We start from the raw sequence: 57,671 nt of genomic DNA, 5'->3' as shown, positions 1-57,671 counted from the left end.
CCGGGTTGTCGCTGGACTGGTCGCTGTTCCCGCGCGAAAACTTCAAGCTCGCGTATGAGTACGTCAAGAATCACCCGGAACATCTGGTTGATCAGGAGGAAATGGTCAGCGACTACTGCAAGGGTGAACTTACCCGTTTGGACGTGTTGAGGGGGAACGCTTCTTCTGGGGCGGTGTTCAACGGTTTCCTTCAGCAATGGTTGGGGGCCGAGCCAAGGTTCAAGGCGGTTGAAGCCATGAGCGAGGAATTCAATGCACTGGAGCGGCAATTGAATGACTGGATCAACCGTGCGCTACTGGATATGAATCAGTTTGTGGGGCGCTCGCGGACGGCCGGGTTTATCAAGTCCTGCTGGCGAAACGGAGTGTTCAAGCGGTACGGCTTGAATGTCGATGCCAGGGTGCTTGAGTTGACGAATCTGGACGTCAGTGAGCTTCCGGAGTTGCCCGCGGGTGCTTTCCCCCATGTGCGGACATTGAATCTGAGGGCGGCGCGCGTGCCCGTTGAACAATTTCGAGGCTTTGTCAGAGGATTCTCCGAACTTGAAAATCTCGACCTCAGTGGCAATGGTTTGACCGATGTACCGGTTGCAGCAGAGGACCTTGCGAAGTTGATCCGTCTGGATCTCTCCGGCAACCGGATAGTCGTCGGCCCGGCAGTTCAGCAAGCGTTCGAGGGTATGGGCGCTCTGGAATCCCTGGACTTGAGCGGCAACCCGCTGGACTCACTGGATGTAAGTGCAATGACTTCGCTCAAGGCCCTGAATCTGCGAGCGACGCAGCTGCATGAGTGGCCCGTTGGGGCACAGGATCTGCCGCAGCTGATCTGGATGGATTTGCGTGACAGCAAGGTTTCCTCGCTGCCGGCAACACTGCCGGATGAGGTGCTGCTGAAAATCGATTTGACCGGCACGCCGTTGAACCCGCAAGCCGTGACGGCTCTGAAAGGCGCCTGGCAGCGGATCGAATCCGCCGAAGGGCTGGAGGCCGGTTCATTGGAGAGATTCTCCCGGGAACAAGTGCCGCCGACCTTCCCGCCGAAGGAGAGCAGCTATTCGATCAGTCGTCATTTGTTGCCTCTGCCGCCTGTCCCAATGGGCGAGGGCAGCGTGCATTTCGCCAGGCGCCTGCAACGGTTGAAACCGACTCTGGCCGATGATGATGCCTTGCGAGTGATCGAACAGATGCGCGAGAACGGGGCAACCGACGTGCAGATCGGCGAGCGGTTTGACGGATGGGACCAGACGTTCGAAGCACTGACGCGCCGGGTGAATGGATGGCTGTTTACGCGGGAGTCACACGGTGATGGCTGGATAGTGTCGTCCGAAAGCCGCCAGGCGGCTGCCTTGCGAATCATGGAATGCTGGCGCGAAGGGCTGACCGACACTGGTGCAGTGACAGGTTCGAAGCTGAATTTCAATGGTCTGCAACTGGGTGATCTGCCTGAGCTGCCGGCAGAATTTTCTCATGTGGATACCTTGAACCTGACCGGAGTAAGGCTTACCGCACAAGGCTCCAATGGCTTCTTCAGAGCCTTTGCAAAAGTGAAAACACTGGAGCTTAACGGCAATAAACTGCAGTACTTGCCTGAGCCGATCCAGTCCATGAGTCAGCTTGAACGGCTGGAACTTTCTACTAACCGGTTGAGCGACACCGAGCACCTTTATACCTCGTTGAGCCGCCTGGAGCGTTTGCAATGGCTGGATCTGGGTTACAACGATCTGGAGACTTTCGATGTCAGTCATTTTGAGCGACTCGAGACACTCGATCTGCGTCGCAACGATCTGACCGCCTTCCCGGAGGGTGTGCTGCAAGCCCGCCATCTCAGAATCTTGAACCTGAGTGGTAACGACATCACAACGATTGCGCCAGAGGCCCTGGATAACAGTCACGAAGCTTTGATGGCCGGTACCGACCTGAGTGACAACCACAACCTGTCGCATGAGAGTCTTGAACTCCTGCGCGAATACCGCGAAACCGGCAGGCGCGACTCTGTGCTGGGGATCTCGCGCCCAGAACTTGACGATATGATGGCTGAACCCAGCGATGACAGCGAAAGTGAGAGCGCCGAATCAGATGAAGATCTCTCCGATATGGCGCTTGATTCTGCACAAGAAGCAGCGTGGCTGACCGATGCCTCCCCCGAAGAATCGGGCAGAAAAACGCGAATCTGGAACCAGCTCGCCGCGGAGCCGGACAATGCTGCGTTCTTCCATTTACTGTCGCGCTTGCAGGATACGCAGGAGTTCAGGGTGGCCAAAGCGGACCTGACCCGACGGGTGTGGACGGTGCTGGAGGCCGCCGCCAGCAACAGTGAGCTGCGGGAAGTCCTGTTCGCCAGCTCCAGTACCCATGGCACCTGTGTCGATGGTCGAATCCTGACTTTCAGTGGCCTGGAGAGCAAAGTGTTCACCCACAATGCCTTGCTGGATATTCCGGTCGGGCGTCCGGCGGCCAAAGGTGTAGCGCTGTTGAAATTGTCCAGACAACTGTTCCGGTTGGACAAGGTCGACGATCTGGCGACCAAAGCTGCCACCCATGGCGGTCAGGATCAGGCAGAGGTGCGCCTGGGCTATCGAATCGGTTTGACGGGAGGGTGGGACGATGGTCTTGAGTTGCCCGGTCAGCCCAGGCACATGACGTATGCCTCGGGTGTAACACCCCAACAACTGGCTGATGCGCGTATGCAAGTCAGCCATGCCGAACAGAGTGATGTTTTTTTCGAAGACCTCATCCAGCGCGATTACTGGGTGGACTACCTCAAGGAAAAATACCCGCAAGAGTTCAGGCAACTCGACGAGGCGGACGTTTCCGAGGAGGTGGATGACGCCGACGAAGCGGCATTGATGAATCAGTTATTCGAACTTGCAGCCGCACGCAACAGCAAGATGATCGAGCTGTCTCGCAAGGAAGTCGAGGAAATGGGCCTGTCTGCCAGCGGGGCAGGGCAGTCGGGCACATCGGGGGATCTGCCGCGGGCGTGAAACATCACGGTTGGTAACCCCCGGCGCCGGTCTTCCCGGCGCCGGGGTTGTTTCCTGTCAGGTTCTCAGTTGTCGTAACCCAGGTTCGGCGCCAGCCAGCGTTCGGTCACGCTCAACTCCTGGCCTTTACGCGAGGTGTAGCTTTGCACCTGGTCCTTGTCGATCTTGCCCACGGCAAAGTATTGCGCCTGCGGGTGAGCGAAGTACCAGCCGCTGACTGCCGCCGCCGGGAACATGGCGTAGTGCTCGGTGAGGAATACACCACTGCGGCCTGCGCGCATTTCCTGGGCCTCTGGATCGAGCAGGGCAAACAACTGGGCTTTCTCGGTGTGATCCGGGCAGGCCGGGTAACCCGGTGCCGGACGGATGCCGGTGTACTGCTCCTTGATCAGCGCCTCGTTATCGAGCACTTCATCCTTGGCGTAGCCCCAGTGTTCTTTACGCACTTGCTGGTGCAGCCACTCGGCGCATGCCTCGGCCAGGCGGTCGGCCAGGGCCTTGACCATGATCGAGTTGTAATCGTCGCCAGCGTCCTGGTATGCCTTGGCCACTTCTTCGGCGCCGATGCCGGCGGTGGTGATGAAACCACCCACGTAGTCGGTCACTTCACTGTCTTTGGGCGCGACGAAGTCGGCCAGGGAGAAGTTCGGCTTGCCGTCGGTCTTGATGATCTGCTGGCGCAGGTGATGCAGCTTGGCCATTGGCTTGCCGTCATCGCCATAGAGCTCGATGTCGTCGTCATGCACCTGATTGGCCGGCCAGAAGCCGAACACCGCGCGTGCGCTGATCAGCTTTTCATCGATCAATTTGCGCAGCATTTCCCTTGCATCGTTGTACAGCGAGGTAGCGGCTTCACCGACCACTTCGTCCTGGAGGATGCGCGGGAACTTGCCGGCCAGGTCCCAGGAGATGAAAAACGGCGTCCAGTCGATGTACTCGGCCAGAACGTTGAGGTCGATGTTGTCCAGTACCCGAGTGCCGGTGAAAGTCGGTTTGACCGGCGTGTAGGTCGCCCAGTCGAATTGCGGCTTCTTGGCGATGGCCGCGCCATAGCTCAGGCGTTCGGTGCGGGCGCTGCGGTTGGACGTGCGCTCGCGAACCTCGATGTAATCCTGGCGGGTTTTCTCGACGAAACCGGCCTTGAGCTCCTTGGACAGCAACTGTGTCGCCACGCCCACGGCGCGGGAGGCGTCGGTGACGTAGATCACCGCATCGTTACTGTACTTCGGTTCGATCTTCACCGCCGTGTGTGCCTTGGAGGTGGTGGCGCCACCGATCATCAACGGCAGGTGGAAGTCCTGACGCTGCATTTCGCGGGCGACGTGGACCATCTCATCCAGCGACGGAGTGATCAGGCCGGACAGGCCGATGATGTCGCACTTCTGCTCCTTGGCCACCTGGAGGATTTTCTCCGCCGGGACCATCACGCCGAGGTCGACGATGTCATAGCCGTTGCAGCCCAGCACCACGCCAACGATGTTCTTGCCGATGTCGTGCACGTCGCCTTTTACGGTTGCCATCAGGATCTTGCCCTTGGCTTGCGGCTTGTCGCCCTTTTCCAGTTCGATGAACGGGATCAGGTGCGCCACGGCCTGCTTCATCACGCGGGCGGATTTCACCACCTGCGGCAGGAACATTTTACCGGCGCCGAACAGGTCGCCGACGATGTTCATGCCGGCCATCAACGGGCCTTCGATCACTTCGATCGGGCGGTTGAAGGACAGGCGCGACTCTTCGGTGTCTTCAACGATGTGGGTGGTGATGCCTTTGACCAGCGCATGTTCCAGACGCTTGTTGACGTCCCAGTTGCGCCACTCTTCGGTCTCGGCTTCCTTGACGCTGCCGTCGCCCTTGTACTTGTCGGCGATGGCGAGGAGGGCGTCGGTGCCTTCCGGAGTGCGGTTGAGGATCACGTCTTCGACGGCGTCGCGCAATTCCACCGGGATCTGGTCGTAGATCTCCAGTTGGCCGGCGTTGACGATGCCCATGGTCAGCCCGGCGCGGATCGCGTACAGCAGGAACACCGAGTGGATCGCCTCGCGCACCGGGTTGTTGCCACGGAACGAGAACGACACGTTGGACACGCCACCGGAGGTCAGCGCATACGGCAGCTCGTCACGGATGTAGGCACAGGCGTTGATGAAATCGACGGCGTAGTTGTTGTGCTCTTCGATACCGGTGGCCACGGCGAAGATGTTCGGGTCGAAGATGATGTCTTCCGGCGGGAAGTCCACTTCGTTGACCAGAATGTCGTAGGAGCGTTTGCAGATTTCTTTCTTGCGCGCTTCGGTGTCGGCCTGGCCGGCTTCGTCGAAGGCCATCACCACCACCGCGGCGCCGTAGCGCTTGCACAGTTTGGCGTGGTGAATGAACTGCTCGACGCCTTCTTTCATGCTGATCGAGTTGACGATGCCCTTGCCCTGGATGCACTTGAGGCCGGCTTCGATCACTTCCCACTTCGAGGAGTCGATCATGATCGGTACGCGGGAGATGTCCGGTTCGCCGGCAATCAGATTGAGGAAGGTCACCATGGCCTTCTTCGAATCGAGCATCCCTTCGTCCATGTTGATGTCGATTACCTGGGCGCCGGCTTCGACCTGCTGCAGGGCGACTTCCAGGGCTTCGGTGTAGTTGTCTTCGCGGATCAGGCGGGCGAACTTGGCGGAACCGGTGATGTTGGTGCGTTCGCCAACGTTGACGAACAGCGAGCTGCGATCGATGGTGAAGGGTTCCAGGCCAGAGAGGCGGCAAGCCTTGGGAATGTCCGGAATTTCGCGCGGCGCATAACCGGCCACGGCCTTGGCGATGGCTTCGATGTGGCCCGGCGTGGTGCCGCAGCAGCCGCCGACGATGTTGAGGAAGCCGCTTTGGGCGAATTCTTCGATGACCTTGGCGGTTTCCGATGGTAGCTCGTCGTACTCACCGAATTCGTTCGGCAGGCCGGCGTTCGGGTGCGCGGAGACGTGGGTATTGGCCTTGTTCGACAGCTCTTCGAGGTACGGGCGCAATTCACGGGCGCCGAGGGCGCAGTTCAGGCCGACGGAAATCGGCTTGGCGTGGGCCACGGAGTTCCAGAACGCTTCGGTGGTCTGGCCGGACAGGGTGCGGCCCGAGGCGTCGGTGATGGTGCCGGAAATCATGATCGGCAGTTCGACGCCCAGTTCCTCGAACACGCCTTGGACGGCGAAGATCGCGGCCTTGGCGTTCAGGGTGTCGAAAATGGTTTCGATCAGGATCAGGTCGGCGCCGCCTTCGATCAGGCCCTTGGTGGACTCGGTGTAGTTTTCCACCAGCTCATCGAAGGTCACGTTGCGGTAGCCGGGGTTGTTCACGTCCGGGGACAACGAGCAGGTGCGGCTGGTCGGGCCGAGTACGCCGGCAACGAAACGCGGCTTGCCCGGGTTCTCGTGGGTTTTCGCATCGGCGACCTTGCGCGCCAGGCGAGCGCCTTCTACGTTCAACTCGTAGGCCAGTTCTTCCATGCCGTAATCGGCCATGGAAATCCGGGTGGCGTTGAAGGTGTTGGTTTCCAGAATGTCGGCGCCTGCGTCCAGGTAGGCTTTTTCAATGCCGCCAATCACGTCCGGACGAGTCAGTACCAACAAGTCGTTGTTGCCTTTGACATCGCTCGGCCAGTCAGCGAAGCGTTTGCCACGGTAATCCTGTTCTTCGAGCTTGTAGCTCTGGATCATCGTGCCCATACCGCCATCGAGAATCAGGATGCGCTCTTTGAGGGCGTGCTTGAGAGCTTGAAGGCGAACGCTGCGATCGGACATTTGGACTACTCGGTAAGACCATGACGAAGGGCCGGGATGATAGCAAACCTGTGCGCTTTTAGAGCATGGCTCGGTTTTGCATGAATATCGTTCATGTTGGCAGGGGTGACAGACCGGTAGAATCGCGGCGTTTTTCAGGATTCGGGACCAGGGACATGTCGTATCGCTTCGTCATCGGCACATTGCTGTTGTTTTTAAGCTGGGGCGCCGTGGCGCAAAGTCCGGCGATTTCCTCTGCCATTTCCTACAGCCGCGATATTCAACCGATCTTCACTGAAAAGTGCGTGGCCTGCCACGCCTGCAACGACGCCGCCTGTCAGCTCAACCTGGGCAGCGGCGAGGGCGCGGCGCGTGGCGCGACGAAAGTCCCGGTCTACGACGGGGACCGCCGCCAGGCGGTTGCACCGACCCGGCTGTTCTATGACGCCTCAGGCAAACAGGCCTGGCAGCAAAAAGGCTTCTATTCGGTACTCGATGCCCAGGGCAGCCAGGCTGCATTGATGGCGCGGATGCTGGAGCTGGGCCATAAAACCCCGTTGCAACCCAACGCGAAGCTGCCGGAAGACATCGTCCTGGGCCTGAACCGGGAAAACATGTGTGCCATGCCCGCGGAGTTCGACGGCTACACCGCCAAGCATCCGAAGGAGGGCATGCCGCTGGCAGTGACCGGCCTGACCGACCAGCAGTACCAGACACTGCAACGCTGGTTGGCGGCGGGCGCGCCCATCGACCGGCAGGACCTTGCCCCCAGCGCAACGGAAGCCCGGCAAGTGGTCCAGTGGGAAAACCTGCTCAATTCGCCGGGCGCCCGGGAAAGTCTGGTGGGGCGCTGGCTGTACGAGCACTGGTTCCTCGCCCATCTCTATTTCAAGGATGGCGAGCCCGGGCATTTCTTCCAGTGGGTACGTTCGCGCACCCCGACCGGCCAGCCGATCGACCTGATCAACACCCGTCGCCCGAACGATGATCCGGGCACGCAGTTTTACTACCGCTTGTGGCCGGTGCAGGGCGTGATCGTGCACAAGACCCACATCACCTACCCCCTGAATGCGGCGAAGCTGGCGCGGGTCAAGAGCCTGTTCTACAGCGGCAACTGGCAGGTCGACGCATTGCCGGGCTATGGGCCGCAGAGCCGGGCCAACCCGTTTGCCACCTTCGAAGCGATTCCGGCCCAGGCGCGCTACCAGTTCATGCTCGATAACGCCGAGTACTTTGTGCGCACGTTTATCCGTGGGCCAGTGTGTCGTGGCCAGATCGCCACCGACGTGATCCGCGATAATTTCTGGGCGTTGTTCCAGGCACCCGAGCACGACCTCTATGTCACTGATCCGAACTATCGCGGGCAGGCTACGCCGCTGCTGGCCATGCCGGGGCAGAACGACGATGTCGGCAGCGTCCTCAGCCTGTGGCACGACTACCGCGACAAACGCAATGAATACGAAGCCTTGCGCCGGGACAGCTACGCCGACCAGCCTGCGCCGAGCTGGTCGACCCTGTGGGCCGGCAACGACAATGCGTTGCTGAGTATCTTCCGCCATTTCGACAGTGCTTCGGTGACCAAGGGCCTGATCGGCGAGGTGCCGCAAACGATGTGGCTGTTCGACTATCCGCTGCTGGAGCGCACCTACTATCAACTGGCAGTGAACTTCGATGTGTTCGGCAACGTCTCCCACCAGGCCCAGACGCGCCTGTATTTCGACTTGATCCGCAACGGTGCCGAGCAAAACTTCCTGCGCCTGATGCCCGCCGATTCCCGGGATGGCTACCTCGATGACTGGTATCAGAACAGTGGCAAATTCAAGATGTGGCTGGACTACGAGTCCATCGACGATGACAAGCCGACTGCACTGAAGCTTGATCCGCGGGATCCAAAGCGGGATTTCGCCCAACAATTGCTGGCCCGTTATGGCGATCTCAATGCCAGGCCCGACCCGATCAACCGCTGCGATGGCGCCTACTGCTCGCGGCCGAATATCGATCCGGACCTGCAAAGTGCCGAACAGGCGTTGAGCCGCCTGGCTTCGCGCCCGGCGGCGGGACTCAAAGTCATCGATCAATTGCCGGAAGCGACCCTGCTGCGGATCGAGACCCGTAGCGGCAAACGCGAGGTCTACAGCCTGCTGCGCAATCGTGCCCACAGTAACGTCGCGTTCCTGCTCGGCGAATCGCTGCGCTATCAGCCTGGGCTCGACACCCTGACGATTTTCCCGGGCGTGCTCAGCAGCTACCCGAACTTCATGTTCAACATCCCGGCCGGGCAAGTGCCGGCGTTTGTGGATGCGATGGAGAACGCCAGGGATACCGACAGCTTCGAGAAAATCGTCGAACGCTGGGGGATACGCCGCAGTCATCCGCAATTCTGGTCTTATTTCCACGATATGAGCCGCTACATCCATGAAACCGATCCGGTGGAAGAGGGCGTGCTGGACATGAACCGCTACGAGAACCTCTGAAACACCACTTGAGCCCCTGTGGGAGCGGGCTTGCTCGCGAAAGCGTTGTATCAGTCGCCATCGCGGTTGCCTGACACGACGTCTTCGCGAGCAAGCCCGCTCCCACAAGGGGAATTGTCGGAATCTTTCCCGACAAAAATACTAGGACTTTGTCCGGCGCGTTGATTGGCGTAAACTGCGCCCAAGCCTGCGAGGAGTTTCCATGACCGCTATTACCATCACTGACGCCGCCCACGATTATCTGGCTGATCTGCTCTCCAAGCAGAACACCCCGGGCATCGGCATCCGCGTCTTCATCACCCAGCCTGGCACCCAGTACGCCGAAACCTGCATTGCCTACTGCAAGCCGGGCGAAGAAAAACCCGAAGACACCGCGCTGGGGCTGAAAAGCTTCACCGCGTACATCGACCACTTCAGCGAAGCTTTCCTGGACGATGCCGTTGTCGACTACGCCACCGACCGCATGGGCGGTCAGCTGACCATCAAGGCGCCAAACGCCAAGGTACCGATGGTCAACGCCGACAGCCCGGTGAACGAGCGCATCAACTACTACCTGCAAACCGAGATCAACCCGGGGCTGGCCAGCCACGGCGGTCAGGTCAGCCTGATCGACGTGGTCGAAGACGGCATCGCCGTCCTGCAGTTCGGCGGTGGTTGCCAGGGCTGTGGCCAGGCCGACGTGACGCTGAAGGAAGGTATCGAGCGTACCTTGCTCGAGCGTATTCCCGAGCTCAAAGGCGTTCGCGACGTGACCGACCACACGCAGAAAGAAAACGCCTACTACTAAGGTGTTCGCTGCGGCATAAAAAACGGCGCCCCGTGAGCGCCGTTTTTTTATGGGTTGAACTCACTGACGCCTTCGCGAGCAAGTCGGATCGCCGCACCGCCGCTCCCACATTTGCAATGCATTCCCCTGTGGGAGCGGGCTTGCTCGCGAAGAGGGCTTATGGGCGATAGAGATGCGCATGCCCCGCGCGATACAGCGATGACTCGCTGAAGTGGTCACTGCCCAGCACCCGACCCACCAGAATCAACGCCGTACGGCGAAAGCCCTTGGCTTGAACCTTCCCGGCAATATCCTCAAGCGTCCCGACCACCCAATCCTGATCCGGCCAGCTCGCGCGGTGCACCACCGCAATCGGGCAATCGGCGCCGTAATGCGGCAGCAGTTCCTCAACGATCTTCGGCAGGTGACTGACCCCCAAATGAATCGCCATGGTTGCGCCGTGCTGCGCCAGGCTGGAGAACTCCTCTCCGGGTGGCATGGCGGTTTTGTCGGCGTAGCGCGTCAGGATCACACTCTGTGAAATATCCGGCAGTGTCAGTTCTGCGCCCAAAAGCGCTGCACAAGCGGCTGTGGCCGTCACGCCGGGTACGATTTCGAACGCAATGCCCAGCTCACGCAGATAGCGAATCTGCTCGCCAATGGCGCCATACAGGCTCGGATCGCCGGAATGCACCCGGGCAACATCCTGACCCTTGGCGTGGGCGGTCCTGATCAGGTCGATGATCTGTTCCAGGTGCAGTTCGGCGCTGTTGACCACCTGTTCGGCACAATGACCTTCCAGTACGGCGGCAGGCACCAGGGAGCCGGCATAAATGATCACCGGGCAGCTGCGAATCAGACGCTGGCCCTTGACGGTAATCAGTTCGGGGTCGCCGGGACCTGCGCCAATAAAGTAGACGGTCATCGTCGGTTCCTGTGGGGAAAAAAGGGGCTGAACAGGGCTTCAGATGAAGAATGTTCATGATCGATGGCGGGGATTATCGGGGATTTCAGGCGGCGCCGGCCAATGCCAGTGTTGCCTGGGCATATTTTTGTCGTGGAATCAGTAGTTTTGCCGGGGCCTGAGCCAGTTGTTCTGCCAAGGCCAGTGCGGCGCTTTCCGCCACGCCGTAGCAACCGGTGCGCTCAAACGCTATTTGCGATTGATGACTGAGTTGCGCCTCATAAACGGCCAGTTGTTCGCTGCTGAAGTACATCAATTCCAGGCCAAGTTGCGTCGCCAACTCGATCAGTGCCGGTTCGTCGCGTTTCTGGTCGATGCTGGCCAGGGCCTTGATTTCATGCAACGGGATTTGATGCGCCGCCAACGCCTGGTCGAGCAGCGCCCGCAACGTGCTGACAGGGCAGCCCCGCTGGCAGCCCAGGCCGACCACCAGGGTCGGCGCTGTGCTGACATCCGTCATGCGCGGTATTGGCCATCGCTTTTGCGACGGAACAACCAGGCGCTGATCAGGCCCAGGGCCAGCCAGAACGCCATGTTGGTCAGTTGCGAAGCGATTTTGAATTGTGCTTCCAGCGCCTCGGGAGCGAGCATCGAATGCACTTCCGGTTGCGGTGCGCCAATCACATGGGGAACGGCGAGGATGGCCGCGCCGAGGACTTTCATCAGCCAGTGACGGCTGAATACGATCAGGGCGATACCGACGGCGGTGGAGGCGGCGGTACCGATCCACCACAGTTGCCGTTGCGCCAGGTCGGCTGCGGCAGTGCCGGGCAATTCAGGTGGCAGGCCGAGGGTTGGCGCGAGCACGAATGTCGCATAACCGGCCAGGCCCCAGAGCAGGCCCTGGGAGGTTCTGGTCGGCGCGCGCAAGGTGTACAGGCCGGCCAGCATCAGGGCGAAACCGACAGCCACCACCAGGTTACCGCCGGTGGTAGATAGTACGCGTTGCCAGCCGTCTTCCGGCTCCCAGGCTTCGGCATCATGAGTGTGGGCAGCCATCGCACCGTCGGCATGTTCATGCATTTCAACAGCGGCCGGTTCGGCTTTTTCGTAGGTTTCGGCTTGCAGAATCAGGGGAGCGACCCAGAAACTTTGCAGCAGGGTCAGCAACAGGGCGGCCAGCAGCCCGGTGAAACCTGCTGTTTGCGCAATACGCTTGATCATATTGGCAGGTCTCAATGGCACGGGAACGCGGAGCTGTGACGGGTATCGTGGGCGGCGTTGTGCACCGCTTCGATGTGCGAGAAGCCGGCGAAATACACCAGGCACGCGCCGAGGATCGACGCGCAGACGGCGGCGGTCAGGCGTTGAGCCAGGGTAGAAGTGGTGCTGGTTGTAGTGTGGCCGGTGCTGCTGATGATCGACATGGCGTTTCCCTCTGGTCTGTCAGCGGGGAATGAGAGCGCATGCAAAAACCTGCACGGCCAGGCGCGCAGCGTTTCAAACAGCGCCCGCCCACCGCGGGTTTGTTGTTTCAGTGACCGTTCTGGTCACTTTTGTGTTGCGGGCCGGTCTCCGGGCTCACGAGGGGGCAGGCATCGCCTGATCCTGCAAGCATCACCTTCCCATGCCGTGATGGCACAGTGGATCTGATGCTTCGCTCGCTTACCGTTGCGGGGGCAGCACCGGACTGACATGGCTTAGAAGTAAAGCACATGATTCACCGGTTTCCCGTTTCACCCTGTGAAGGGCACCCGTAACAAGGTGTGTAGGAGAGCATGGGCGGGGGTTGGGCGTCAATTGGCAGGGGTTCTCAACTGGAAACCGAGTTGCGTTCTTCGCGAGCAAGCCCGCTCCCACACTTGACCCTTTTCCCCTGAAAGAACCCGATCAAATGTGGGAGCGGGCTTGCTCGCGAAGGGCACACCGCAGAAGTCACGTGAACATTGACCCGCCCCAATACCATGCGTAGCCTTGCGCTTTCGAGGTTCTTCGGCGTTTGTCGAAGCTAAGAAGGGAACGCGGTCGATGCCGCGGCTGCCCCCGCAACTGTGAACGGTGATGTTCGTTGCCACGCCACTGCAGGCTCAATCCATGAGACCGGCGGGAAGGCGCAGCGAATGCCAGGCTCAAGGCCGGCACACCGTCAGCCAGGAGACCTGCCTCGACACAGATTCTCACTTTCAACCGGGCGGGGTGATCCGGTGGCGAACTCTTCAGGCAACCGCATGCGCGTTGCCGGTTGTCGTCCCGTATGCCCGCCACCTTAGCCATAGGGCATCCGATGAAAACACTGGCCAAACTCCCTGTCACCATCGTTACCGGCTTTCTCGGCTCGGGCAAAACCACGCTGCTACGGCACATGCTCGACAACGCCCAGGGTCGCCGCATCGCGGTGATCGTCAACGAATTCGGTGAATTGGGCATTGATGGCGAAATCCTCAAGCAGTGCTCGATCGGTTGCACCGAAGAAGAAGCCAGCGGCCGTGTCTATGAGCTGGCCAACGGCTGCCTGTGCTGCACCGTCCAGGAAGAATTCTTCCCGGTGATGCGCGAACTGGTGGCCCGTCGCGGCGATCTCGACCACATCCTCATCGAAACCTCCGGTCTGGCACTGCCAAAGCCGCTGGTGCAAGCCTTCCAGTGGCCGGAAATCCGCAGCGCCTGCACCGTTGACGCGGTCATCACCGTGGTCGACAGCCCGGCCGTGGCCGCCGGCACCTTTGCCGCGTTCCCGGACCAGGTCGACGCCCAGCGCAAACTCGACCCGAACCTGGACCACGAATCGCCGCTGCACGAACTGTTCGCTGACCAACTGGCCAGCGCCGACCTGGTGATCCTCAACAAGACCGACCTGATCAACCCGGCAGACCTGGCCCGCGTGCGCCTGGAAGTCGCCGAAGAGTTGCCGCCAGCGGTGAAAATCGTCGAAGCCAGCAGCGGTCGCCTGCCACTGGACGTGCTGATCGGCCTCGGTGCCGGTTCTGAAGAACACATCGACAGCCGCCACAGCCACCACGACCATCATCACGATGGCGACGACGATCATGATGACCACGATCATGACGCCTTCGATTCGATCTCCATCGAACTGCCGCAAGCCGACGAAAGCCTGCTGATGGACGCGCTGACCCAACTGGTGGTCCAGCACGGCATCCTGCGCGTCAAAGGCTTCGCCGCCGTGCCGAACAAGCCGATGCGCCTGCTGATCCAGGGCGTGGGCACGCGTTTCGACAAGCACTTCGACCGCCAGTGGGGTGCTGAAGAAGCGCGCATCACCCGCCTGGTGCTGATCGGCCAGGAGCTCGACGCTACTGTTCTCGAAGCGCAACTGCGCGCCGCGCTCAGCGTGTAAGCCATGCACCTGCTCAGGACCCAGCCCGGCGGTTTCGTGTCGGATGACAACATCGCCGACCTTGGACAAACCCCCGCCGAGCTGGTGGTCCTGTGCAGCGGCGATTCCAGCCTGGCGCTGCTCGCCGAGGCAGCGCAGCAGTTGCCCGACGATTATCCGGGCGTGCGCCTGGCCAACCCGATGCAGGTGCAGAACCATGCCTCGGTCGATTTGTACGTCGACGAAGTGCTGCGTCACGCCAAGGTGATCCTGATTTCACTGCACGGCGGCATCGCCTATTGGCGTTACGGCATCGAGCGTCTGGTCGAACTGTCGCAGCGCGGCGTGCAGGTCATTCTGGTGCCGGGCGATGATCGCCCGGACCCGGAGCTCAGCGACCTGAGCACCGTCGGCGTCGAGGATCGCGACCGGCTCTGGCAATTTCTGCGTCAGGGTGGCATGGGTAACGCCCTGGACTTCTTCCGCTGTCTGGCCAATCGCTGGCTGGCACGTGATTACACCTGGGGCGAACCGCAAACCCTGCCACGCGCAGCGATTTACCATCCGCACAAACATTCTGCCGCACTGCGCGACTGGCAGGCCGACTGGTACGCCGATCAACCCGTGGCGGCGGTGCTGTTTTATCGCTCGCATTTGCAGGCGGCGAACACCGCTTTCATTGATGTTTTTTGCCAGCGTTTGCAGGCAGCGGGGTTGAATCCGTTGCCGATCGCGCTGGCGAGCCTGAAAGAGCCCGGCTGTCTTTGCGTGGTCGAGGACTGGCTCGACGAGGCCTGCGTCTCGGTGATTCTGAATACCACCGGCTTCGCCCAGTCCAGCCCGGAAGCACCGCATCTGCGGCCGTTCCGCCGCAATATTCCGGTGATCCAGGCGATTTGCGCCCAGGACAACGAACCGGGTTGGCGCGCCAGTGAACAAGGGCTTGGCCCTCGCGACCTGGCGATGCACATTGCCTTGCCAGAACTGGACGGACGCATCATCAGCCGCCCGATCAGCTTCAAGGACCTGGCGTGGCGCAGTGAGCGCAGTCAGTCGGATGTGGTGTGCTACCGGCCACAGCCGGAACGCATGGACTTCGTTGCCGAACTGGCACGGCGCTGGGTCGAACTGGCGCGGGTGCCGAACGCCGAGAAACGCATTGCCCTGATTCTCGCCAATTACCCGACCCGCGACGGTCGCATCGGCAATGGCGTCGGCCTCGACACCCCGGCCGCTGCGCTGAATATCCTGCGGGCACTGCATGCCGAAGGTTATCCGTTGCCGGCAGAGTTGCCGGACAGCGGCACCCGCCTGATCCAGCAGTTGCTGGGCGGGGTCAGCAACGATCTCGACACCCTCGACTTGCGTCCGTGCCAACAAAGCCTGGCCATGGACGATTACCTGGCGATGTTCAACGCACTGCCCGAAGCCAACCGCGCGGCGGTAGAAGAACGTTGGGGGGCGCCGGAGAACGACCCGATGTGTCGTAGCGGGCGAATGATGATCGCCGGCCTGCGTTTCGGTCTGACCTTCGTCGGCATTCAACCGGCCCGGGGTTATCAGGTCGACCCGAGCGCTGTGTACCACGATCCGGACCTGGTACCGCCCCACGGTTACCTGGCGTTTTACTTCTGGCTGCGCAACACCTATGGCGCCCACGGTGTGATCCACGTCGGCAAACACGGTAACCTTGAATGGCTGCCGGGCAAGGGTGTCGGGCTCTCGGAACACTGCTGGCCGGATGCACTGCTCGGGCCGCTGCCGAACATCTATCCGTTCATCGTCAACGACCCGGGCGAGGGTGCCCAGGCCAAGCGGCGGACCCAAGCGGTTATCATCGATCACTTGATGCCACCACTGACCCGCGCCGAAACCTATGGTCCGCTGCGCAACCTCGAACTGTTGGCAGACGAATATTACGAAGCGCAGCTGCTCGATCCGCGCCGCGCCCGAGAGTTGCAGCGCGACATCCTGCAACTGGTGCGCGACACGCACATCGACCGTGAACTGCAACTGGACGAGCAACTCGACAGCGATGCCGACGCAGCGATCTGGTTGCCGCGTCTGGACACTTACCTGTGTGACTTGAAAGAGTCGCAGATCCGCGACGGCCTGCATGTGTTCGGCGAATCGCCCACCGGGCGCTTGCGCATTGACACTTTGCTCGCGCTGTTGCGCATTCCACGGGGCGATGGCCGTGGGGCGCAGTCGAGTCTGCTGCGGGCGTTGGCCAAGGCTTTCGAGCTGGGGTTCGATCCGCTCGATTGTGCATTGGCCGAGCCGTGGACCGGGCCTCGACCGAATGCCTTGTTGTCGATCAGCCATGAACTCTGGCGCACCACTGGCGATACCCGCGAACGCCTCGAGCTGTTCGCCACACAACTGATCTCGCAGGCAGTGGATGCTCCCTCCCAAACCAAACCTGGCCCTTGTAGGAGCGAGCTTGCTCGCGATGTTGTGTCAGCCACATTGGTGTCGACTGACACTCCATCGCGAGCAAGCTTGCTCCTACAGGGGGCAGGCTGGATTGAGGTACAAGCCATCCTCGACAGCCTGCGCGAGGTGGTCGCCCCGCGTCTGGACGCCTGCGGCCCGGCGGAAATGCGCGGTTTGCTCGATGCCCTGAGCGGTCGCTTCGTCCCCGCTGGCCCGAGCGGTGCACCGAGTCGCGGTCGTCTGGACGTGCTGCCCACCGGGCGCAATTTTTACTCGGTGGACGTGCGCAACCTGCCGACCACCACGGCGTGGCGCATCGGTTTCCAGTCGGCCAACCTGATTCTCGAACGGCATCTGCAAGACCACGGCGATCATTTGCGCCAGCTCGGCCTGTCGGTATGGGGCACCGCGACCATGCGCACCGGCGGCGATGACATCGCCCAGGCGATGGCGTTGATGGGGGTGCGTCCGGTCTGGGCGACCGGCAGTCAGCGGGTCGATGATTTCGAGATTCTGCCCCTGAGTCTGCTTGACCGTCCGCGGGTGGACGTGACCTTGCGGGTGTCCGGTTTCTTCCGTGATGCCTTCGCCAATCTGATTCGCTTGTTCGACGCGGCGGTGCAAGCGGTCGCCGACCTGGATGAGCCGGACGACCTCAATCCGCTGGCGGCCAAGGTGCGCGCCGAGCGTGCAGCCTTGTTGCAGGCAGGGCTCGATGAAGACGCGGCGCGACGTCAGGCCGGCTGGCGGATTTTCGGGGCCAAACCCGGTGCCTACGGCGCAGGCGTGCAGGGCGCCATCGATGGTCGGCTGTGGCAGACCCGCGAGGATTTGGCCGAGGTCTACCTCAACTGGGGTGGCTACGCTTACGGTGGTGCTGACGAGGGCACCGCCGCTCGTGAGCAGTTCACTCAGCGCCTGAGCCAGGTACAGGCGGTGCTGCAAAACCAGGATAACCGCGAGCACGATCTGCTCGACTCCAACGATTACTACCAGTTCCAGGGCGGCATGCTTGCGGCGGTGGAAAGCCTGAAAGGCGAGGCGGCGGCCAGTTATCATGGCGATCACAGTCAGCCGGACTTGCCGAAGATTCGCACCTTGAAGGAAGAGCTGAACCGGGTCATCCGCTCCCGGGCCGCCAATCCGAAATGGCTCGAAGGCGTTAAACGCCACGGCTACAAAGGTGCGTTCGAAATGGCCGCGACAGTCGATAACCTGTTCGCCTTCGATGCCACTACGCAGTTGATTGACGATCACCAGTACGCGTTGCTGGCCGATGCCTATTTGCTCGACCCGGACACCCGGGACTTCGTTCGCGAACACAATCCCCATGCCTTGCGCGACATGACTGAGCGCATGCTCGAGGCTCAACAACGCGGGATGTGGAAGGACCCGGGCGAGTACCGCGAGGCGCTGGAGAATTTGTTGCTGGATATAGAAGAAGACAGCTGATGCGCCACATGGCACTCAAGTGACTGTGAAATTACCGACCATGACCGAGTATTCAAGATGACCTACACCCCGCATTTCCCCCTCTCCGCCGTGGTCGGCGCCGACGATTTGAAGCTGGCCCTGTACTTGACCGCCATCGACCCGAAAATCGGCGGTGTACTGATCGAAGGCCCGCGGGGCATGGCCAAGTCGACCCTGGCCCGCGGTCTGGCGGACCTGCTGGCCAGCGGTCAGTTCGTCACATTGCCCTTGGGTGCCACCGAGGAACGCCTGGTCGGTACCCTCGATCTCGACGTGGCGCTGGGCGAAGGTCGCGCGCAGTTTTCGCCCGGCGTACTGGCCAGGGCTGACGGCGGCGTGCTTTACGTCGACGAGGTCAATCTGTTGCCTGATCACCTCGTTGACCTGCTGCTCGATGTGGCCGCCAGCGGCACCAATCTGGTCGAGCGTGATGGCATTTCCCATCGGCACTCGGCGAAGTTCGTGCTGATTGGCACCATGAACCCGGAGGAGGGTGAACTGCGTCCGCAACTGCTCGACCGCTTCGGCTTGAACGTCGCCCTGAGTGGCCAAACAGCTCCGACAGAACGAGGCCAGATCATTCGCCGTCGCCTGGATTTCGACAGCGATCCGCAAGCTTTCTGCGTCGAATGGGAATCGGCGCAGGCGTCTCTGCGCGAACGTTGCCAGAACGCACGCAACGCCCTGGCAAGCATTCCCCTCGACGACCAGGCGCTGGCATGTATCACTGAACGTTGCTTTGCCGCCGGCGTCGATGGCTTGCGCGCCGATCTGGTCTGGCTGCGTGCCGCACGGGCTCACGCCGCCTGGCGCGGGGCAAACGCTATCGCCGAACAAGATATCGACGCAGTCGCCGAGTTCGCTTTGCGCCATCGCCGTCGCGAGCATTCGGCGCCGACGTCTCAGGAATCCCACGCGCCGCAATCCACTGCACCGCAGAACGCCAACCCGAGCGAAGGGCAGGGCCAGTGGGGCGAATTGCCTGCCCAGGCGCTGGCGGTCGGCGCCCGACGTGAAGTGCCGAGCTGGCCAAAAAAGCCCTAGGCATTCGCCCTCGCTCCGACGCGGGGGCGAATGCCAGACCTCGAGCCGGGCGGCTGGACCACGGCAAACTGGGCAAACGTCACGCAGCCCGCAGTGGTTCGGTCAACTGGCCCGGCACATTGCTCAATGGCCGGCCGCGTCAGCGCGACGATCTGTTGTTTCACCTGCGTACTCGCTCGCCCCATGAACTGTGGCTGGTGATCGTTGATGCCTCCGCATCGACCCGCCGTCATCAGGCATTGAGCGATGCCAAGGGCTTGCTGGCGCAACTGTTCGACGATGCCTATCGCCAGCGTGCACGCCTGGCCCTGCTCACGGCCAGCGGTTCTGCGCCCAAGTGGCAGGTGCAGGGCTTCAAGGCTTTCACGGGGCTGCGCCATTGGCTCGATGGCCTTGGCGCAGGTGGCGGCACGCCGTTGCTGGCGGCATTGAGCGAAGCAGGGCGATGGCTTGGCGCACGGCAAAAGCGCTTTCCGGCAGAGCAGCAGCGGTTGTTGTTGGTGACCGATGGCCGGCTGAAGGACTGGCCGCTGCTGCCGACGCTGGAATGTCCGGGGCTGTTGATCGACATCGAGCGCGGGCCGATCCGGCTTGGGCGCAGCAAGTTGCTGGCTGCGCAGTTGCAGGCTGAGTATCGGCACATTGACGAGCTGATTCCTGGCTGAGATCTGTTTCGCCTGTACTGGCCTCATCGCGGGCAAGCCCGCTCCCACAGGTTATTTGCCTTGCCTGAAACATTCGGTAGATGCCAAACCTTGTGGGAGCGGGCTTGCCCGCGAAAGCGGTGGGTCAGTCACCATCCATTTCGGATTACTTGCCCATCGCCTGCCGGTACTGCCGGGTACGCTTGCCAATGTACAGCTGGTCGAGAATCAATGCCCATAGCGCCGAGACTTCAGGCCGGGTTTTGCGCCCACGGCTCAAGCGATGCAGCTGGAACTTGACCACCGCCATGCTCGCCAGCGCTGCCAGGGGTTTACGCTTCCAGCGGATCGGCGGCAGTTGCGGATGGCTGTTCTGGCCTTCGCGCCAGTGTTTGACCAATTGCGGTTCCACGGCCAGGGCGGTGCCGATGCCGGCCATGGCGAGGCCGCTGTCGAGGACCTGTTCGACGATTGCCAGACGCCGGATTCCGCCGGTCACCATCACCGGCATCCGCGCCACGCTGGCCAGTTCACCGGCCATTTCCAGAAAGTACGCCTCCCGTGCCAGGGTCCGGCCGTCGCGCGCTTCGCCCTGCATGGCCGGTGCTTCGTAACTGCCACCGGAGAGTTCCAGCAGGTCGATCGGTTGTTCGTTAAGCCACTGGATCACTTGCCGTGCATCATCGGCATCGAAACCACCGCGCTGGAAATCCGCTGAGTTGAGTTTTACCGATACACAGAATTGCGGCGACACCGCCTGGCGAACCGCCTCGACAACGGACAACAGCAGGCGCGCACGATTTTCCAGCGAACCGCCCCAATGATCGGTGCGCCGATTGGTGATCGGCGAAAGGAACTGGCTGATCAGGTAGCCATGGGCGGCGTGGATCTGCACACCGGTAAAGCCGGCTTTCTCCGCCAGTGCGGCGCTGGTGGCGAAGCGCCGGATCACCTCCTGGATGTCGTCCTCGCTCATGGGCTTGGGTTCGGCGAACATCTTCGAGAACTGGCCGAGATCCAGTGCAACCGCCGACGGCGCCAGAGCTTGCTGGCCAAGATTGGCCATGGTCTGGCGGCCAGGATGGTTGAGCTGCATCCAGAAGTGCGCACCGCCAGCCCGGCCGACAGTGGCCCACTGGCGAAAACGTTCCAGATGACGCTCGTCCTCCAGCGCTACACCACCGGGTCCGGTCATTGCACGGCGGTCGATCATTACATTGCCGGTCAGCAGCAAGCCGGCCTCGCCCTCGGCCCAGGCCTGGTACAGGCGAAACAGCGCCTGGTCGGGCACCTGATCGGTGTTGGCGAGGTTCTCTTCCATCGCGGCTTTGGCAATGCGATTACCGATGGTCTGGCCGTTGGGCAAATTCAAGGTTTGGAAGGGCGACATGCTTGACTCCTCGTAGTGATGAGCAGAGGCTAAGCTTAAAGTTAACTTTAATGTCAAGCAGGTAAATGAGATCCGTATGAAGATTGGTGAATTGGCACAGTTGAGCGGGCTGACCGCCTCGCGCATCCGTTTTTACGAGTCTCAGGGATTGATCCGGCAGGTCGAGCGTTCTGCCAACGGTTATCGGCGTTACTCGCAACAGGCGTTGCAAACCCTGCAAATCATCCAGTGTGCGCAACAAGCCGGTTTCAGCCTGGAGGAACTCAAGCAGTTACTGCCGGATAATCTGACGGGCGCGTTCAAGCACGATGAGTTGATGGCCGGCCTGCATCGCAAGATCGAGCAGATCGAAGAGATGCAACGGCACCTGGCCCATAGCAAGGCACAGTTGCTGGGCTGGATCGACACCATCCAGGCCCGGCCCGAAGGCATGAGTTGCGATGAAAATGCGGAACGGGTGATGACGTCATTCAAGCACTAGGTCGGGTCGGGATACGGGAGCGAGCCTGCTCGCGATTGGGTGGATCAGTTCATTGATGAAACGAATACCGACCCTTGCCCGTATGTTTTGACGCTTACAGGGCTTCATCGGCCTTGACCAGCGCCTGGTTCAGGGTGTCACCATCGAGTACCCGGGCCAGGCCGATGCTGATGGTTTTGTACATCGCCGACCTTGCTGTTGTGCTGGTTATCGAGGATCACCTTGCCCCACGGACGGTAGCGCAGGGAGAAAACCGATGTCAGGTGGCAACCCGGCGATGTCGATTGGGGGGGCATCGGTTCGGCGCGGAACGGTTGCCCGGCAGTGCTGACTTGCCGGAAGGCTTCCCTGACGATGCCAATGGAGCAGGGCAGAGCATTGGCGTAGCCGTTGCGAATCAAGAGTGGCAAACGTCCGGTGCCGGCGCCGTCCTGCCACCACACCTGAATTCCGGCGTTCGCCATTTCGCCCAGCCACTGACCATTGACTGGCGGCGCGAGTTTGCCGACGTTGAATACGCTGATGTGCAGCGGCGCGTCGAGTTTGCCGGAAAAGTCCTTGAGCTGGCGTTGCAGCGTTTGCCGGCGATCCAGCGGCAGAAAGTGCAGGTCATCCAGTTCCATGGGCAAATACCAGCCGCTGACCGGGAGTTTCCAGTCTTTGCGCAATTTCTGCTGTTGGGTCAGGGACTGCCCCAGCTGCGTCTGCCAGTACATTGCCAACCCGGCGCTGTCCAATTCATCGATGCGCTGGTAGTAGGCCGGGTCCATGCGCAGTCCCAGCACCAGTTTCAGGCCTTGGGCCTGGGCCAGTTTCAGGCTGTCGGCGAGCCAGCCGTTGGCACCGCCGAAGTCCGAATCACCGTAGGCCGTCCACTGCACGATCACCGTGTGCGCACCTTGGCGGGCGGTGTCTTGCCAGATTTGCTGCCATTGCGCCTGGCTCAGGTTGGCATCGACATTGAGTGGCTGATAGAAAATCCGCTCGTCAGCATGGCTCGCCACACCCCCCAGTAACAGGCAAAAAACCAAAAGAAATCGCCTCATCAGAAATTCAACTCCACGCCCACCAGCACACCGTTACCGCCTTCATACAGATTGCCGCCCAGCCATTGCTGATATTCGGTGCGCACCGACAGGTGTGCGCGATAGGCGTTGTAGTGGTCATCGTTGAACCACCATTGCCAACGCAAGCCCAACCCTGTGCGCAAGTCCTGGCGCCATTCGTTGCTCGGGTCCTGGGTGGCGAACTCGAGAAAACCGTACGGCATGAGGGTTTGCGCGCCGTTGAACGGCAGCTTCCAGGTGTGTCCCTGCTGGAAGCGTGACAGCCATTGATGCTCGCCGGCCTTGGTCCACCATGCCGCGTCAAGGTAGAGGAAGCGCTCTTCCCAATCGCTTTCATCGACCCGCCAATCGTTGCGCAATCGCCCCTGATCAAGGAACGACGCTGTTGTACGCAGCAGATAATCGGTGGTGGTGTGGCCGTCCTGACGATGATCGCTGACCTGATCGGAGAGTTTTTCCGGAACCAGCATTTGCCCAAGGCTCAGGCCGTGGTTGTCTTCAGCATCGAACTGGCTTTGTTTGTAGATCTCGCCGTAGAAGTTGATGTTGGCGGTGCCCCAGGGCTTGTAGCGCAGACCGACGCCGGTGCCGAGGGATTCGGCATAGCTTGACCGGCCCACACCACCGAGCAATACACGGCCGTAGACCGACAACGTGCTGCCGGCGCGGCTGGGTTCCTCGCCCAGCGCGTGGTCCCACATGGCCAGTTGCACGTTCTGCGAGCTGGAGCGGCGTTGCGTGCCGGTGCTGTCGTCGGGGCGCAGGATGTCGTTGGTCGATACCCCGGCCGGTGACCAGGTGCTGGCGATGGTGACGGAGTCGCGACGGGACAGGCTTTCGTGGGCGCGGCGCTGGCGATAGCGACGCGCTTGCATGCTGCCATCCTCGTCATCGGTGGCTACCGGGTTCTGTTCCAGGTCGATCACCCGACGCAGTTCCTTGCGCGCCGAGGCGCTGTCTTCGACCTCGTCATAACGCCAGGCCAGGGTTTCGCCAAGGCGATAGTCCTCCGGGAAGTCCCGGGTGGCGCGTTGCAGGTACGGGATGGCTCGGGCGCGTTCTGCCTGGGTCCCGGCACCGGCCAGGCGCACGCCGTAGTCGGCGCGATAACGGGGGTTGTCCGGGGCGCGGCGCACGGCCTCGGCCAGCCATTCGGTACTTTGTTGCAGGTCGCCGGCCTTTTGCGCCGTGACCGAGGCCGCATAGAAATGCTCGGCATCCGGTACCAGCTGCAGGGCGGAACGCTGACGCTGTAGCGCGAGAGTGTGATCGCCCCGGGCATCGGCGATCGCCGCGCCCAACGCCCACTCATTGGCGCTGCGGGTGAGGCTTTGTTGCCAGTAGTGTTCGGCCGTTTGCGTGTCGCCGATGCTGAGGGCACCGCGGCTGGCAGTTAGGCGGGCATTGTCGCTGAGTTCGGCGTCCGGAAAACTGCGCCAGATGGCCAGGGCACCCGCCGAATCTCCGCCAGCTTCCAGGGCGTAAGCCAGTGGCAAGCGACTGTTTTGGTCGCCCATTTTTTCGGCGGTCTGGTAATACACCACCGCTTCACCGGGGCGCTCGGGCATTGCACAACGGCCGAGGGCGCGGTAGTCGCCCGCGGCTTGCGGGAGATCGCCAATCGCCTGTTGAACAGCGTCGCACTGGCCGTTTTCCGCCAGTTGCGCGAGCAGTTGCCCGCGAGTGACGGGGTCGACGCGGTTGAGCAACGAAACGATGCGTTGCTGTTGTGCCGCGGTCGGCGTCGACGCGGCATATAACCCCGCCAACCGTTGTAGCAGGGCTGTTGGCAGCTTGCCGCCGTGATGGTCGTAGGCCGTTTCGAGTAACTGTTGCGCCTGTTCCCGTTGGCCGGCATTCAGCGCCAGATAGGTCGCCTGACCGAGCGAATCGAGGTTGCCGGTCTGCTGATAATGCCGCTCCCAGAAAGTCGCCGCTTCGCGGTTTCGACCCGAGGCCTGGAGCAGTTCGGCACGACGTTTCACCACGTCGGCGGTCTGCGGCTGGCCGGCGAGGTAGGCCATGATTTTGTCGCTGCGGCCCCCATTGTGCCAGACGTCGAGCAGGCGTTCGCGGCGGCGCGAGTCCCAGGGTTCCGGCAGGCGTGTCGCTTGCAACAGTTCGGTGGCTTGCAGGCGCTGGGCAAGGATCAGCCAGGTCTGCGGGTTTTCTTCGGGTTGGCAACTGTTCAGTTGGACGAGCGCAGCTTGTGGGTCGTGGCGGGACAACCACTCGGCCGTCTCAAGGCACGGACGCTGCAACTCGCCACTCAAGCGTTGCACCGTGGCGCTGTCGCCGGTCTGTCGCGCCAGTTCCCACAGGCGCTGGCGTTGCGCCGGATCGGCAAGGTCGGCAGGTGACAGCGACTGCATCCAGCGCTGCGCCTGCTGGACGTGGCCCGTGGCAATCGCCCGGTCGACCATGGCCAGTCGAACCTTGCGCGCCGCTTCCGGGCCAGGCGCTGTCTGCAGCAATTGCTGCAGGGGTTGCTCGTCGAGGCGTTGCACGTAGGCATTGGCCAGGCGTTGCCAGCCTTGATCATCGAGTTGTTGATTCGCGGCCAGGGGCGCCAGCTCTTTGATGGTGCCGTCCCAGTCGTGCAACTGTTCGGACCAATTGGCACGCGCCAGATGCAGAAGGCGCGCGTCACCTTTGGGCGGCAGTTGCGCCAGCCAGTCATGGGCTTTGGCCGCGCCGCCGTACCTGGCCAGGCTCAGGCTGTAGGCCTGCCACAAACGGATGCGCTGAGTGATGTCGCTGCTGGCGATCCACTGTTCCACCTGTTCGCTATCCGGCGGATCCTGTTCTATCCACGTCAGGCGCAGGTTGAGCAGGGCGTCGCTGTTGGCCGGATTGTCGGGCAGTGCCTGCACGGCGTCGTTGTAGCGTCGCTGTTTGACCAGCGATTGCACGAGCAGGGCCCGCGCTTCATCGTTTTCCGGCACGTTGCTCAGCAGGTGGCGCATCAGCCGTTCGACTTCCTTCCAGTTGCCGTTCTTCGCTTCGCGGTAACTGCGGTCCATATAGGGGTAACTGCGGAACCGATCGAAATCGGTCAAGGGTTCGGCTTGCACCCATGCCGTCGTGTTCAGGCAGAGCAACAGGCTACCGGCCATCAGGGTCTGACGATGGACAGGCTTCATGCAGCCTCCCGGGCAATGCAGTAGGCAGCGTGCTGCTCGCTCGTCTGATCGGCCAGGGCCTGTTCGAGGATTTCCTGTGTGATCATGCCGCGTTCAATCAAGTGTTCACCCAGAGACATTTTTTCCGCATCGAAATCGATCAGCGCCTGATTGAACAGGGTTGGCGGCACCATGCCACGTACTTGCAACAGATTGCCCAGCAACACTTGGTGATGGCTGACGCGCTCGATCAGGTCTTCGTCGTCCTGATGTTGCTCGAGCACCTCAAGCATCTGATGTACTTCCTCGCTTTGACGAGGGCTGGCGTACCAGTAGCGGATCCCCAGCGTAACCCGGCCTTGTGGTGCGAGGCGGCACCGCACCGGGCGTTTCAGTTGACGGCTGATGGCCCCCAGAGACACTTGGCTCACGGGACCTTCGGACGCCAACACCAGGGTTTCGTTGTCCTCGGCGACCGGCAGCACGCCGTAGTGCGTGGCGATTTTGCGTGGCACGGCGTCGATCAGGCGTTTGTCGAGCTTGAACGGATTGAGTGGGGCCCACTCAAGGTCCAGTTGTTCGGCCAGGGTTTGCACCAGTTGCGTGGTGTCGATGTGTCCGCGCAGCAGCAGTTCCTGACCCAGGCGCCGGCGTACCGGGTTGGTGATTGCGGCTTCGAGCTGATCTTCAGAGAGCAGGCCTTTTTCCACTAGTCGATGGCCCAGCGGGGTGCGTTGGGCCTCGGCCAGGGCCGGAAACTCATGAGTGGTCTTGTCCCAGGCGACGCGACGTGAATCGCCCATTTGCATCACCTGGCGCAGCGCCCGGAGGTTGGCGAAGAAGTTGACGAAATTGCTCCACATCATCCGGGGGGCCGACAGCAGTCCTTCGCCCAGACCGTAATAACGGGTGACAAACCATCCGCGCTGAAACAGCCGATTGAGCAGCATGAAGCCGTTGAGCCACAGCAGGGTCACCAACAACGTGGAGTCTGAGAGGATCGACGGGAACCGCCAGGCATTCGGCGTGATCACGGTGACCAGCCACATCGCCAGCAATACCACTAGCAGGATGTTCACCAGGAAACTCAACAGGTACGCAATCAGGCCACGGCGGTCACGCCACAGAAAATAATTGAGCAGGCCCTTGGGGCTCCAACCGAGGTTCTTGGTACCCTGGAACACGATGCCAACGATCCATCGTGACTTCTGGCGGATCGCGTGCCGCAAATCCCGGGGGAAATGCTCGCGCACGCAGATCACCTGGGAAAACGCACGGTCCATCCCGAATACCCATGGCTGTTCCAGCGCCAGTTTCGGGTCGGTCACCGAGTAACGGGCGAAGATGCACTTCATGCCTTTTTGCTTGAGGCGAAAGCCGATGTCGTAGTCTTCGGTAAGACTCTGCACGTCGAAGGCAATACCGTCACCGTCCTCGAGCAGGGCAATGATGGCCTTGCGGCTGAAACAGGTGCCGACCCCGGCGCTGGGCACTTGCCCGGTCAATGCCTCGCGCACAATGACGTCCTTGCCGTGGTTCTCGGCGAACTCGTCGACGTAGTGCCCGGCGGTGAAGCCTTTCCATTCCGGGGCGTAGGGGTAGACCGGAATCTGGATCAGGTCCTTGGCCGGCAGCAGGTAGTTGAACAGACGCAATTCCATGGGCGAAATCACGTCCTCGGCATCATGCAGGATGAAGCCGGCGAACTGGATTTTCGCAGCGTTTTCAAAGCGCAGGATCGCGTCGATCACGTTGTTCAGGCAGTCAGCCTTGCTGGTCGGGCCGGGGCGCGCGCACACCACTTTGTGCACGTTGGGGTAGTGCAGGCACACCGCATCGACGTCGGCCTGGGTCTCGGCGTCGTTGGGGTAGGTGCCGACGAAAATCTGATAGTTCTCGTAGTCGATGGTCGAGGCGGCCAGGCGCGCCATTTCGCCGACCACGCCGACTTCGTTCCACGCCGGCACCATGATCGCCAGGGGTTTTTCGCCGATGGAATACAGCCGTTGCTCATCGGCGCGTTCGAATTTTTCATAGATCCGCCAGCGCCGGATCAGTTTGCGGGTCCAGTACACCAGGTCGATGAACAGATCATCGAGCCCAAGTATGAACATCAGCAGGGCCAGGATAATCGCGAGGTATTTGAGTCCGAACAACGCATAGGCAAAGAAGTCGACAAAAGCCAGGCTCATATGGCTTTACCCACCGCCGCACGGTGTTTCAGCCAGATGCCGAGGCGATTGGCAATGCGCTCGCTGGCGTGTCCGTCGCCATAAGGACTATGGACTCGGCTCATGCGCTGGAAGGTCGCGTGATCATCGAACAACAGGCTCGATTCCTTGACGATACGATCGGTGTCGGTGCCCACCAGCACCACCGTTCCGCCTTCGAGCGCCAATGGCCGCTCCGTGACATCGCGCAGCACCAACAGCGGTTTGCCAATGGCGGGGGCTTCCTCCTGGATGCCACCGGAATCGGTAAGAATGAAATACGCGCGGTCCATCAGCCAGACGAAATGCTGGTAATCCTGCGGTGCCACCAGATAGATATTGGGTTTGTCCGATAGCACGCTGTACACCGCGCTTTGCACCTGTGGATTGAGGTGCACCGGGTAAACGAATTGCACATCGGGATATCGTTCGGCGAGGGTGGCCAGGGCCAGGCAGATGTTGCGAAAACCGCCGCCGAAGTTCTCCCGGCGATGCCCGGTGATCAGCACCATGCGCCTGTTGTCGTCGAGCACGGCCAGCGGCGAGTCGGCGGCCGGGTGCCAGTGGATTTCCTGTTGGTGATTGCGCATCCATACCAGCGCATCAATCACCGTGTTACCGGTGACCTCAATGTTGGCCTTGGACACACCTTCGCGCAGCAAATTGTCTTCGTTATTGAGGGTCGGCACGAAATGCAGGTCGGCGATGACACCGGTCAGGCGCCGGTTCGCTTCCTCCGGCCAGGGTGCGCGCAAGTTGCCGGTACGCAACCCGGCCTCGACATGGCCGATGGGCAACTGGCGATTGAAGGCGGCGAGGGCGGCAATGAAGCTGGTGGTGGTGTCGCCGTGTACCAGCACGATATCCGGTTGCACCCGCTCGTAGGCTTTGTCGAGCTGCCCCAGCAGCTGTTCGGAGAGGCCGTTGAGGGTCTGGCCCTGGGTCATCACCTGCAAGTCTTCATCGACCGTCAGTTCAAACGAGTCGAGGACCTGCTTGAGCATTTCCCAGTGCTGGCCGGTGGAGCAGATGTTCAGGTCGATTCCGGGCCAGTTACGCAAGACCCGCGCCAGCGGTGCCATCTTGATAGCCTCCGGACGCGTGCCGAAAACCATCATGACTTTGAAGGACATGAACCTCTCCTGGGACTGCACACGCCGAAGCGACGCGGCTGTTGAGACCGATTATCACTGGAGCATTGAATAAAGCAGCCGGACGGGGGGTTGTCCAATGAGCGGCAGCGACTGGCAAATGTCCTGCCGTTTGCAGGGACTGCCCTGAGTTGGCTCATGGCGCGCCAGGTTGTGAACCAGATACCCGCCCTTTGTAGCCAACGGTAGCGGTCGGGGTTCTGTGCATTTGGTAGCGTTTTTTCCTGATTGTACGCATCCCCCTGATTCAAAACAAATTTCAATCCCCCTCACATTCCCTCCACATCCTGTGGCACACTTTCTGCTGTCTATTCCGTTGTTACATACCAAGTTCCGGTATAGCGGAATAAACATCACCCTGGAGTGCTTGCCATGCATCGCCGACCTTCGTTATTCAAAGCGTGTGTTCTTCTTTTCGCGGCATCCGCCGCTGCCATGGGCGTGGCTCAGGCGGCGGACAGTAAGCTCGACAGTGTTCTGGCCCGCGGCAAACTGATTGTAGGCACCGGCAGTACCAATGCGCCTTGGCACTTCCAGGGCGCGGATGGCAAGTTGCAAGGCTTTGATATTGATATCGGGCGCATGGTGGCCAAGGGGTTGTTCAACGATCCGGGCAAAGTCGAGTTCGTGGTGCAGTCGTCCGACGCGCGTATCCCCAACCTGCTGACTGACAAAGTCGACATGAGCTGCCAGTTCATCACTGTGACGGCCAGCCGTGCCCAGCAAGTGGCGTTCACCCTGCCGTACTACCGCGAAGGCGTCGGCCTGCTGCTGCCGGCCAACAGCAAGTACAAGGAAATCGACGACATGCAGGCCGCTGGCAGTGGCCTGACCGTGGCGGTGCTGCAAAACGTCTATGCCGAAGAACTGGTGCATCAGGCGCTGCCCAAGGCCAAGGTCGATCAGTACGACAGCGTGGACCTGATGTATCAGGCCGTGAACTCCGGCCGCGCCGACGCGGCGGCCACCGACCAGTCTTCGGTGAAATACCTGATGGTGCAGAACCCTGGCCGCTATCGCAGCCCGGCTTACGCCTGGAGCCCGCAGACCTATGCGTGCGCAGTCAAGCGCGGCGACCAGGACTGGCTGAACTTCGTCAACACCACACTGCATGAGGCCATGACCGGCGTTGAGTTCCCGACTTACGCGGCATCGTTCAAGCAGTGGTTCGGTGTCGATCTGCCTTCGCCGGCGATTGGCTTTCCCGTCGAATTCAAATGACTCCGTGAGAGTGGGGCGCCGCCGAGCGCCCCGCTCAAGGTACTGCTGACCATGAACTATCAGTTGAATTTTGCCGCCGTCTGGCGCGATTTCGACACCTTGCTGGCGGGGCTCGGTCTGGGCCTCGAACTGGCCCTGGTGTCGATCGCCATCGGCTGCGTGATTGGCCTGATGATGGCGTTTGCTTTGCTGTCGAAGCACCGCGCATTGCGGGTGCTGGCGTCGGTGTATGTCACGGTGATCCGTAATACGCCGATCCTGGTGTTGATTCTGTTGATCTACTTTGCGTTGCCGAGCCTGGGCATTCGTCTGGACAAGATTCCATCGTTCATCATCACCCTGTCGCTGTATGCCGGGGCCTACCTGACCGAAGTGTTCCGCGGCGGTCTGCTGAGCATTCCCAAGGGCCAGCGTGAAGCCGGCCTGGCCATTGGCCTCGGCGAATGGCAGGTCAAGGCCTACGTCACCGTGCCGGTGATGCTGCGCAATGTGTTGCCGGCGCTGTCGAACAACTTCATTTCGCTGTTCAAGGACACCTCGCTGGCGGCGGCAATCGCCGTACCGGAGCTGACCTATTACGCGCGCAAGATCAATGTCGAAAGCTACCGGGTGATTGAAACCTGGCTGGTGACCACGGCGCTCTATGTGGCGGCCTGTTACCTCATTGCCATGATGCTGCGTTACCTCGAGCAGCGTCTGGCGATTCGCCGATAGGAGGCTCCATGTACGAATCCCCCAGTTGGTTGCATGAGTTGTGGGTGGCGCGCGAAGTGCTGTGGCAAGGCTTTGTGACCAGTGTCCAGGTGTCGGTGCTGGCGATTTTGCTCGGCACGCTCGTTGGCGTCGTCGCCGGTCTGGTACTGACCTACGGCAAATTCTGGATGCGCGCACCGTTTCGTTTTTATGTCGATGTGATTCGCGGCACGCCAGTGTTCGTGCTGGTGTTGGCGTGCTTCTACATGGCGCCGGCACTCGGCTGGCAGATCAGCGCGTTCCAGGCTGGTGCACTGGGGTTGACGCTGTTCTGCGGCTCCCACGTCGCCGAGATCGTGCGCGGTGCGTTGCAGGCCTTGCCGCGCGGGCAAATGGAGGCGAGCAAGGCCATCGGCCTGACGTTCTTCCAGGCCCTCGGGTACGTGCTGTTGCCCCAGGCGTTGCGGCAGATCCTGCCGACCTGGGTCAATTCGTCTACCGAGATCGTCAAGGCCTCGACCCTGTTGTCGGTGATCGGTGTGGCGGAATTGCTGCTCAGTACCCAGCAGATCATTGCCCGGACCTTCATGACCCTGGAGTTTTACCTGTTCGCCGGTTTCCTGTTCTTCGTCATCAACTACGGCATCGAGTTACTCGGCCGGCACATTGAAAAGCGGGTGGCTTTGCCATGACTCAGACTCAATCCAATGCACAAAACGGCCAACCGCTGCTGGACATTCGCGGCCTGCACAAGCGCTACGACCAGCTCGAAGTGCTCAAGGGCGTCGACCTGACCATGCAGCGCGGCAACGTGGTGACACTGATCGGCTCCAGCGGCTCGGGCAAGACCACGCTGCTGCGCTGCGTGAACATGCTTGAAGAATTCCAGGGCGGGCAGATCCTGCTTGACGGTGAATCCATCGGTTATGACGAGGTCAACGGCAAACGCATTCGCCACCCGGAAAAGGTCATTGCCCGTCATCGCGCCATGACCGGCATGGCGTTCCAGCAGTTCAACCTGTTTCCGCACCTGACCGCGTTGCAGAACGTCACCCTGGGACTGCTCAAGGTCAAGAAACTGCACAAGGACGAAGCCGTGGCCCTGGCCGAGAAATGGCTGGAGCGTGTCGGCCTGCTGGAACGGCGCGATCACTTTCCTGGTCAGTTGTCTGGCGGTCAGCAGCAGCGCGTGGCGATAGCCCGGGCGATTGCAATGAACCCGAGCCTGATGCTGTTCGACGAAGTGACCTCAGCGCTGGACCCGGAGCTGGTCAGCGAAGTGCTCAATGTGATCAAGGGCCTGGCGGATGATGGCATGACCATGCTGTTGGTGACCCACGAAATGCGCTTCGCCTTCGAGGTGTCGGACAAGATCGTTTTCATGAATCAGGGGCGAATCGAAGAGCAGGGGCCACCCAAGGACCTGTTCGAACGCCCGCAATCGCCACGACTGGCGGAATTCCTCAAAAGCACACGTTTTTGATCCTTTGATTTCAATCAGGAGAAACACCCATGAGCATTACTCGTTACGGCACCGGCAGCTCCGCCGCTGGCGGCACGCCTCGTCCTTTCGCCCGCGCCGTTGAAGCCGACGGCTGGTTGCACGTCTCCGGCCAGGTGCCGGCGGTGGATGGCGAGATCATTGTTGGCGGCATCGTCGAACAGACCCACCAGACCATGAAGAACCTGATCGCGATTCTCGAAGAGGCCGGTTTCGGCCTGGAAGATGTGGTGCGTGCTGGTGTGTGGCTGGAGGATCCGCGGGATTTCACCAGTTTCAACAAGGTCTTCTCCGAGTACTTCAAGCCCGAACATGCCCCGGCCCGTGCCTGCGTGCAGGCGAACATGATGGTCGACTGCAAGGTCGAGATCGACTGCATTGCGTACAAGAAAAAGGCCTGAACCGAGGTGGCTTCATCGCTGGCAAGCCAGCTCCTACAGGTAAACTCCCGGCACTTTGAATGGGAACCACTGAAATGACCGAAGACACCATCAAGCGCCGGGCACGCGGTCTGGACCGGGCGTTCGATATCCTCGATTTCCTCAAGGAGATCGGCCAGCCCCTGCGCCCGAACGACATCGCCAACGGCATCGGCAGCCCCAAATCCACGGTCTACGAACTGGTGGCCTCGCTGCTGGAACGGCGGATCCTGGAGCCGGTGGGCAAGGACGGTCATGTCTACCTCGGTCGTCAGTTGTACTTTCTCGGCCAGGCGCATTTGCGCCATTTCGACCTCACCCGCGAGGCCGATCACGCCTTGCAGGAAATCGTCAGCCAGACCCGTGAAACGGCGCAGATGTGCCTGCTCAACGGGCGCAAATACACTGTTGCGCTGATGAAGGAGGGGGAACGGCATTTCCGCATTTCCTCGGACATCGGCGAAAACGCGCCCATCCCCTGGACCGCATCCGGGCGCCTGTTGCTGGCGCACTTGAGCGACCAGGAAATCGTCGACCTGATCGACCACGACGACTTCATCCTGCCCGACGGCGAGCGTCTGCCGCTTGAGCAGTTCCTCAAGGAAATCCGTCAGGCCGGTATCGATGGTTTCTTTTCTTTCGATAGCGTCGCCGACACCTTTACCCATTGCTTCGCCGCGCCGGTCAAAGACCCCGGCGGCGTGGCCATCGCGACCCTGTGCATCGTCGCCCCCAGGGCCGATGCCAGGAACAACTACAACGAATATCGCCGGGTGCTGATCGAAAGCGCCAACAGCCTGGCCCGTCGCATCAACGAATAACAGCGGCTGCCTGCGGCCGCGTGAACGAGGAGTTCGACCATGTCTACTGCCCCCAATACAGCCAACGTGGATAAAGGCGCAGCCCCGATCGGTGCCAGCCTGGTGCGTGACGTCAGCCTGCCCGCGCTGGTACTGCACCGCGAGGCGCTGGAGCACAACATCCGCTGGATGCAGGCGTTCGTCAGTCACAGCGGTGCAGAGCTGGCGCCCCATGGCAAGACCAGCATGACCCCGGCATTGTTCCGTCGCCAACTGGACGCCGGTGCCTGGGGCATCACCCTGGCCAGTGCCACACAAACCCGTGCGGCCTACGCCCATGGCGTGCGTCGTGTGCTGATGGCCAACCAGTTGGTCGGCACACCGAACATGGCGCTGATCGCCGACCTGTTGGTCGATCCGACGTTCGACTTCTATTGCATGGTCGACCATCCGGACAACGTCGCCGACCTCGGCACCTATTTCGCCTCCCGCGGCGTGCGCCTCAACGTCATGATCGAATACGGCGTGGTCGGTGGTCGATGCGGTTGTCGCAGTGAGCAGGAGGTGCTGGATCTGGCCAAGGCCATCGCCGCACAACCGGCCCTGGCCCTGACCGGGATCGAAGGCTACGAAGGGGTGATTCATGGCGATCATGCCGTGACCGGTATTCGCGATTTCGCCGCGTCACTGGTGCGTCTGGCGGTGCAGTTGCAGGACAGCGGCGCGTTCGCCATTGCCAAGCCGATCATTACGGCATCGGGCTCGGCCTGGTACGACCTGATTGCCGAGTCCTTCGAAGCGCAGAACGCTGGTGGACGTTTCCTCAGCGTGTTGCGTCCCGGCAGTTATGTGGCTCACGATCATGGCATCTACAAGGAAGCTCAGTGCTGTGTGCTCGACCGGCGCAGCGACCTGCACGAAGGCCTGCGTCCGGCGCTGGAAGTGTGGGCGCACGTGCAGTCGTTGCCCGAACCCGGGTTTGCGGTGATTGCCCTGGGTAAACGCGACGTGGCCTATGACGCCGGTTTGCCGGTGCCGTTGCTGCGTTACAAGGCTGGCGTGGTGCCAGCTGTTGGCGATGATGTGAGTGCCTGCAAAGTCACCGCTGTGATGGACCAGCATGCGTTCATGACCGTGGCGCCTGGGGTTGATCTGCGGGTGGGCGACATCATTTCGTTCGGCACTTCGCACCCGTGCCTGACGTTCGACAAGTGGCGCATCGGCTGTCTGGTGGACGAGCAACTGAACGTCATCGAGACCATGGAAACCTGTTTCTAAGGCTTGAGAGCGAGGCGCTCCGTTCGCGAGCAAGCCCGCTCCCACAGGGTTTTGTGTACACCGAAGATCCAATGTGGGAGCGGGCTTGCTCGCGAAGAGGCCCTACCAGACAAAAAGAGAAATCCGCGTATGAACACCATCAACACCCTCGGCCCCGACACCCCACGCATCGCCCTGATCGGCGAGTGCATGATCGAGTTGCAGCATCGCGCCGACGGCAGCCTGCAACAGAGCTTCGGTGGCGACACCTTGAACACGGCGGTGTACCTGTCCCGGGAACTGGGGGCGAATGGCATCGTGGACTACGTCACCGCCTTGGGCGATGACAGTTTCAGCGATGCGATGTGCCGCAGTTGGGCGGCGGAAAACATCGGGCTCGGCATGGTTCAGCGCTTGCCCGGGCGTCTGCCGGGTTTGTATTGCATCCAGACTGACGCGGCGGGTGAGCGGCGCTTCCTGTACTGGCGCAATGAAGCGGCGGTTCGCGATTGCTTCACTACGCCGGCCGCCGAGCCGATCCTGGCGGCGCTGCCGGATTATGACGTGCTGTACTTCAGCGGCATCACCCTGGCGGTGCTCGGCGAGCAAGGCCGGGGAAAACTGCTGGAAACCCTGATCGAAGCGCGCCAGCGTGATGCGCGAATCGTGTTCGACAACAACTACCGGCCACGGCTGTGGGCCTCGGTCGAGGACGCCCGGGCGGCGTATCGCCGAGTGCTGGCGTATGTCGACCTGGCGTTGCTGACAGTGGATGACGAACAGGCGTTGTTCGGTTATGCCGATTGTGACGCGGTGTTTGCCGCGTATGAGCAGATCGGTACGCCGGAGGTGGTGCTCAAGCGCGGTGCTGAAGCGTGCCTGATTCGTTGTACGGGCGAGTCGTTCGAGGTGCCGGCGCAGAAAGTCGAGCGGGTGGTGGACACCACGGCGGCGGGGGATTCGTTCAGTGCGGCGTATCTGGCCTCGCGGCTGAAGGGTGGGAGTCCGGTGGAGGCGGCTGAAGCGGGACATCGGTTGGCGAGCCGGGTGATTCAGCTGCCGGGGGCGTTGATTCCGAAGTAAGCGTTGAATGGCCGCTGGCTGCGCCATCGGTTCGCGAGCAAGCCCGCTCCCACATGGATCCTCAGTGTTCACACGACCTGTGGGAGCGGGCTTGCTCGCGAAGAGGCCCTCAAGCCAAATGCATCAATCCCGGTAGAACACCTGCACCAGGTGATACCCGAACTTGCTCTTGATCGGCCCATGGACCACCCGCAGCGGCTTCTTGAAGATCACCGCGTCGATCACGCCGACCATCTGCCCCGGCCGCACTTCGCCGAGGTCACCGCCGCGCTTGCCCGATGGGCAGGTCGAATACTTCTTGGCCAGCACATCAAACGCTTCACCCTTGGCGATGCGTTGTTTGAGCTGCTCGGCTTCTTCCGAGGTTTTCACCAGAATATGGCGGGCTTGAGCTTTCATGTGGCGGTTACCTTGCAACGGTGGTGGCTATGTGGATGCCAGCGGGGGCGCGCGATTATGCCCCAACTCAGTCCGGTTGACCGATCATCGTGCGAATCTTGTTGGCCAGCAGGTCGATGGAAAACGGTTTGCTCACCATGTCCATGCCTTCTTCCAGGAATCCCTGGCGCTCGGCGGCGATCTCCGCGTAACCGGTCATGAACAGCACTTTCAGTCCGGGGCGATGCTGGCGGGCGATTTCTGCCAGTTGTCGGCCGTTCATGCCGGGCAATCCCACGTCGGTCACCAGCAGGTCCACCCGCAGGTCTGACTCCAGTACCGGCAGGGCGCCCCTGGCATCTTCGGCTTCATGGGCGCGATAACCGAGCTCCTTGAGCAGGTCCAGTACCAGCATGCGTACCGCCGCATCGTCCTCGACCAGCATCACGGTTTCGCCGGCAATCGCCGCCGGTGCCTCGCCGACGACGGGTGACAGGACCTTTTCCGGCTCGATCGAGTGCAGGCGCGGCAGGTACAAGCGCACGCTGGTGCCCCGACCGGGCAGGCTGAACAGACTGACGTGGCCTCCCGATTGCTGGGCGAAGCCGTAAATCATCGACAAGCCCAATCCGGTGCCCTGGCCGATGGGTTTGGTGGTGAAGAACGGGTCGAATGCCTTGGCCAGTACCGAGGGCGTCATGCCGGTGCCGTTGTCACTGACGGCAATCATCACGTAGTCACCGGCCTTGACCGGTTCCAGGGTCGTGAGGTCACTGCCGTCGAGGTACACGTTGGCCGTTTCGATCTGCAACTCACCGCCCTCGTGCATGGCGTCCCGGGCGTTGATCACCAGGTTGAGCAAGGCGTTTTCCAGCTGGCTGACATCGGTGTTGACCCGCCAGACGTTCTCGGCCAATTGCAGTTTGAGTTCGATGTGGTCGCCCTTGGTGCGACTGAGCAGCTCTTCGAGCGAATGAATCAGCTCGTTGGGATTCAGCGGCTTGCGGTTGAGCGATTGACGCCGAGAGAATGCCAGCAAGCGATGGGTGAGCGCGGCGGCACGGTTGGCCGAAGACACGGCCGCCTCGGTGAATCGGCCGATCTCGCTGAAACGCCCGTCGGCGATGTAGCGTTGCATCAGGTCGAGGCTGCCAATGATACCGGTGAGCATGTTGTTGAAGTCATGGGCGATGCCGCCGGTCAGCTGGCCGACCGCTTCCATTTTCTGGGCGTGGCGCAAGGCGTCTTCGGCGCGCTCACGCTCGAACATCTCGTTTTGCAAACGCTCGTTGGCCTCGGCCAGTTGCCGGGTGCGGGCGGCAACCCGTTCCTCAAGGGTTTCGTTCAGGTTGCGCAAGGCTTCTTCGGTCTTTTTGCGTTCGGTTTCGTCGATCACGAAGATGTAGAAGCCGTTCACCGCGCCGTCCGCACCGTGGCGTGGCAGGTAATTCATCAAGGCCTGGCGGATGCTGCCGTCGCGGTGTGGCGTGCTGATGCTGAAACAGCAGGGCCGGCCGGACAGCGCCTCGGTGATGTACGGGGCGCGCAGCGCATAGGCTTCTTCGCCGAGCACTTCAAGAATGGTTCGCCCGTAAAGCTCTTGCGGCGTCAGCCCGTACCAGTCGAGGTACGCCGAATTGTTCAGGCGAAAGCGTTCTTCGCGGTCGACGTAGCTGATCAGGATCGGCATGGCGTTGATGATCAGTTGCAACTCAGTTTGGCTTTGGCGCAGGGCCTGTTCGGTATGTTTGCGTTCGGTCAGGTCCAGGGCGGCGCCGAGGAAACGGGTCGGCCGGCCGTGGTGATCCTTGTAACAGCGACCGCGGGCAAACACCCAGCGCATCTGGCCGTCGGATTGCAGCAGGCGATATTCCTCGGCGTATTCGCTGCCGTGGGTGATGCAATGCTTGATGCTGCGGGCGATCAGGGCACGGTCTTGCGGATGTACGCCATGCAGGTACTCACTGATCGGCAACTGGTTGGCCATGGCCGGGTCGATGCCGTGCAACTGGGCAAAATGCGCATCGGCGATGAAACGGTCCTCACTGATGTCCCAGTCCCAGGTACCGACCGCATCGGTGGCGGCGAGGGCCAGTTGCAGGCGCTCCTCGGTTTCACGTTGGGCCTTGAGGCTGGCCGCCGAGCGCTGTTCGAGCTCGAGGGCGATGCGTCGGCGTTCGTTGGTTTCGATGGCGGTGACCAGAATCCCGGCCACCTCGGCACTTTCGTCGCGGATCGGGCTGTAGGTCAGGTCGAGCCAGAAGTCGGACTCCCGCCCGTCACGTTGCAGGGTAAAGCGTTGTTCGCTGTAGGTTCGTACCTGACCCTGCAGGACGGCGCGGTAAATCGGGTCGGTAAAGTCTTTCAACTCAGGCCAGATCAGGTGTGCCGGTTGTCCGAAAGCATGTGGATGTTTGTTTCCGGCGAGCAGGGCGAAGCCGTCGTTGTAGATCTGCGTCAGTTGCGGGCCCCAAAGCAGCAGCATCGGCATCGGTGAGTGAATGACGATGTCCACGGCGGTTCGCAGGCTCTGTGGCCAGGTGCTGGCAGCGCCCAGCGGACTGTTTGCCCAGTCGAGCCGGGCTATCAGGGCCTGGGCATCACTGCCGGTCGGTATTGCGTTCATCAAGGAGTCCTGCGCCTGAGTCGCTTTATCTGGCAACCATTCTTGCACAGGTTGTTGTAGGAGCGAGCCCGCTCGCGATGGTCGTCAACGATTACGCTGGTTGCCAGGTGCCCCGCGGCGCTCTCGGGTTTATCGCGAGCAAGCTCGCTCCTACAGGTAACCATATTTCAATCCAGGAGTTCGGGTCTGTTCCGGTACTGCTCCAGCGCTTCGGGATTGGCCAGCGCATCGGTGTTCTTCACCTTCTGCCCATGCACCACATTACGCACCGCCAGCTCAACGACTTTGCCACTGATGGTCCGGGGAATGTCGGTGACCGCGACGATTTTCGCCGGTACATGACGCGGCGTGGTGTTGGCGCGAATCGTCTGGCGGATCTGCTGTTGCAATGCCTCGTCCAGTTCGAGCCCTTCGCGCAGCTTTACGAACAGCACCACCCGCACGTCATCCTGCCATTGTTGACCGATGGCCACGCTGTCGAGCACCTGTGGGATTTTTTCCACCTGGCGATAGATTTCCGCCGTGCCGATGCGCACGCCGCCGGGGTTGAGCACGGCATCCGAGCGGCCGTGGATCATCATCCCGCCATGGGGCAGTTGTTCGGCGTAGTCACCCTGGGCCCAGACGCCGGGGAACAGACTGAAATAGGATTTGCGCAGCTTTTCGCCATCGGCATCGTTCCACAGGCCAACGGGAATTGCCGGGAAGTGGCGGGTGCACACCAGTTCGCCTTTTTCGCCGATCACCGGTTGGCCGGCGTCGTTCCACACTTCGACGGCCATGCCCAGGCTCTTGCCCATGATTTCGCCACGCCGCACTGGCGACACAGGGTTGCCGTTGACGAAGCACGAGACGATGTCGGTGCCGCCGGACATCGAGGCCAGGCACACGTCAGCCTTGAAGTCGCGATAAACGAAGTCGTAACTCTGCGGCGACAGCGCCGAGCCGGTGCAAAGCAAGGTCTTGAGGCTGCCCAGGTCATGACTTTCACGCGGCTTGATGCCGCTGCTTTCCAGGGTCGCGAGAAATTTCGGGCTGGTGCCAAAGACATTGATGGACTCGTCGTCGATCAGGTCGATCAAGCGTTGCGGGTCGGGATGGAACGGCGAGCCGTCATACAGCACCACGGAGCTGCCTGTCGCCAACGCCGACACCAGCCAGTTCCACATCATCCAGCCGCAGGTGGTGTAGTAGAACAGGCGTTCGCCGGGGCCGAGATCACAATGCAAGCCGTGTTCCTTGACGTGTTGCAGGAGTACGCCGCCGGTGCTGTGGATGATGCATTTGGGTACGCCGGTGGTGCCGCTGGAGTAGAGGATGTACAGCGGGTGGGCGAAGGGCACCGGGACGAAATCCGGTTCGCCGCCGGGCTCGTAGAAATCGTCCCACAGCGTCACGTTGGCCGGGGTGCGGAAATGTTCGATCCGCGTATGCGGCCGCCCATACGGCAGGATGATCAACTGCTGCAACGACGGCAGGCGTTCGAGGATTTCGTTGACCTTGGCGGTCTGGTCGATCTCCTTGCCGGCATAGCGATAACCGGCGCAGGTCACCAGCACTTTCGGTTCGATCTGGCCGAAGCGGTCAACCACCCCTTGAGTGCCGAAGTCCGGTGAAGAACAGGACCAGACCGCGCCAAGACTGGTGGTGGCGAGCATCGCCACCAGGGTTTGCCAGGTGTTGGGCATGCAGGCGGCGACCCGGTCACCCACACCGACGCCGGCGGCGATCAAACCGTTCTGAAAACCGGCAACCTGTTCTGCCAGTTCGGCCCAGGTCAGGTGTTCGCGTTGACCGTTTTCCCCGATGGCGACCACGGCCACCGCATCGTCGCGACGCAGCAGCAAGTGTTCGGCAAAGTTCAGGGTCGCGCCGGGAAACCACTGGGCGCTGGGCATCTCAGGGCCTTCGAGCAGCACGGTGTCGGGTTGTTCATGAAAACGAATGTCGAAGAAATCGACGATCGCCTGCCAGAAGTCGGGACGTTGCTCGATGGACCATTGGTGCAGGGCAGGGTAGTCGTCAATCTTGAGGTGATACCGCTGATTGACGAAGCGCCGGAAAGCCTCCATGCGCGTCTTGCCAATGCGTTTGGCGTCGGGTTGCCAGAGGATGTCGGACATGGTTTGCCTCTTCTTATGTCTGTAGATCCATTCGCGAGCAAGCCCGCTCCCACATGGAAATGCGATCCCCTGTGGGAGCGGGCTTGCTCGCGAAGAACGATAACGCGGTCCATCGGCCAGTTACTGCGCCAGCCACCCACCATCCACATTCCACGCCGCGCCACGCACCTGGCTGCCGGCATCGCTGCACAGGAACAGCACCAGTTCACCCAGTTGCGGCGGCGTCACAAACTCCAGCGATGGCTGCTTCTCGGCGAGCAAATCGTGCTGCGCCTGCTGCGGATCGACTCCACTGGCGGCACGATCGTCGATCTGCTTTTGCACCAGTGGCGTCAGTACCCAGCCCGGGCAGATCGCGTTGCAGGTGACCTGGGTGGTCGCGGTTTCCAGGGCGACCACTTTGGTCAGGCCGATCACCCCATGCTTGGCCGCGACATAGGCTGACTTGCCCACCGAGCCGACCAGGCCATGCACCGAGGCGATGTTGATCACCCGGCCCCAACCCTTGGCGCGCATGCCCGGCAGACTCAAACGGGTGCTGTGGAACACCGACGACAGGTTGATGGCGATGATCGAATCCCAGCGCTCCACCGGAAACTCATCCACCGTTGCGACGTGTTGAATACCTGCATTATTGACCAGAATGTCGACGCCGCCGAACTCGCGTTCGGCGTAGGCGATCATGTCGGCAATTTGCGCCGGATCGCTGACATCGGCCGGGTGATGGCCGACCTTGCCACCGAATTGTTGCACCTCGGCGATCACGCTGGAGGCATCGCCGAAGCCGTTGAGGATCAGGTTGGCCCCGGCCTTGGCCAGGCTGAGGGCAATCCCCAGGCCGATGCCGCTGGTGGAGCCGGTGACCAGTGCGGTCTTGCCCGAAAGAGTCGTCATGAATACCTCACACAATGCCAGTGGCGTAGAAGGTGCCGATCACCACGAAAACCGCCAGGGTCTTGATCAGCGTAATACAGAAAATGTCTTTATAAGCCTCGCGGTGGGTCAGCCCGGTGACGGCCAACAGGGTAATCACCGCGCCGTTGTGCGGCAGGGTGTCCATGCCGCCGCTGGCCATCGCGGCGACCCGGTGCAGCACTTCCAGCGGAATGTTCGCAGCATGGGCGGCGCTGATGAACTGCTCGGACATCGCCGCCAGCGCGATGCTCATGCCACCCGAGGCGGAACCGGTGATACCAGCCAGCAGGGTCACGGTAATGGCTTCGTTGACCAGTGGGTTGGGAATGCTCTTGAGCCAGTCGGCCAGCACCAGAAAGCCGGGCAGGGACGCGATCACGGCACCGAAACCGTATTCCGAGGCGGTGTTCATGGCCGCCAGCAGCGCACCGCTGACCGCGCTTTTACTGCCTTCGGCGAGTTTGCGGCTGATCGCCTTGTAGCCGAACGCCAGCACCATGAGGATGCCCACCAACAGCGCGGCCTGGACCGCCCAGATCGCCGTGAGCTTGGCGATTTCCGTGGTCACCGGCACGGCCATGCCCGGCAACGCGAGGCTGTGGGTCTTGCCGTACCACTGGGGAATCCACTGGGTGAACAGCAGGTTCATGATGCCCACTGCCAGCAGCGGAGACAGGGCGATCCAGGGATTGGGCAGTTTGATGTCGGCGGCGGTTTCCGGTTCGTTGCGCAGGTCCGAACCATAGCCCTCACCGGTACGCTGGGCCTTGTTGCGCTGGCGCTGGAGAAACAGCATGCCGGCGCAGAACACGAAGATCGTGCCGATCACGCCCAGCCACGGTGCAGCCCAGGCAGTGGTGTTGAAGAAGGTGCTGGGGATGATGTTCTGGATCTGCGGCGTGCCAGGCAGGGCGTCCATGGTGAACGAGAAGGCGCCGAGGGCAATGGTCGCCGGAATCAGCCGCTTGGGGATGTTGCTCTGGCGGAACATTTCGGCGGCAAACGGATAGACCGCGAACACCACCACAAACAACGATACGCCGCCGTAGGTCAGCAGGGCGCAGACCAGCACGATCACCAGCATCGCCTGGCGGGTGCCGAGCAAGCGAATCGCGGCCGCGACGATGGAGCGTGAGAAGCCGGACAGTTCAATCAACTTGCCGAACACCGCACCGAGCAGGAACACCGGGAAATACAGCTTGATGAAACCGACCATTTTTTCCATGAACACCCCGGTGAAAGCGGGGGCGACGGCGGACGGGTCAGTCAGCAGGACAGCGCCGAGGGCGGCAATCGGGGCAAAAAGGATAACGCTATAGCCACGGTAGGCAGCCAGCATCAGCAGCGCGAGGGCTGCCAAGGCAATGATCACACTCATGGTGTGTCTCCTGGTTTGTTATTTTTGTAGGGTGAAACTTGACAGGAGAGGCGTATAGCGAGTTTTGTGCCAGATGCTTAACTTGTTGAAATATAAGGATATATTTTGATCTGGTTGATGCTGTAAGGAAATATTGTCTCTGTATTGAGACCTTTTTCGGTAGTGCCGGCCTCTTCGCGAGCAAGCCCGCTCCCACAGTTGACCGAGTTGGTCAGTGGAACACCCTATCCTGTAGGAGCGAGCTTGCTCGCGATGGACGTTCTATAAAAGGAGATATATGTCTCTTTAGTGAGACTCTGCAATTCCCAAAGCCACCATCTTTTTGTACAACGTCGACCGACCCAACCCCAACCGCGCCGCTGCATCAATCACCTTGCCCCCACATTGCGCGAGGGTCGTTTCGATCAGTTGCCGGTCAAACCGCTCCCGCGCCGCACTGAACGTCTCGTGGGCAATCGGTTCGATGGCCAATGGCGCCACGCGCTCCACCGGGGTGAACGTACCAATCGCTGCACGGATGTCCGCCACCGTCAGGCGCAAGTCATCACTGAGCAAAGCGGCCCGTTCCAGCACATTGCGCAGTTCCCGGATGTTCCCCGGCCAGGCGTGTTGCCCCAACAGTTCCAGGGCATCGTGGTGCAGTTCATGCTGGCTGCGCAGCTCCTCAAGAATCGCCTCGCTGAGCGCCGGCACGTCATCGAGGCGATCGCGCAGGGGCGGAACCTGGATCGGCAACACATTGAGCCGGTAATACAGGTCGGCGCGGAATTCGCCACGCTTGATGGCCGCCTCGAGGTCCGTGGAGGTCGCGGCGATCACCCGCACATCGCTCTGGATCACCTCGTTGGAGCCCACCGGCTCGAATTCCTTTTCCTGCAATACCCGCAGCAGCTTGCTTTGCAGGGGCAGCGGCATGTCGCCGATTTCATCGAGGAACAACGTGCCGCCCTGGGCGATTTGCAGTTTGCCAGCACGGCCCTTGCGGTCGGCACCGGTATACGCGCCGGGGGCGGTGCCGAAGAATTCGGCTTCCAGCAACGATTCAGGAATCGCCGCGCTGTTGATGCTCACGAACGCCTTGTGCGCACGGGGCGAGGCGTTGTGGATGGCCTGGGCCAGCAACTCCTTGCCGGTACCGGTTTCGCCGAGCAGCAGCACCGGCGATTCGGTACTCGCACTGCGCCGGGCGCGACGTTTGACTTCCAGGCTGGCGGCACTGGTGCCGATGAAGTGGGCGAAGTTGTATTTGGTCTGTCGCGCCCGCAGCAGCGAGCGGGTGGAAGCCAGTTCTTCCTGCATGCTCATGTAGCGCTTGAGCATCGGCGACAGGCTGCGCAATTCGTCGAACAGGGCGAAACCGATGGCGCCGATCACCACGCCGGCATCGTCGTGAATCGGCAGGCGCATGACCACCAGCGGCTCTTTGGGGGTGTCTTGCATATCCAGCAAAATCGGCCGGCCGGTGCGCACCACCTCACGCAACAGGCTGCCGGGGATCACGCTTTCGCAGGGTTTGCCAATCGCAACTTCCGCCGATTGCAGGCCAAAGCGCCGGGCATAGCGCTCGTTCATCCAGACGATGTTGGCATCGCGGTCGACAATCACCGTGCCCTCGCTCGATTGCTCGATGATCTCGAACAACGAGCGGATTGCCAGCAAGCGAACGCGCTGGTAGTCCTTGAGGCTTTCGGTGGTGTTCATGGGGGCTGATCCTGATTATGTATTGCCTGTGCTGGCCTCTTCGCGAGCAAGCCCGCTCCCACAGGGGATTTGTGCACGACACAGATCAATTGTGGGAGCGGGCTTGCTCGCGAAGGCCGCGATGCGGTCTAACGGCAAGATTATGCCTGCCCCAACAACGCCGCCGCCAACAGCTCCTTGGTGTACGGATGCTGCGGTGAGGCAAACACCTCATGGCTGGCGCCGCGTTCCACCACTTTGCCGTCCTTGACCACGATCATGTCGTGGGCCAGGGCGCGCACCACCGCCAGGTCATGGCTGATGAACAGATAGGTCAAGCCGTGTTTTTCCTGAAGCTGGCGGAGCAGGGCGACCACCTGTTTCTGCACCGTGCGGTCCAGCGCCGAGGTCGGTTCGTCGAGCAGGATCAGCGCCGGCTTCAGCACCAGCGCCCGGGCGATGGCGATGCGCTGGCGCTGTCCACCGGAGAATTCGTGGGGATAGCGATGGCGGCTTTGCGGGTCGAGGCCGACTTCGCTCAGTGCCCGGATCACTTCGGCATTGCATTCTTCAGCGCTCAACTGGCTGTGCACTTCCAGGCCCTCGCTGATGATCTGCGCTACCGACATGCGCGGACTGAGGCTGCCGAAGGGGTCCTGGAACACCACCTGCATCTTCTTGCGCCATGGGCGTAGCTGCTTTTGCGTCAGGCCATCCAGCGCCTGGCCTTGAAAGCGGATGCTGCCTTCGGAGTCGAGCAAACGCAGGATCGCCTGGCCGAGTGTGGACTTGCCGGAACCGGATTCGCCGACAATGCCCAGGGTCTTGCCACGTTGAATGTTCAGGCTGATGCCATCGACGGCCCGCAGCCAGGTCTTGCGCTGAAACAGGCCTCCACCGACGGGAAACCGCACCTGCAGGTTATCCACCTCCAGCACGTTTTCGCGCGCGTCCCGGGGCAAGGCCTGGCCCTCGGGTTCGGCGTGCAGCAATACGCAGCTGTAAGGGTGCTTCGGCTCGGTGAAAAGGATCTCGCAAGGCGCCTGCTCGACGATTTCCCCGGCCTTCATCACGCACACGCGCTGGGCGATGCTGCGCACCAGATTGAGGTCATGGCTGATCAGCAGCAGCGACATGCCCAGCCGCTGTTGCAGGGATTTGAGCAACAGCAGGATCTTGCGCTGCACCGTCACGTCCAGCGCGGTGGTCGGCTCGTCGGCAATCAGCAGTTCCGGTTCGCACGCCAGGGCCATGGCGATCATCACCCGCTGGCGCTGGCCGCCGGACAATTGATGGGGATAGGCCTTGAGGCGTTCTTCGGGTTTCTGGATGCCCACCAGGTGCAGCAATTCAAGGATCCGCGCTTGCGCGGCTTTGCCCGCCAGGCCTTTGTGTACCAGCAAGGTTTCACCGATCTGCTTTTCGATGCTGTGCAGCGGGTTGAGGGAGGTCATCGGCTCCTGGAAAATCATCGCTATGCGATTGCCGCGCAGTTGTCGCAACTTGCCGGTATCGGCGCCCACCAGTTCCTGGCCGCGATAGCGAATGCTGCCGGTTGTCTCGGTGTCGGTTTGCGGCAGCAACTGGAGGATCGAGTGGGCCGTCACTGACTTGCCCGACCCCGATTCGCCCACCAGCGCCAGGCATTCGCCGGGGCGGATGTCCAGGCACAGATTGCGCACCACGGCCTGCCCGCTGAAGGCCACGCTGAGGTCACGGATTTCGATCAGGTTGGTCATATCAACATCCACATCATGACCGGGGATCAAACGCGTCGCGCAGTGCTTCGCCAATGAACACCAGTAAAGAAAGAATCAGCGCCAGGGTGAAGAACGCCGTCAGGCCCAGCCACGGCGCCTGCAGGTTTTGCTTGCCCTGACCGATCAGTTCACCCAGGGACGCGCTGCCGGCAGGCATGCCGAAGCCGAGGAAGTCCAGCGCGGTCAGGGTGGAAATCGCTCCGGTGAGAATGAACGGCAAGTAGCTCAAGGTCGCGTTCATCGCGTTGGGCAGAATGTGTCGCACGATGACTTTGCGGTCAGTCAGGCCCAGTGCGCGTGCGGCCTTGACGTATTCCAGGTTGCGCCCGCGCAGGAACTCCGCGCGCACCACGTCCACCAGGGCCAGCCATGAAAACAGCGCCATGATTCCCAGCAGCCACCAGAAATTCGGCTCGACGAAGCCCGACAGGATGATCAGCAGGTACAGCACTGGTAACCCCGACCACACCTCCAGCAGACGCTGGCCAAGCAAATCCACCCAGCCGCCGTAATAGCCTTGCAGTGCCCCGGCCGCGATGCCGATCAGGGCACTGACAAACGTCAGCATCAAGGCAAACAGGATCGACACCCGGGCACCGAAGATCACCCGGGCCAGCACGTCCCGTGCCTGGTCGTCGGTGCCCAGCCAATTGACGCTGGAGGGCGGACTGGGGGCGGGTTTGTTCAGGTCGTAGTTAGGGGTGTCATCACTGAACGGAATCGGCGGAAACAGCAACCAGCCACCGTCCTTCTTGATCAGCTTCTGTACATAGTCGCTGCGGTAGTCGGCCTGAAACGGCAGTTGCCCGCCGAACTCCTGTTCGGTGTGGCGCTTGAAGACCGGGAAGTACCACTGGCCTTGATAGCTGACCAATAACGGTTTGTCATTGGCGATCAGCTCGCCGCCCAGGGTCATCAGGAACAGGCCGACAAACAGCCAGAGCGACCACCAGCCCCGACGGTTTTTCTTGAATCGCTCGAAACGGCGACGCGCCAGCGGTGAAAGTTTGAGCATCAGCCGTTCCTCGCGGCGAAGTCGATACGCGGGTCGACCAGGGTGTAGCAGAGGTCGCCGACCAGTTTTATCAGAAGGCCGAACAGGGTGAAGATGAACAACGAGCCGAACACCACCGGATAGTCCCGTGATACCGCCGCTTCGTAGCTCATGCGGCCCAGGCCGTCGAGGGAGAAGATCACTTCGATCAGCAGGGAACCGGCAAAAAAGACACTGATGAACGCCTGGGGAATGCCCGACACCACCAGCAGCATGGCGTTGCGGAATACGTGTCCATAGAGCACACGTCGTTCACTCAAACCCTTGGCCCGGGCAGTGACCACGTACTGGCGGGTGATTTCATTGAGGAACGAGTTCTTGGTGAGGATGGTCAGTGTGGCGAAACCGCCGATCACCAGCGCGGTCACCGGTAACACCAGATGCCAGAAGTAGTCGGCCACTTTGCCAACGGTCGACAGCGATTCGAAGTTGTCCGAGACCAACCCGCGGACCGGAAACCAGTTCAGCGAAGTGCCACCGGCAAAGACCACGATCAGGAACATCGCAAACAGGAACGCCGGCATGGCATAGCCGATGATGATCGCGGTACTGCTCCAGATGTCGAATTGGCTGCCATGGTGCACGGCCTTGCGGATGCCCAGGGGAATCGACACCAGGTAGGTGATCAGCGTCGCCCAGAGCCCGAGGGAAATGGTCACGGGCATTTTTTCGAGGATCAGGTCGGTGACGGTGGCGCCGCGGAAGAAACTCTTGCCGAAGTCCAGGCGCGCGTAGCTGGTGAGCATCAGCCAGAGGCGTTCGTGTGCCGGTTTATCGAAGCCGTACTGTTTTTCAATGTCCTTGATCAGCTGCGGATCGAGCCCGCGACTGGCCCGGGACTTGCCGCTCATGGTTTCGCCGGAGCCGGAGCCGCCGCCGACCGCAGCGCCGCCAATGCCTTGCAGGTGCGCTATGGCCTGTTCGACCGGCCCGCCCGGCGCGGCCTGGACGATGACAAAGTTGACCAGAAGAATGATCACCAGCGTCGGAATGATCAGCAGCAGGCGCCGTAATATGTAAGCCCACATCAGTGCGGCCCTCCGGGTTTGCCACGGCTGATACGCTCGGCGGTCATCTGTTGGTTGGTCAATGGCGTGGTGCTCATCTCCCACCAGCTTTCGATGGCTTCGTCATTGCTCGCTTGCACGTTCGGGATGCCGAAGCGGTTCCACCACACTGTAGAGGTTCCCGGCGGGTAGTAGTTGGGAATCCAGTAGTAGTTCCATTGCAGCACCCGGTCCAGGGCGTGGGCGTAATGCAGCATGTCGGCCTGGGTATTGGCGCGGATCAGCCCGGTGATCAGAGTGTCCACTGCCGGGTTCTTCAACACCATGTAATTGTTTGATCCCGGGTCGGTGGCCGCCGCCGAACTGAAATAGTTGAGCAGTTCGTTTCCCGGAGACGTGGTGACCGGGTAGCCGGTGACGATCATGTCGTAGTCGCGGCTCATCAGGCGATTGACGTACTGGGACGAGTCGATTCGGCGGATGTTCAGGTCGATGCCAATCTGTTTCAACGTGCGTTTATAGGGCAACAGCAGGCGGTCCATGCCGTTCTGACTGACCAGGAACGTAAAACTCAAAGGCTCGCCGTCGGCATTGACCAGTTGATCGCCTTTGGGTTTCCAGCCGGCCTGTTCGAGCAAGTCCAGGGCCTGCAACTGCTTGTCGCGAATCACGCCGCTGCCATCGGTCTTCGGCGCCTCGAACACTTTAGTGAAGACTTCGTCGGGAATCTGCCCGCGCAGCGGTTCGAGAATCGCCAGCTCACCCGCGTCCGGCAGTTTGCGGGCAGCAAGATCAGTATTGGAGAAAAAGCTCTGCTGGCGGATGTACATGTCGCGCATCATCTGCCGGTTGCTCCACTCGAAGTCCCACAGCATCACCAGGGCCTGGCGCACGCGACGGTCCTGGAACATGGGCTTTTGCAGATTGAACACAAAACCCTGGGCCGGCTGCGGCGCTTCGGTGGCGAGGTGGGCCTTTTGCAGGCGACCGTCGCTCAGGGCCGGGCTGTCGTAGCCGATGGAATAGCTGGTGGCGGAAAATTCGCGATTGTAGTCATAGGCGCCACCGCGCAGGACCTGGCGCGCCACGTCGGTATCGCCGAAGTACTCGATGCTGAAATGATCGAAGTTGTACAGGCCACGGCTGACCGGCAGGTCTTTACCCCACCAGTCGGGATTGCGCTCGAACGTGATGCTGCGCCCGGAATCGATCTTGCCGACTTTATAGGGACCGCTGCCCAACGGCGCTTCATAGCCGCCGCCACTGGCGAAGTCGCGGGTCTTCCACCAGTGTTCGGGAAACACCGGCAGGGTCGCGATATCCAGCGGCAGGGTGCGATTTTCGCTGTTCCTGAAATCAAAGCGGATGGTTAGCGGTGATTCCACTTCGACGCCTTTGACGTCGGCGAACTGGGTGCGGTAACGCAGGCTGCCCTGGGTCATCAGCAGGTCGAAGGTGTAGCGCACGTCTTCGGCGGTAATCGGTTTGCCATCGGCAAAGCGCGCTTTGGGGTTGAGGTAAAAGCGTAGCGACAGGCCGTCCCCGGAGCGCTCCATTTTCTCTGCCACCAGGCCGTACACGGTGTACGGCTCGTCCAGCGAGCGCTGGGCCAGCGGTGAATAGAGCAAGCCGTCGATCTGTGTGACGCCGATGCCTTTGTCGATGTAAGGCAAGACATGGTCGAACTGACCGATTTCGATTGCCGAGCGCCGCATCGTGCCGCCCTTGGGGGCCTGCGGGTTGGTGTAGGCGAAATGACTGAAGCCGGCAGGGTATTTTGCCGGTTCGCCGTACACGGTCATTGCCGGTTGCGGTGCTGCATTCACACCCGCGGCACCCGACAACAGGGCCACGGTCGTGAACAACAAGGTAGTGAAAGCCAGTCGCATTTTCAGCCTTAGAGCCGGGTGGTCGTTAACCACAATTTGTACGCTAGCGGCGCGTCCCTCGCCAGCCGAATTACGTGTCGGAAACACAACGGCCCACCAAAAGGCGGGCCGTTGTGTGAATGGCTCAAGCGTCGATCAGTCCTGACGGCTGGTCACTTCCAGCAGGTGGTAACCGAACTGGGTCTTGACCGGGCCCTGGACCACGTTGATCGGCGCGCTGAAGACCACGGTGTCGAATTCCTTGACCATCTGGCCCGGACCGAACGAACCCAGGTCACCGCCCTGGCGGCTGGAAGGGCAGGTGGAGTTTGCCTTGGCAACCTCGGCGAAGTCGGCGCCGGCCTCGATTTGAGCCTTGAGTTCGTTGCACTTGGCTTCCGAGGCAACAAGGATGTGACGGGCAGTGGCTTTAGCCATGGGAAAATACTCCTTTCAATACTCGATAAAGTGCTGAGCCTACCGGATTCAGTGAGCTATTTCTCCTCAAAGTTCCGTTCCACGCGGGATCCACGGCGGGTGACGCCTCAAAGACCGGCGTCTTTCAGTCGCCCGGCATGCTGGACATACAATTCAATCGGGTCGACTCCCGTGCGCAACTGGCCGGTCGGTTGGCCAATGGTGTCCAGATGATCCAGCGCATAGTCGGAACGGATGACCGTGCCCAGATGGGAACTGAAGCGACCGACCAAACCGTCGTTCTGCTCGCCTTCCGTGACGAAATAAACGGAAAGGGCCCGACACAGGGCATGGAGCGGATCGAGCGCATAGAGTCCTTCTTCGAGAACATTCGACTGCAGCACGCCGCTCCACGAGTAGTAACGAACACCGTTGACCCGTTCGCGCCCCTTGCCACCCCAAGTGGTCGGCAGGCCTTGCGGGTACTTGTCGTTGAATGCGCTTACGCCTTCGGTGGTCAGCGCATTGAGGGCCGCAATGGCACTCCGCGGTTGGTACTGATTGTCGCTTAATGTCGCGAGGAAGTCGGCGAAGACGGTCACCACCGTCTCGGCCACATGTTCCGGAAGGCAGCCCGGCGTCAAAGCCTTGCGCAGGAAATCGGCCAGTTCCGAGCCATGGTTCGGCCCGCTGACTGAAGTCACCGACGCGACCCTGTTTGGCGCAATCGCTGCGGCATAACGTGCAGTCAGTGCGCCCTGGCCATGGCCTATGAGGTTGACTTTGCTTGCACCGGTTCCTTCCAGTACCCGCTCGATCTGCGTGAGTAATTGGTCACCGCGTACCTCGTTGTCATGGGCGGCCGACAAATGGGGAACGAACACCCTTGCTCCGGCGTTCCTCAGCGCCTGCCTGATGTCGTGAAAGAGCTCGAACTTGCCGATTCTTTCGAAACCGAAAAGGCCGTGGACCAGCAGTAACGGATAACAAGTGTTTGCATTCCTTTGCATATTCATACCTCAACGCAGAAGTTCATTGGGACTGCATGGCGTTTCACTCTAAAACACTCGAGGTTGGTGTGATGTATGAATAGTCCGCCGAAGCTTGCGAAAAGCGGAATAGAACAGGTACGAATGCTTAAGAGTGGTTGAGGCATTAGTCGGAATGGTTTGACGACTTTTCGCGGCAATCCGCTTGCTACTGATCAAAGACCTACTTCGGATATATCTTTTTTCCAGGCGAGCCGGAGCGAGGGGCTGACATCACTACTGTTGACCGTGAGATTAAATTGTCGTCATCCAACGCCGACCACCTGTTCGGCGTTCATTCCAGGGACTGGAGCGAATGAATGACTGTTTATGAACCCGATACCTTGAGTCTCGCGCAGCAACCTTTACCACTTCCCATACTTGAACAGGCGGAAAACGGCGTTCTGAACCCCGCTGACAGAAAAGCCGTCATCAGGGTTTTGCCTTATCCAGGCATGACCTGCGGCGACAAGTTGCTATTGCATTGGGCGGGGCTGGACGCCGATGGCCTTGCCTGCAATCTTCAGGTGGCACGCTTTGTCAGTGAGGACCGGGTCGGCGAGGACATGATCTTCACTGTGGGCAGCGCACCTATCGTGGCGCTTGACGGTGGCTCACTCGAAATCAGTTACTCACTCATGAGCAGCTGTTTTACGGAGCCTGTGAATTCCCATCGTTTGCAACTGTGCGTAGGTGATGTGCAATCGGACCTGTTGCCTGCGACGGTGAACGATACGATGGGTAGAACGCTTGATCCGGGTCGGGTGGAGGAAGGGGCGATCGTCACGATCAAACCCTATGCGCGCATGGCGGCAGGCGACTGGGTGTTGCTGTCCTGGGCTGGCGTTTCGATCGAAGGAAGTTTCAGTGACGCACTCAAGGTCGAGTCCTTTTCCGTGGGGGACGAACTGTCGTTTTGGGTGAGCCCGGAGTACATTGCGGCCAACCTGGGCTCCCGGGTTTCCGTCGACTATTGCGTCAAGCAAGCAGGGCATGGTCCCCGTTACTCTGAAGTAACGACACTGATGATCTGCAAGCCGGGGCGGGGGGCACTGCCAGCGCCCACTGTGCTGGAAGCAGACGAAGGTTGGGTGGATCTGCTTGATGCACAGGATGGCGTGACCATCGTCATCGAAAACCCCAGGGCTCAAAAAGGGGAGCTGGTTTACCTGAAATGTGACGGGGAGAGCTTCAATCACTGTGACGACCGCGAAATAACCAGAGACACGGCCGGCGAACCGTTGGTGTTCATAGTTCCCTACCGCTTCTGGATTGAGCATCGAGATTCTGCGATCCGTGTTTCCTATTCTGTCGAACGCCTTGATGACACTTGCCAGCATTCCGGGGCGACGCTGGTGAAGGTGCAGTCCCTGATGGGGCATTGATTGCCATTTGCCCTCCAGTCTTCGAATGAAGGCCGGAGGGCGGATGGATGATGCCGACTATCAGGCGTTGCCTTGCGCTCGCAGCCGATCTGCCGCTTCAAGCAACAGTTGTTCTGTTCCGGCCCAACCGAGGCAGCCATCGGTCACTGACACACCGTATTGCAATGACGAGCTCAACGGCTGGCAGCCCTCGAACAAATGGCTTTCGATCATCATGCCAATCAGCGAACGATCACCTTGCATACGTTGTTCAAGCACATCGTTGAACACGGCCGGCTGGCGCAACGGGTTTTTACCACTGTTGGCGTGACTGCAGTCGACCATGATACGAGCCGGAATCCTGAGCCTGGACAGGTCGCTGTTCACCTGCGCGACGCTGGCTCTGTCGTAGTTCGGTCCGCGATGGCCGCCGCGCAATACCAGGTGAGTGTCCGCATTGCCGGGGGTTTGAATGATCGCCGGGTGTCCCTGGCTATCGATACCGAAATGACGATGGGGGTGGGCCGCGGAGCGCATGGCGTCACTGGCGACAGCGACACCTCCGTCAGTCCCGTTCTTGAACCCTACAGGCATGCCCAGGCCGCTGGCCATTTCCCGATGGATCTGCGACTCCGTCGTCCGGGCGCCAATCGCCACCCAGCTCAACAGATCATCGAAGTAACCTGCCGCCATCGGTTGCAGCAGTTCAGTGGCCACGGGCAGGCCCAGGCGGAGCATTTCGCGCATCAGCTCGCGGGACAGCGTCAGGCCGGCGGCCATGTCATCGCTGCCATCCAGATGCGGGTCGTAGGCCAGGCCTTTCCAGCCAACCGTGGTACGGGGTTTTTCGACGTAGGCGCGCATCACCAGCAGCATCTGGTCGCTGACTTCGGCGGCGAGGCGGGCAAGGTTGCCGGCGTATTCGATGGCTGATTTCGGATCGTGTATCGAGCATGGGCCGACGATGACCAGCAGACGGGAATCTTCACCGTTGAGGATCGCCCGAACCGCTTGGCGGTGGGCGGCGACTTGCTGGATCAGGGCGTTGCCGAGGGGCAATTGCTGTTTGAGTTGCAATGAGCTGGGCAGGCGCAGGGTCAGCACTTCATTGGCAGGGCTCAAGGTGGACAGCGGCAGTGCAGAGACGGACGAATTCATATTCAAGGCTTCCTGGGCTGGTGGCGGGTTCATGCCCGCGCGCTCGGCCCTACTGGGGTGTTCGACAATTGGCCAGATTGGCTGCGTGTGTGTGCTTGCCACCTGTGGGTGACCGATCGGAGGCGGCAGGCTGTCCCGAGCGGAGGGTGGTAAATCGCCAGGCGGTAAAACTGTCGTAACGGTAATAGGTGGCGTAGTTCATGTTCTGAATCCTCTGAATGACTGATGTGTCGCTAAAAGTGATGGGGCTGAAAAAACAAAACCCCCGGTCGGGAGGCCGACCGGGGGTTGAGAATTCTCTGGTGGCGACCCGTTTAAAGTGGGCGCCGTGTGGGTATCAGGCGCGCCAGTGGCTAAACCAATACCCAAAATAAAAGCTGACCGGAGCACAACCGTTGTTCACCCGGGCAGCCGCAACCGAGCGCAAGGCGCTGGCGGTACGAAGCTGCAAGAGAGTGTTGAACATGGTCTGTCTCCGATGGATGGACCGAGCTTACTAGAGGCCGGTACGCAGATTCAATCAGAAAATGCTATCGGCCAACGACGGCGCTTTCTATCACTTGAGTGCTCCGAAGGTTGTGACACACTCTGCACCTCAACAACAAACATATCGTCACAAGGACGCACCATGACCGTACTGACCCTCTCCGTGGAGCTGGAATGATGGAACGCCAATGGCGTCCGGCAACACCGGATGACCTGGAATTCGCCCGCGAACTGACCTGTAGAGGCATGCTGCGTTACTACATCGAGCATGATCTGTTGTGGCAGGACGAAGCGTTCGACGTGGCCTGGGCAGGACGAGACAACCGATTGATTGCAAGGGGCGACAATGTCCTGGGTTATGTCAGCCTGAGTCGTGATGCCAGAGCCTTGTATATCCGCGAATTGCATATCGTCGAAGCGTTTCGTGGGCAGGGCACAGGATCCTGGGCGATCGATCAGGTACTGGCTCTCGCGCGTAAGGAGCGGCGCCCGGCGTTGCGCCTGACGGTTTTCCAAAACAACCCGGCGCAAGTGCTGTACGAGCGCAAGGGACTGAGGGTGGCAGGCAAGGACGAATGTTTCCTGAGGATGCAGCTGGAGATCCCGGGCCCGCATTGCTGAAACACGCTTGCAACAAGCCTTTCAAGATGAATTGAAACTTTTAATCTGACGCTTTCCGCTAGGTCTGCCAGATGCTTTTTGCTAAGGTGTCTGGCAACCGAATAAGACCATATCGCGAGGTGTCTGCTTGATTAGGGTTCTAGTAGTCGATGACCATGATCTCGTTCGTACAGGCATTACACGAATGCTGGCTGACATCGATGGCCTGCAAGTAGTCGGCCAGGCCGAGTCGGGTGAAGAATCCCTGCTCAAGGCGCGTGAGCTGAAGCCCGATGTGGTGTTGATGGACGTCAAGATGCCGGGTATCGGCGGGCTCGAAGCCACTCGCAAATTGCTGCGCAGCCATCCGGATATCAAGGTCGTCGCGGTGACCGTGTGTGAAGAGGACCCGTTTCCTACACGGCTGTTGCAAGCCGGTGCGGCAGGGTACCTGACCAAAGGGGCAGGCTTGCCGGAAATGGTCCAGGCCATCCGCCTGGTGTTCGCCGGGCAACGTTACATCAGCCCGCAGATTGCCCAGCAGCTGGCGATCAAGTCATTCCAGCCCACCAACGATTCACCTTTCGATGCATTATCGGAGCGGGAAATCCAGATCGCGCTGATGATCGTCGGTTGCCAGAAAGTACAGATCATTTCCGACAAATTGTGCCTGTCCCCGAAAACCGTGAACACCTACCGTTACCGCATCTTCGAAAAGCTTTCGATCAGCAGTGATGTCGAGTTGACGCTGTTGGCGGTTCGACATGGCATGGTCGACGCCAGCCTCTGAAAATGACCGACACCTTTGATCCGAGCGCCTTTCTGTCGACCGTTAGCGGCCGCCCCGGCGTGTACCGCATGTTCGACAGCGAAGCGCGGTTGCTCTATGTCGGCAAGGCGAAAAACCTCAAGAATCGCCTGTCGAGCTACTTTCGCAAGACCGGGCTTGCCCCCAAGACCGCCGCACTGGTAGCGCGAATCGCCCAGGTCGAAACCACGATCACGGCCAACGAAACCGAAGCCTTGCTGCTTGAGCAGACGCTGATCAAGGAATGGCGCCCCCCCTACAACATCCTGCTGCGCGACGATAAGTCCTACCCTTACGTCTATCTCTCCGACGGAGAGTTTCCACGCCTGAGCATTCACCGCGGCGCGAAAAAGGCCAAGGGCAAGTATTTCGGTCCTTACCCGAGCGCCGGTGCGATCCGCGAAAGCCTGAGCCTGCTGCAAAAGACGTTTTTCGTTCGGCAATGCGAAGACAGTTATTACAAGAACCGAACCCGTCCCTGCCTGCAATACCAGATCAAACGTTGTAAGGCGCCCTGCGTCGGGCTGGTCGAACCCCAGGTGTATGCCGAGGATGTGCGTCACTCGGTGATGTTTCTTGAGGGGCGCAGCAATGCCCTGACTGACGAGTTGTCCGCCGGGATGGAAGAGGCGGCAATAAATCTCGAGTTCGAACGAGCAGCCGAGTTGCGGGATCAGATTGCGTTGCTGCGCCGGGTTCAGGATCAACAGAGCATGGAAGGCGGAACCGGAGACGTCGATGTGATTGCTGCCTTCGTCAACCCGGGCGGTGCCTGTGTTCACTTGATCAGCGTGCGGGGCGGGCGGGTACTG

General features: G+C 60.8%; 43 protein-coding genes and 2 riboswitches (1 of these 45 running past the window's edge). Of the genes, 20 read left to right on the top strand and 23 right to left on the bottom strand.

Annotation, left to right across the window (positions count from 1 at the left end; genetic code table 11):
- Positions 1-2,984: the 3' end of an NEL-type E3 ubiquitin ligase domain-containing protein gene (locus tag ACCD00_RS08410; RefSeq protein ID WP_413423544.1), read on the top strand. Its footprint begins 3,691 nt before the window's first position; the window shows 2,984 of its 6,675 coding nt (coding positions 3,692-6,675); its start codon lies off the left edge, out of view; the stop codon is at positions 2,982-2,984.
- A gap of 65 nt (positions 2,985-3,049) precedes the next feature.
- Here the strand turns inward: ACCD00_RS08410 and metH are convergent, their stop codons facing one another.
- Positions 3,050-6,760 (bottom strand): methionine synthase, encoded by a 3,711-nt coding sequence (metH, locus tag ACCD00_RS08405; protein WP_413423542.1) that lies wholly within the window; start codon positions 6,758-6,760, stop codon positions 3,050-3,052.
- 155 nt (positions 6,761-6,915) lie between these two features.
- Here metH and ACCD00_RS08400 point away from each other — a divergent pair, with 155 nt between their 5' ends.
- Together ACCD00_RS08400 and nfuA are read left to right on the top strand one after the other, a co-directional pair.
- On the top strand, positions 6,916-9,213 hold the full coding sequence (locus ACCD00_RS08400; protein WP_413423540.1) for a fatty acid cis/trans isomerase: 2,298 nt from the start codon (positions 6,916-6,918) through the stop codon (positions 9,211-9,213).
- 202 nt (positions 9,214-9,415) lie between these two features.
- The gene (nfuA, locus tag ACCD00_RS08395; RefSeq protein WP_007912592.1) at positions 9,416-10,000 is read left to right on the top strand and encodes a Fe-S biogenesis protein NfuA; all 585 of its coding nucleotides are present in this window, start codon (positions 9,416-9,418) and stop codon (positions 9,998-10,000) included.
- A 157-nt stretch (positions 10,001-10,157) separates the two neighbouring features.
- Here the strand turns inward: nfuA and cobM are convergent, their stop codons facing one another.
- The 4 genes from cobM to ACCD00_RS08375 all read right to left on the bottom strand — a co-directional run bounded on the left by cobM (position 10,158) and on the right by ACCD00_RS08375 (position 12,310).
- The gene (gene cobM, locus ACCD00_RS08390) at positions 10,158-10,904 is read right to left on the bottom strand and encodes a precorrin-4 C(11)-methyltransferase (protein ID WP_413423538.1); all 747 of its coding nucleotides are present in this window, start codon (positions 10,902-10,904) and stop codon (positions 10,158-10,160) included.
- Between the two features lie 85 nt (positions 10,905-10,989).
- Positions 10,990-11,403: a cobalamin biosynthesis protein gene (locus tag ACCD00_RS08385; RefSeq protein WP_413423536.1), complete on the bottom strand. Its 414-nt coding sequence runs from the start codon at positions 11,401-11,403 to the stop codon at positions 10,990-10,992.
- A complete protein-coding gene (locus ACCD00_RS08380) occupies positions 11,400-12,107 on the bottom strand; it encodes a CbtA family protein (RefSeq protein WP_413423534.1) in 708 nt (235 codons plus the stop codon). Before ACCD00_RS08380 ends, ACCD00_RS08385 begins: the two co-directional genes overlap by 4 nt.
- Before the next feature lie 11 nt (positions 12,108-12,118).
- Positions 12,119-12,310, bottom strand: coding sequence for a CbtB domain-containing protein (locus tag ACCD00_RS08375; RefSeq protein ID WP_413423532.1), 192 nt, complete (start codon positions 12,308-12,310; stop codon positions 12,119-12,121).
- Between the two features lie 121 nt (positions 12,311-12,431).
- A riboswitch (cobalamin riboswitch) is annotated at positions 12,432-12,656 on the bottom strand.
- Positions 12,657-12,851: 195 nt separating this feature from the next.
- Positions 12,852-13,065: riboswitch (cobalamin riboswitch) on the top strand.
- A 102-nt stretch (positions 13,066-13,167) separates the two neighbouring features.
- Here ACCD00_RS08375 and cobW point away from each other — a divergent pair.
- The 4 genes from cobW to ACCD00_RS08355 all read left to right on the top strand — a co-directional run bounded on the left by cobW (position 13,168) and on the right by ACCD00_RS08355 (position 19,835).
- Positions 13,168-14,238, top strand: a complete 1,071-nt coding sequence (cobW, locus tag ACCD00_RS08370; protein ID WP_413423581.1) for a cobalamin biosynthesis protein CobW — start codon at positions 13,168-13,170, stop codon at positions 14,236-14,238.
- A gap of 3 nt (positions 14,239-14,241) precedes the next feature.
- On the top strand, positions 14,242-18,105 hold the full coding sequence (cobN, locus tag ACCD00_RS08365; protein WP_413423530.1) for a cobaltochelatase subunit CobN: 3,864 nt from the start codon (positions 14,242-14,244) through the stop codon (positions 18,103-18,105).
- A 57-nt stretch (positions 18,106-18,162) separates the two neighbouring features.
- Complete coding sequence (locus ACCD00_RS08360) at positions 18,163-19,170, top strand: ATP-binding protein (protein ID WP_413423528.1); 1,008 nt, start codon at positions 18,163-18,165, stop codon at positions 19,168-19,170.
- A 119-nt stretch (positions 19,171-19,289) separates the two neighbouring features.
- A complete protein-coding gene (locus ACCD00_RS08355; protein ID WP_413423526.1) occupies positions 19,290-19,835 on the top strand; it encodes a vWA domain-containing protein in 546 nt (181 codons plus the stop codon).
- Positions 19,836-19,980: 145 nt separating this feature from the next.
- Here the strand turns inward: ACCD00_RS08355 and ACCD00_RS08350 are convergent, their stop codons facing one another.
- Positions 19,981-21,204, bottom strand: a complete 1,224-nt coding sequence (locus ACCD00_RS08350) for an NADH:flavin oxidoreductase/NADH oxidase family protein (RefSeq protein ID WP_413423524.1) — start codon at positions 21,202-21,204, stop codon at positions 19,981-19,983.
- Positions 21,205-21,280: 76 nt separating this feature from the next.
- On the opposite strand from ACCD00_RS08350, the gene ACCD00_RS08345 reads away from it, so the two are divergent.
- Positions 21,281-21,685 carry a MerR family transcriptional regulator gene (locus ACCD00_RS08345; RefSeq protein ID WP_413423522.1) on the top strand — a complete coding sequence of 135 codons (405 nt, stop codon included), beginning with the start codon at positions 21,281-21,283 and terminating at the stop codon, positions 21,683-21,685.
- Between the two features lie 137 nt (positions 21,686-21,822).
- Here ACCD00_RS08345 and ACCD00_RS08340 read toward each other — a convergent pair whose 3' ends face one another.
- From ACCD00_RS08340 to wecB, 4 genes are read right to left on the bottom strand one after another with little or no spacing between them, the layout of a single operon-like run.
- Positions 21,823-22,731, bottom strand: a complete 909-nt coding sequence (locus ACCD00_RS08340) for a DUF4434 family protein (protein WP_413423520.1) — start codon at positions 22,729-22,731, stop codon at positions 21,823-21,825.
- On the bottom strand, positions 22,731-25,895 hold the full coding sequence (locus ACCD00_RS08335) for an NfrA family protein (RefSeq protein WP_413423518.1): 3,165 nt from the start codon (positions 25,893-25,895) through the stop codon (positions 22,731-22,733). Before ACCD00_RS08335 ends, ACCD00_RS08340 begins: the two co-directional genes overlap by 1 nt.
- Positions 25,892-28,066, bottom strand: coding sequence for a cyclic di-3',5'-guanylate-activated glycosyltransferase NrfB (nrfB, locus tag ACCD00_RS08330; RefSeq protein ID WP_413423516.1), 2,175 nt, complete (start codon positions 28,064-28,066; stop codon positions 25,892-25,894). The genes ACCD00_RS08335 and nrfB overlap by 4 nt, the downstream gene beginning before the upstream one ends.
- Complete coding sequence (gene wecB, locus ACCD00_RS08325; RefSeq protein WP_413423514.1) at positions 28,063-29,217, bottom strand: non-hydrolyzing UDP-N-acetylglucosamine 2-epimerase; 1,155 nt, start codon at positions 29,215-29,217, stop codon at positions 28,063-28,065. The genes nrfB and wecB overlap by 4 nt, the downstream gene beginning before the upstream one ends.
- 390 nt (positions 29,218-29,607) lie before the next feature.
- Here wecB and ACCD00_RS08320 point away from each other — a divergent pair, with 390 nt between their 5' ends.
- From ACCD00_RS08320 to ACCD00_RS08285, 8 genes are all read left to right on the top strand, one after another.
- Positions 29,608-30,456, top strand: coding sequence for a transporter substrate-binding domain-containing protein (locus ACCD00_RS08320; protein ID WP_413423512.1), 849 nt, complete (start codon positions 29,608-29,610; stop codon positions 30,454-30,456).
- Between the two features lie 51 nt (positions 30,457-30,507).
- On the top strand, positions 30,508-31,170 hold the full coding sequence (locus ACCD00_RS08315; RefSeq protein WP_008015908.1) for an amino acid ABC transporter permease: 663 nt from the start codon (positions 30,508-30,510) through the stop codon (positions 31,168-31,170).
- Positions 31,171-31,178: 8 nt separating this feature from the next.
- Positions 31,179-31,841 carry an amino acid ABC transporter permease gene (locus ACCD00_RS08310; protein WP_413423510.1) on the top strand — a complete coding sequence of 221 codons (663 nt, stop codon included), beginning with the start codon at positions 31,179-31,181 and terminating at the stop codon, positions 31,839-31,841.
- Positions 31,838-32,632 (top strand): amino acid ABC transporter ATP-binding protein, encoded by a 795-nt coding sequence (locus ACCD00_RS08305; protein WP_413423508.1) that lies wholly within the window; start codon positions 31,838-31,840, stop codon positions 32,630-32,632. Before ACCD00_RS08310 ends, ACCD00_RS08305 begins: the two co-directional genes overlap by 4 nt.
- A gap of 29 nt (positions 32,633-32,661) precedes the next feature.
- Positions 32,662-33,051, top strand: a complete 390-nt coding sequence (locus ACCD00_RS08300; protein ID WP_413423506.1) for a RidA family protein — start codon at positions 32,662-32,664, stop codon at positions 33,049-33,051.
- Between the two features lie 74 nt (positions 33,052-33,125).
- The gene (locus ACCD00_RS08295) at positions 33,126-33,890 is read left to right on the top strand and encodes an IclR family transcriptional regulator (RefSeq protein WP_413423504.1); all 765 of its coding nucleotides are present in this window, start codon (positions 33,126-33,128) and stop codon (positions 33,888-33,890) included.
- A gap of 39 nt (positions 33,891-33,929) precedes the next feature.
- Complete coding sequence (locus ACCD00_RS08290; RefSeq protein WP_413423502.1) at positions 33,930-35,147, top strand: amino acid deaminase; 1,218 nt, start codon at positions 33,930-33,932, stop codon at positions 35,145-35,147.
- Between the two features lie 129 nt (positions 35,148-35,276).
- Positions 35,277-36,209 carry a sugar kinase gene (locus ACCD00_RS08285; protein ID WP_413423500.1) on the top strand — a complete coding sequence of 311 codons (933 nt, stop codon included), beginning with the start codon at positions 35,277-35,279 and terminating at the stop codon, positions 36,207-36,209.
- A gap of 123 nt (positions 36,210-36,332) precedes the next feature.
- Here ACCD00_RS08285 and ACCD00_RS08280 read toward each other — a convergent pair whose 3' ends face one another.
- From ACCD00_RS08280 to ACCD00_RS08225, 12 genes are all read right to left on the bottom strand, one after another.
- Complete coding sequence (locus ACCD00_RS08280) at positions 36,333-36,608, bottom strand: peptidylprolyl isomerase (protein WP_007898282.1); 276 nt, start codon at positions 36,606-36,608, stop codon at positions 36,333-36,335.
- A 67-nt stretch (positions 36,609-36,675) separates the two neighbouring features.
- Complete coding sequence (locus tag ACCD00_RS08275; RefSeq protein WP_413423498.1) at positions 36,676-39,213, bottom strand: PAS domain S-box protein; 2,538 nt, start codon at positions 39,211-39,213, stop codon at positions 36,676-36,678.
- 167 nt (positions 39,214-39,380) lie between these two features.
- The gene (locus tag ACCD00_RS08270; protein WP_413423496.1) at positions 39,381-41,336 is read right to left on the bottom strand and encodes an acetoacetate--CoA ligase; all 1,956 of its coding nucleotides are present in this window, start codon (positions 41,334-41,336) and stop codon (positions 39,381-39,383) included.
- 120 nt (positions 41,337-41,456) lie between these two features.
- Positions 41,457-42,230 (bottom strand): 3-hydroxybutyrate dehydrogenase, encoded by a 774-nt coding sequence (locus ACCD00_RS08265; RefSeq protein WP_413423494.1) that lies wholly within the window; start codon positions 42,228-42,230, stop codon positions 41,457-41,459.
- A gap of 7 nt (positions 42,231-42,237) precedes the next feature.
- Complete coding sequence (locus tag ACCD00_RS08260; RefSeq protein WP_413423492.1) at positions 42,238-43,629, bottom strand: GntP family permease; 1,392 nt, start codon at positions 43,627-43,629, stop codon at positions 42,238-42,240.
- A 285-nt stretch (positions 43,630-43,914) separates the two neighbouring features.
- Positions 43,915-45,330, bottom strand: coding sequence for a sigma-54 interaction domain-containing protein (locus ACCD00_RS08255; RefSeq protein ID WP_413423490.1), 1,416 nt, complete (start codon positions 45,328-45,330; stop codon positions 43,915-43,917).
- 140 nt (positions 45,331-45,470) lie between these two features.
- Positions 45,471-47,048 carry an ABC transporter ATP-binding protein gene (locus tag ACCD00_RS08250; protein ID WP_413423488.1) on the bottom strand — a complete coding sequence of 526 codons (1,578 nt, stop codon included), beginning with the start codon at positions 47,046-47,048 and terminating at the stop codon, positions 45,471-45,473.
- Positions 47,049-47,061: 13 nt separating this feature from the next.
- Positions 47,062-48,084 (bottom strand): ABC transporter permease, encoded by a 1,023-nt coding sequence (locus ACCD00_RS08245; protein WP_413423486.1) that lies wholly within the window; start codon positions 48,082-48,084, stop codon positions 47,062-47,064.
- Positions 48,084-49,151 (bottom strand): microcin C ABC transporter permease YejB, encoded by a 1,068-nt coding sequence (locus ACCD00_RS08240; RefSeq protein ID WP_413423484.1) that lies wholly within the window; start codon positions 49,149-49,151, stop codon positions 48,084-48,086. Before ACCD00_RS08240 ends, ACCD00_RS08245 begins: the two co-directional genes overlap by 1 nt.
- Entirely contained in the window at positions 49,151-51,019 is a 1,869-nt protein-coding gene (locus ACCD00_RS08235; protein WP_413423482.1) for an extracellular solute-binding protein, read from the bottom strand. The genes ACCD00_RS08240 and ACCD00_RS08235 overlap by 1 nt, the downstream gene beginning before the upstream one ends.
- 135 nt (positions 51,020-51,154) lie before the next feature.
- Positions 51,155-51,436, bottom strand: coding sequence for a peptidylprolyl isomerase (locus ACCD00_RS08230; RefSeq protein ID WP_007984657.1), 282 nt, complete (start codon positions 51,434-51,436; stop codon positions 51,155-51,157).
- Between the two features lie 107 nt (positions 51,437-51,543).
- The gene (locus tag ACCD00_RS08225) at positions 51,544-52,425 is read right to left on the bottom strand and encodes an esterase/lipase family protein (RefSeq protein WP_413423579.1); all 882 of its coding nucleotides are present in this window, start codon (positions 52,423-52,425) and stop codon (positions 51,544-51,546) included.
- Between the two features lie 338 nt (positions 52,426-52,763).
- Between ACCD00_RS08225 and ACCD00_RS08220 the strand changes: the two genes are divergently transcribed.
- Positions 52,764-53,828: a hypothetical protein gene (locus tag ACCD00_RS08220; RefSeq protein ID WP_413423480.1), complete on the top strand. Its 1,065-nt coding sequence runs from the start codon at positions 52,764-52,766 to the stop codon at positions 53,826-53,828.
- A 60-nt stretch (positions 53,829-53,888) separates the two neighbouring features.
- Here ACCD00_RS08220 and ACCD00_RS08215 read toward each other — a convergent pair whose 3' ends face one another.
- Positions 53,889-54,965: a 3-deoxy-7-phosphoheptulonate synthase gene (locus ACCD00_RS08215; protein WP_413423478.1), complete on the bottom strand. Its 1,077-nt coding sequence runs from the start codon at positions 54,963-54,965 to the stop codon at positions 53,889-53,891.
- Between the two features lie 663 nt (positions 54,966-55,628).
- On the opposite strand from ACCD00_RS08215, the gene ACCD00_RS08210 reads away from it, so the two are divergent.
- From ACCD00_RS08210 to uvrC, 3 genes are all read left to right on the top strand, one after another.
- Positions 55,629-56,072 (top strand): GNAT family N-acetyltransferase, encoded by a 444-nt coding sequence (locus ACCD00_RS08210; protein ID WP_413423577.1) that lies wholly within the window; start codon positions 55,629-55,631, stop codon positions 56,070-56,072.
- Between the two features lie 127 nt (positions 56,073-56,199).
- Positions 56,200-56,841 (top strand): UvrY/SirA/GacA family response regulator transcription factor, encoded by a 642-nt coding sequence (gene uvrY, locus ACCD00_RS08205; RefSeq protein ID WP_008015884.1) that lies wholly within the window; start codon positions 56,200-56,202, stop codon positions 56,839-56,841.
- Between the two features lie 2 nt (positions 56,842-56,843).
- The coding region (uvrC, locus tag ACCD00_RS08200) for an excinuclease ABC subunit UvrC (RefSeq protein WP_413423476.1) at positions 56,844-57,671 on the top strand (828 nt) is incomplete at its 3' end.

Source organism: Pseudomonas sp. Pseusp3, assembly GCF_047304225.1.
In the GTDB taxonomy this organism is placed as follows: domain Bacteria; phylum Pseudomonadota; class Gammaproteobacteria; order Pseudomonadales; family Pseudomonadaceae; genus Aquipseudomonas; species Aquipseudomonas fluorescens_CD.
Note: the sequence above shows the minus strand (reverse complement) of the source record. Positions and strands in the feature narration are given on the sequence as shown.

Coding starts and splice junctions, on each gene's coding strand:
- ACCD00_RS08250 (WP_413423488.1), bottom strand. CDS start 47,048: ATGACCAACCTGATCGAAATCCGTGACCTCAGCGTGGCCTTCAGCGGG.
- ACCD00_RS08210 (WP_413423577.1), top strand. CDS start 55,629: ATGGAACGCCAATGGCGTCCGGCAACACCGGATGACCTGGAATTCGCC.
- ACCD00_RS08280 (WP_007898282.1), bottom strand. CDS start 36,608: ATGAAAGCTCAAGCCCGCCATATTCTGGTGAAAACCTCGGAAGAAGCC.
- ACCD00_RS08375 (WP_413423532.1), bottom strand. CDS start 12,310: ATGTCGATCATCAGCAGCACCGGCCACACTACAACCAGCACCACTTCT.
- ACCD00_RS08220 (WP_413423480.1), top strand. CDS start 52,764: ATGACTGTTTATGAACCCGATACCTTGAGTCTCGCGCAGCAACCTTTA.
- ACCD00_RS08225 (WP_413423579.1), bottom strand. CDS start 52,425: ATGCAAAGGAATGCAAACACTTGTTATCCGTTACTGCTGGTCCACGGC.
- ACCD00_RS08240 (WP_413423484.1), bottom strand. CDS start 49,151: ATGTGGGCTTACATATTACGGCGCCTGCTGCTGATCATTCCGACGCTG.
- ACCD00_RS08270 (WP_413423496.1), bottom strand. CDS start 41,336: ATGTCCGACATCCTCTGGCAACCCGACGCCAAACGCATTGGCAAGACG.
- ACCD00_RS08245 (WP_413423486.1), bottom strand. CDS start 48,084: ATGCTCAAACTTTCACCGCTGGCGCGTCGCCGTTTCGAGCGATTCAAG.
- metH (WP_413423542.1), bottom strand. CDS start 6,760: ATGTCCGATCGCAGCGTTCGCCTTCAAGCTCTCAAGCACGCCCTCAAA.
- wecB (WP_413423514.1), bottom strand. CDS start 29,217: ATGTCCTTCAAAGTCATGATGGTTTTCGGCACGCGTCCGGAGGCTATC.
- ACCD00_RS08290 (WP_413423502.1), top strand. CDS start 33,930: ATGTCTACTGCCCCCAATACAGCCAACGTGGATAAAGGCGCAGCCCCG.
- ACCD00_RS08380 (WP_413423534.1), bottom strand. CDS start 12,107: ATGATCAAGCGTATTGCGCAAACAGCAGGTTTCACCGGGCTGCTGGCC.
- ACCD00_RS08340 (WP_413423520.1), bottom strand. CDS start 22,731: ATGAGGCGATTTCTTTTGGTTTTTTGCCTGTTACTGGGGGGTGTGGCG.
- ACCD00_RS08310 (WP_413423510.1), top strand. CDS start 31,179: ATGTACGAATCCCCCAGTTGGTTGCATGAGTTGTGGGTGGCGCGCGAA.
- ACCD00_RS08260 (WP_413423492.1), bottom strand. CDS start 43,629: ATGAGTGTGATCATTGCCTTGGCAGCCCTCGCGCTGCTGATGCTGGCT.
- ACCD00_RS08300 (WP_413423506.1), top strand. CDS start 32,662: ATGAGCATTACTCGTTACGGCACCGGCAGCTCCGCCGCTGGCGGCACG.
- ACCD00_RS08400 (WP_413423540.1), top strand. CDS start 6,916: ATGTCGTATCGCTTCGTCATCGGCACATTGCTGTTGTTTTTAAGCTGG.
- ACCD00_RS08385 (WP_413423536.1), bottom strand. CDS start 11,403: ATGACGGATGTCAGCACAGCGCCGACCCTGGTGGTCGGCCTGGGCTGC.
- ACCD00_RS08360 (WP_413423528.1), top strand. CDS start 18,163: ATGACCTACACCCCGCATTTCCCCCTCTCCGCCGTGGTCGGCGCCGAC.
- ACCD00_RS08315 (WP_008015908.1), top strand. CDS start 30,508: ATGAACTATCAGTTGAATTTTGCCGCCGTCTGGCGCGATTTCGACACC.
- nrfB (WP_413423516.1), bottom strand. CDS start 28,066: ATGAGCCTGGCTTTTGTCGACTTCTTTGCCTATGCGTTGTTCGGACTC.
- ACCD00_RS08255 (WP_413423490.1), bottom strand. CDS start 45,330: ATGAACACCACCGAAAGCCTCAAGGACTACCAGCGCGTTCGCTTGCTG.
- nfuA (WP_007912592.1), top strand. CDS start 9,416: ATGACCGCTATTACCATCACTGACGCCGCCCACGATTATCTGGCTGAT.
- ACCD00_RS08235 (WP_413423482.1), bottom strand. CDS start 51,019: ATGCGACTGGCTTTCACTACCTTGTTGTTCACGACCGTGGCCCTGTTG.
- ACCD00_RS08215 (WP_413423478.1), bottom strand. CDS start 54,965: ATGAATTCGTCCGTCTCTGCACTGCCGCTGTCCACCTTGAGCCCTGCC.
- ACCD00_RS08320 (WP_413423512.1), top strand. CDS start 29,608: ATGCATCGCCGACCTTCGTTATTCAAAGCGTGTGTTCTTCTTTTCGCG.
- cobN (WP_413423530.1), top strand. CDS start 14,242: ATGCACCTGCTCAGGACCCAGCCCGGCGGTTTCGTGTCGGATGACAAC.
- ACCD00_RS08305 (WP_413423508.1), top strand. CDS start 31,838: ATGACTCAGACTCAATCCAATGCACAAAACGGCCAACCGCTGCTGGAC.
- ACCD00_RS08335 (WP_413423518.1), bottom strand. CDS start 25,895: ATGAAGCCTGTCCATCGTCAGACCCTGATGGCCGGTAGCCTGTTGCTC.
- ACCD00_RS08275 (WP_413423498.1), bottom strand. CDS start 39,213: ATGAACGCAATACCGACCGGCAGTGATGCCCAGGCCCTGATAGCCCGG.
- cobW (WP_413423581.1), top strand. CDS start 13,168: ATGAAAACACTGGCCAAACTCCCTGTCACCATCGTTACCGGCTTTCTC.
- ACCD00_RS08230 (WP_007984657.1), bottom strand. CDS start 51,436: ATGGCTAAAGCCACTGCCCGTCACATCCTTGTTGCCTCGGAAGCCAAG.
- ACCD00_RS08265 (WP_413423494.1), bottom strand. CDS start 42,230: ATGACGACTCTTTCGGGCAAGACCGCACTGGTCACCGGCTCCACCAGC.
- cobM (WP_413423538.1), bottom strand. CDS start 10,904: ATGACCGTCTACTTTATTGGCGCAGGTCCCGGCGACCCCGAACTGATT.
- ACCD00_RS08345 (WP_413423522.1), top strand. CDS start 21,281: ATGAAGATTGGTGAATTGGCACAGTTGAGCGGGCTGACCGCCTCGCGC.
- ACCD00_RS08350 (WP_413423524.1), bottom strand. CDS start 21,204: ATGTCGCCCTTCCAAACCTTGAATTTGCCCAACGGCCAGACCATCGGT.
- ACCD00_RS08295 (WP_413423504.1), top strand. CDS start 33,126: ATGACCGAAGACACCATCAAGCGCCGGGCACGCGGTCTGGACCGGGCG.
- ACCD00_RS08285 (WP_413423500.1), top strand. CDS start 35,277: ATGAACACCATCAACACCCTCGGCCCCGACACCCCACGCATCGCCCTG.